This window comes from Clostridium muellerianum (assembly GCF_012926525.1).
Lineage (GTDB): Bacteria > Bacillota > Clostridia > Clostridiales > Clostridiaceae > Clostridium_AM > Clostridium_AM muellerianum.
Genome location: NZ_JABBNI010000012.1, coordinates 1 through 57,671 on the forward strand (window position 1 = coordinate 1; position 57,671 = coordinate 57,671).

44 protein-coding genes (1 of these 44 running past the window's edge) are annotated in these 57,671 nt (G+C 29.3%); 32 read left to right on the plus strand and 12 right to left on the minus strand.

Going from position 1 to position 57,671, the window contains the following annotated elements:
- Nucleotides 1-148: 148 nt before the first annotated feature.
- From HBE96_RS06250 to HBE96_RS06260, 3 genes are all read left to right on the plus strand, one after another.
- Entirely contained in the window at nucleotides 149-1,906 is a 1,758-nt protein-coding gene (locus HBE96_RS06250; protein ID WP_169296900.1) for a helicase-related protein, read from the plus strand.
- A 274-nt stretch (nucleotides 1,907-2,180) separates the two neighbouring features.
- Nucleotides 2,181-2,633, plus strand: coding sequence for a YsnF/AvaK domain-containing protein (locus tag HBE96_RS06255; protein WP_425350707.1), 453 nt, complete (start codon nucleotides 2,181-2,183; stop codon nucleotides 2,631-2,633).
- Between the two features lie 67 nt (nucleotides 2,634-2,700).
- On the plus strand, nucleotides 2,701-3,360 hold the full coding sequence (locus HBE96_RS06260) for a YsnF/AvaK domain-containing protein (protein WP_169296902.1): 660 nt from the start codon (nucleotides 2,701-2,703) through the stop codon (nucleotides 3,358-3,360).
- A 321-nt stretch (nucleotides 3,361-3,681) separates the two neighbouring features.
- Here HBE96_RS06260 and HBE96_RS06265 read toward each other — a convergent pair whose 3' ends face one another.
- Nucleotides 3,682-4,983 carry an aromatic amino acid transport family protein gene (locus HBE96_RS06265; RefSeq protein ID WP_169296903.1) on the minus strand — a complete coding sequence of 434 codons (1,302 nt, stop codon included), beginning with the start codon at nucleotides 4,981-4,983 and terminating at the stop codon, nucleotides 3,682-3,684.
- Nucleotides 4,984-5,828: 845 nt separating this feature from the next.
- Between HBE96_RS06265 and HBE96_RS06270 the strand changes: the two genes are divergently transcribed.
- The 10 genes from HBE96_RS06270 (at nucleotide 5,829) to HBE96_RS06315 (ending at nucleotide 16,396) form a co-directional block, all read left to right on the plus strand.
- Entirely contained in the window at nucleotides 5,829-6,497 is a 669-nt protein-coding gene (locus HBE96_RS06270; protein WP_342590158.1) for a helix-turn-helix transcriptional regulator, read from the plus strand.
- A gap of 492 nt (nucleotides 6,498-6,989) precedes the next feature.
- Nucleotides 6,990-7,556, plus strand: coding sequence for an SF0329 family protein (locus tag HBE96_RS06275; protein WP_169296905.1), 567 nt, complete (start codon nucleotides 6,990-6,992; stop codon nucleotides 7,554-7,556).
- Nucleotides 7,557-8,137: 581 nt separating this feature from the next.
- A complete protein-coding gene (locus HBE96_RS06280; RefSeq protein WP_169296906.1) occupies nucleotides 8,138-8,512 on the plus strand; it encodes a phage holin family protein in 375 nt (124 codons plus the stop codon).
- 281 nt (nucleotides 8,513-8,793) lie between these two features.
- Nucleotides 8,794-9,159 (plus strand): metalloregulator ArsR/SmtB family transcription factor, encoded by a 366-nt coding sequence (locus tag HBE96_RS06285; protein ID WP_169296907.1) that lies wholly within the window; start codon nucleotides 8,794-8,796, stop codon nucleotides 9,157-9,159.
- 114 nt (nucleotides 9,160-9,273) lie between these two features.
- Nucleotides 9,274-11,427, plus strand: coding sequence for a heavy metal translocating P-type ATPase (locus HBE96_RS06290; RefSeq protein ID WP_169297007.1), 2,154 nt, complete (start codon nucleotides 9,274-9,276; stop codon nucleotides 11,425-11,427).
- Between the two features lie 225 nt (nucleotides 11,428-11,652).
- Complete coding sequence (locus HBE96_RS06295; protein ID WP_169296908.1) at nucleotides 11,653-12,339, plus strand: DUF969 domain-containing protein; 687 nt, start codon at nucleotides 11,653-11,655, stop codon at nucleotides 12,337-12,339.
- The gene (locus HBE96_RS06300) at nucleotides 12,336-13,265 is read left to right on the plus strand and encodes a DUF979 domain-containing protein (RefSeq protein WP_169296909.1); all 930 of its coding nucleotides are present in this window, start codon (nucleotides 12,336-12,338) and stop codon (nucleotides 13,263-13,265) included. The genes HBE96_RS06295 and HBE96_RS06300 overlap by 4 nt, the downstream gene beginning before the upstream one ends.
- A gap of 15 nt (nucleotides 13,266-13,280) precedes the next feature.
- The gene (pcp, locus tag HBE96_RS06305; protein ID WP_169296910.1) at nucleotides 13,281-13,922 is read left to right on the plus strand and encodes a pyroglutamyl-peptidase I; all 642 of its coding nucleotides are present in this window, start codon (nucleotides 13,281-13,283) and stop codon (nucleotides 13,920-13,922) included.
- 125 nt (nucleotides 13,923-14,047) lie between these two features.
- On the plus strand, nucleotides 14,048-14,716 hold the full coding sequence (locus HBE96_RS06310) for a Crp/Fnr family transcriptional regulator (protein WP_169296911.1): 669 nt from the start codon (nucleotides 14,048-14,050) through the stop codon (nucleotides 14,714-14,716).
- 378 nt (nucleotides 14,717-15,094) lie between these two features.
- Entirely contained in the window at nucleotides 15,095-16,396 is a 1,302-nt protein-coding gene (locus tag HBE96_RS06315) for an acetyl-CoA hydrolase/transferase family protein (RefSeq protein WP_169296912.1), read from the plus strand.
- 432 nt (nucleotides 16,397-16,828) lie between these two features.
- Here the strand turns inward: HBE96_RS06315 and HBE96_RS06320 are convergent, their stop codons facing one another.
- Nucleotides 16,829-19,243 carry a glycogen/starch/alpha-glucan phosphorylase gene (locus HBE96_RS06320; RefSeq protein ID WP_169296913.1) on the minus strand — a complete coding sequence of 805 codons (2,415 nt, stop codon included), beginning with the start codon at nucleotides 19,241-19,243 and terminating at the stop codon, nucleotides 16,829-16,831.
- 571 nt (nucleotides 19,244-19,814) lie between these two features.
- Between HBE96_RS06320 and HBE96_RS06325 the strand changes: the two genes are divergently transcribed.
- From HBE96_RS06325 to HBE96_RS06350, 6 genes are all read left to right on the plus strand, one after another.
- Nucleotides 19,815-21,881 carry a chemotaxis protein CheA gene (locus HBE96_RS06325; protein ID WP_169297008.1) on the plus strand — a complete coding sequence of 689 codons (2,067 nt, stop codon included), beginning with the start codon at nucleotides 19,815-19,817 and terminating at the stop codon, nucleotides 21,879-21,881.
- Nucleotides 21,882-22,024: 143 nt separating this feature from the next.
- The gene (locus tag HBE96_RS06330; protein ID WP_169296914.1) at nucleotides 22,025-24,790 is read left to right on the plus strand and encodes a methyl-accepting chemotaxis protein; all 2,766 of its coding nucleotides are present in this window, start codon (nucleotides 22,025-22,027) and stop codon (nucleotides 24,788-24,790) included.
- Between the two features lie 61 nt (nucleotides 24,791-24,851).
- A complete protein-coding gene (locus HBE96_RS06335) occupies nucleotides 24,852-25,346 on the plus strand; it encodes a chemotaxis protein CheW (protein WP_169296915.1) in 495 nt (164 codons plus the stop codon).
- A 213-nt stretch (nucleotides 25,347-25,559) separates the two neighbouring features.
- On the plus strand, nucleotides 25,560-27,932 hold the full coding sequence (locus HBE96_RS06340; RefSeq protein WP_169296916.1) for a HAMP domain-containing methyl-accepting chemotaxis protein: 2,373 nt from the start codon (nucleotides 25,560-25,562) through the stop codon (nucleotides 27,930-27,932).
- An 80-nt stretch (nucleotides 27,933-28,012) separates the two neighbouring features.
- Entirely contained in the window at nucleotides 28,013-28,825 is an 813-nt protein-coding gene (locus HBE96_RS06345; protein WP_169296917.1) for a CheR family methyltransferase, read from the plus strand.
- A gap of 6 nt (nucleotides 28,826-28,831) precedes the next feature.
- A complete protein-coding gene (locus HBE96_RS06350; RefSeq protein WP_169296918.1) occupies nucleotides 28,832-29,872 on the plus strand; it encodes a protein-glutamate methylesterase/protein-glutamine glutaminase in 1,041 nt (346 codons plus the stop codon).
- 204 nt (nucleotides 29,873-30,076) lie between these two features.
- Here the strand turns inward: HBE96_RS06350 and HBE96_RS06355 are convergent, their stop codons facing one another.
- The 3 genes from HBE96_RS06355 to HBE96_RS06365 form a co-directional block, all read right to left on the minus strand.
- A complete protein-coding gene (locus HBE96_RS06355) occupies nucleotides 30,077-31,729 on the minus strand; it encodes a M4 family metallopeptidase (protein WP_169296919.1) in 1,653 nt (550 codons plus the stop codon).
- Between the two features lie 531 nt (nucleotides 31,730-32,260).
- Nucleotides 32,261-33,232, minus strand: a complete 972-nt coding sequence (locus HBE96_RS06360) for a polysaccharide deacetylase family protein (protein ID WP_169296920.1) — start codon at nucleotides 33,230-33,232, stop codon at nucleotides 32,261-32,263.
- A 178-nt stretch (nucleotides 33,233-33,410) separates the two neighbouring features.
- A complete protein-coding gene (locus HBE96_RS06365) occupies nucleotides 33,411-34,277 on the minus strand; it encodes an AraC family transcriptional regulator (RefSeq protein ID WP_169296921.1) in 867 nt (288 codons plus the stop codon).
- Between the two features lie 181 nt (nucleotides 34,278-34,458).
- On the opposite strand from HBE96_RS06365, the gene HBE96_RS06370 reads away from it, so the two are divergent.
- The 6 genes from HBE96_RS06370 to HBE96_RS06395 all read left to right on the plus strand — a co-directional run bounded on the left by HBE96_RS06370 (nucleotide 34,459) and on the right by HBE96_RS06395 (nucleotide 40,517).
- Nucleotides 34,459-35,715: a dicarboxylate/amino acid:cation symporter gene (locus tag HBE96_RS06370; protein WP_169296922.1), complete on the plus strand. Its 1,257-nt coding sequence runs from the start codon at nucleotides 34,459-34,461 to the stop codon at nucleotides 35,713-35,715.
- Nucleotides 35,716-35,837: 122 nt separating this feature from the next.
- Complete coding sequence (locus tag HBE96_RS06375) at nucleotides 35,838-36,170, plus strand: winged helix-turn-helix domain-containing protein (RefSeq protein WP_169296923.1); 333 nt, start codon at nucleotides 35,838-35,840, stop codon at nucleotides 36,168-36,170.
- Between the two features lie 93 nt (nucleotides 36,171-36,263).
- Complete coding sequence (gene modA, locus HBE96_RS06380; RefSeq protein ID WP_169296924.1) at nucleotides 36,264-37,049, plus strand: molybdate ABC transporter substrate-binding protein; 786 nt, start codon at nucleotides 36,264-36,266, stop codon at nucleotides 37,047-37,049.
- A gap of 450 nt (nucleotides 37,050-37,499) precedes the next feature.
- Nucleotides 37,500-38,348, plus strand: coding sequence for a formate/nitrite transporter family protein (locus HBE96_RS06385; protein ID WP_169296925.1), 849 nt, complete (start codon nucleotides 37,500-37,502; stop codon nucleotides 38,346-38,348).
- A gap of 312 nt (nucleotides 38,349-38,660) precedes the next feature.
- Nucleotides 38,661-39,407, plus strand: coding sequence for a tRNA pseudouridine(38-40) synthase TruA (truA, locus tag HBE96_RS06390; protein ID WP_206154847.1), 747 nt, complete (start codon nucleotides 38,661-38,663; stop codon nucleotides 39,405-39,407).
- Nucleotides 39,408-39,644: 237 nt separating this feature from the next.
- Nucleotides 39,645-40,517, plus strand: coding sequence for a DUF1002 domain-containing protein (locus HBE96_RS06395; RefSeq protein ID WP_169296926.1), 873 nt, complete (start codon nucleotides 39,645-39,647; stop codon nucleotides 40,515-40,517).
- A 504-nt stretch (nucleotides 40,518-41,021) separates the two neighbouring features.
- Here the strand turns inward: HBE96_RS06395 and HBE96_RS06400 are convergent.
- Complete coding sequence (locus HBE96_RS06400) at nucleotides 41,022-41,708, minus strand: response regulator transcription factor (RefSeq protein WP_169296927.1); 687 nt, start codon at nucleotides 41,706-41,708, stop codon at nucleotides 41,022-41,024.
- A 65-nt stretch (nucleotides 41,709-41,773) separates the two neighbouring features.
- Nucleotides 41,774-42,190 carry a hypothetical protein gene (locus tag HBE96_RS06405; RefSeq protein WP_169296928.1) on the minus strand — a complete coding sequence of 139 codons (417 nt, stop codon included), beginning with the start codon at nucleotides 42,188-42,190 and terminating at the stop codon, nucleotides 41,774-41,776.
- 339 nt (nucleotides 42,191-42,529) lie between these two features.
- On the opposite strand from HBE96_RS06405, the gene HBE96_RS06410 reads away from it, so the two are divergent.
- Nucleotides 42,530-44,728, plus strand: coding sequence for a YhgE/Pip domain-containing protein (locus tag HBE96_RS06410; RefSeq protein ID WP_169296929.1), 2,199 nt, complete (start codon nucleotides 42,530-42,532; stop codon nucleotides 44,726-44,728).
- Between the two features lie 161 nt (nucleotides 44,729-44,889).
- On the opposite strand, the gene HBE96_RS06415 is transcribed toward HBE96_RS06410, so the two are convergent.
- Complete coding sequence (locus HBE96_RS06415) at nucleotides 44,890-46,308, minus strand: amino acid permease (RefSeq protein WP_169296930.1); 1,419 nt, start codon at nucleotides 46,306-46,308, stop codon at nucleotides 44,890-44,892.
- A 739-nt stretch (nucleotides 46,309-47,047) separates the two neighbouring features.
- Between HBE96_RS06415 and HBE96_RS06420 the strand changes: the two genes are divergently transcribed.
- From HBE96_RS06420 to HBE96_RS06430, 3 genes are all read left to right on the plus strand, one after another.
- Nucleotides 47,048-48,472: an NCS2 family permease gene (locus HBE96_RS06420; protein WP_169296931.1), complete on the plus strand. Its 1,425-nt coding sequence runs from the start codon at nucleotides 47,048-47,050 to the stop codon at nucleotides 48,470-48,472.
- Between the two features lie 329 nt (nucleotides 48,473-48,801).
- The gene (ade, locus tag HBE96_RS06425) at nucleotides 48,802-50,514 is read left to right on the plus strand and encodes an adenine deaminase (protein ID WP_169296932.1); all 1,713 of its coding nucleotides are present in this window, start codon (nucleotides 48,802-48,804) and stop codon (nucleotides 50,512-50,514) included.
- A gap of 90 nt (nucleotides 50,515-50,604) precedes the next feature.
- Nucleotides 50,605-51,195: a TetR/AcrR family transcriptional regulator gene (locus HBE96_RS06430; RefSeq protein WP_169296933.1), complete on the plus strand. Its 591-nt coding sequence runs from the start codon at nucleotides 50,605-50,607 to the stop codon at nucleotides 51,193-51,195.
- A gap of 160 nt (nucleotides 51,196-51,355) precedes the next feature.
- On the opposite strand, the gene HBE96_RS06435 is transcribed toward HBE96_RS06430, so the two are convergent.
- The 4 genes from HBE96_RS06435 to HBE96_RS06450 all read right to left on the minus strand — a co-directional run bounded on the left by HBE96_RS06435 (nucleotide 51,356) and on the right by HBE96_RS06450 (nucleotide 54,707).
- Nucleotides 51,356-52,693 (minus strand): nucleobase:cation symporter-2 family protein, encoded by a 1,338-nt coding sequence (locus HBE96_RS06435; RefSeq protein ID WP_169296934.1) that lies wholly within the window; start codon nucleotides 52,691-52,693, stop codon nucleotides 51,356-51,358.
- A 734-nt stretch (nucleotides 52,694-53,427) separates the two neighbouring features.
- Nucleotides 53,428-53,589 (minus strand): Spo0E family sporulation regulatory protein-aspartic acid phosphatase, encoded by a 162-nt coding sequence (locus HBE96_RS06440; protein ID WP_342590159.1) that lies wholly within the window; start codon nucleotides 53,587-53,589, stop codon nucleotides 53,428-53,430.
- 173 nt (nucleotides 53,590-53,762) lie between these two features.
- Nucleotides 53,763-54,311, minus strand: a complete 549-nt coding sequence (locus HBE96_RS06445) for a GNAT family N-acetyltransferase (protein WP_169296936.1) — start codon at nucleotides 54,309-54,311, stop codon at nucleotides 53,763-53,765.
- A 225-nt stretch (nucleotides 54,312-54,536) separates the two neighbouring features.
- The gene (locus HBE96_RS06450) at nucleotides 54,537-54,707 is read right to left on the minus strand and encodes a hypothetical protein (protein WP_169296937.1); all 171 of its coding nucleotides are present in this window, start codon (nucleotides 54,705-54,707) and stop codon (nucleotides 54,537-54,539) included.
- A gap of 249 nt (nucleotides 54,708-54,956) precedes the next feature.
- Between HBE96_RS06450 and HBE96_RS26215 the strand changes: the two genes are divergently transcribed.
- The 3 genes in view from HBE96_RS26215 to HBE96_RS06465 are tightly spaced (at most 27 nt apart) and all read left to right on the plus strand, a layout consistent with a single transcriptional unit that may run on beyond the window.
- Entirely contained in the window at nucleotides 54,957-56,156 is a 1,200-nt protein-coding gene (locus HBE96_RS26215) for a MerR family transcriptional regulator (protein WP_169296938.1), read from the plus strand.
- A 27-nt stretch (nucleotides 56,157-56,183) separates the two neighbouring features.
- Entirely contained in the window at nucleotides 56,184-57,362 is a 1,179-nt protein-coding gene (locus HBE96_RS06460; protein WP_169296939.1) for a DegT/DnrJ/EryC1/StrS family aminotransferase, read from the plus strand.
- 23 nt (nucleotides 57,363-57,385) lie between these two features.
- A protein-coding gene (locus tag HBE96_RS06465) for a DegT/DnrJ/EryC1/StrS family aminotransferase (protein WP_169296940.1) crosses the window boundary here: on the plus strand, nucleotides 57,386-57,671 show its start. 836 nt of this gene lie beyond the right edge of the window; only the first 286 of its 1,122 coding nucleotides appear in the window; it begins with the start codon at nucleotides 57,386-57,388; its stop codon lies beyond the right edge, outside the window.

Here is a 57,671-nt window from a genome sequence, read left to right on the forward strand (position 1 = left end):
TGTTTGGTGAGAGATTCAATTATAACATGAAATAGGGGGTCATTGTTTTTTTATTTAAAAAACTCTGTAACCCTTGATATATAAAGAAAATTTATAAAAATAGTGTAAAAAAATTTTACACTAACAATTCTATCTAGGAGGACTATCTATGAAAAAAGGAGCAGTAGAAAGAAATTTTAGAAAGATAAAAAATCAAATTCCTCAAATAGAAGAAATAGTAAAACACACTAAAACAAATGCACTATGGGAGCATGAAGCTGCTGTAAGAAAGAAAATAAGGCATCTAAAAGAATTTGAGGATGATGGTATTAGGGATTTTAAAGGTGTTTATGAACGATATTTAGAGATATTAGAATACATATCTGAAAGACTTGTAGATGACTATAATAGAAAAAATGGCACTAATTTTAGTTTTAAGGAAATAGTAAAACATAATTATGATAGCTATTTAGGTTCAGGAATAATTAGTGTGCTTATAACCAAGCATATACCTAAACTTGTATCTAAAGAATTTGATAATGTGTTTCCAGTAAATCCTAAAGATGAATATGAAGATGCTAGGAAGCTTGTGAGAAAATTTTATCTTCATCTAGGAGAAACCAATACAGGGAAAACTTACACTGCAATGCAAAGGCTAAAAGAAGCTAAAAAGGGAATATATCTTTCACCTTTAAGAATACTGGCATTAGAAAACTATGAGAGATTAAACTGGGAAGGTGTAAAATGCAACCTTATGACTGGTGAAGAGGAAATAATTGTAGAAGGGGCACAGCACATATCCTGTACCATAGAAAAGTTGGATATTAGTGAAGAGTATGATATAGCAGTTATAGATGAGATTCAGATGATAAAGGATGATCAGAGAGGAGCGGCATGGACACGGGCATTACTTGGATTAAATTGTAAAGAGATACATGTCTGTGGAGCTATCAACAGTAAGAATTTATTGGTTAAAATAATTGAAGATTGTCAGGATGAATATGACTTTAAAGAATATAGAAGAAGCATACCGCTTGCGGTGGAGTACAATTCTTTTTCTCATAAAAATATTCAAGATGGAGATGCACTTGTAGTATTTTCAAAAAAAAGAGTATTAGAATTAGCATATTATTATGCAAATTTAGGTATAAAAACAAGTTTGATTTATGGAGATTTACCTCCAGAGGTAAGAAGAAAGCAGTATGAGCAATTTATAAATAAAGAAACAAAAGTATTAATAACTACAGACGCCATCGGTATGGGGGTAAATCTTCCAATCAGAAGAATTATATTTATGGACGTGAAGAAGTTTGATGGTACTGAAGTAAGATTTTTAAATTCACAGGAGGTAAAACAAATTGCAGGAAGAGCAGGTAGAAAGGGTATATACGATGTTGGGTATGTGGCATCTTATGGAGGCACTCAAGAATTTATAAATGATATGATAAATACAACAGATAGAATTATAGAAGAAGCAGTTATAGGACCAAGTGAGGTTATACTGAAAATAAAAAGTCTACCTTTAAAGGAGAAACTTGCGCTGTGGAGTACACGAGAAGAAAAGATATACTTTTATAGAAAGATGGACATTGGAGAATATATCATAATATTAGAGAACATAAAGAGTTATAAATTAGATGAAAAACTGGAGTGGACTTTATTAAAAATACCTTTTGATGTATCAAATCCTACCATGATGGATGCTTTTTTAAGCTATGTAGATGAGCGTTTTATAGCTAAGAGAGATATTATTTCTAAACCTACTTGTTTATTAAAAGGACTTAACGAATTGGAACTTTACTATCAAAAGATAAATCTTTATTATTCTTTTTCTAAAGTTTTCAACTTGGAATTTGATGAACAGTGGGTTTATGACGAACGCATAAAAGTAAGTGAAGATATTAATAAAATATTATTGAATATATAACAATAATGAATGTGAGTGTTGGTGATGTAAGTAGATCTACGTAAAAATTAAATCTATTTGCGTTCTTTTTGTATAGATAACTGTAATTATGAAAGCTTGTATTATCGTGCCAAAACAAAAGTTTAGGAAACCATACCTACACTTGCTAAAATTTTTTGATTAAAAATATATTGTAAGCCATTTACTTTAACTCCATATTTCCCAAAGGATATATTACTTCAGCAAGGATAAAATATTAATGAATTTAAAAATATGTGCTTGTAGGAGGTAATTTATTATGGGAATATTTGATAGCATTTTAGGCAATGACGATGATAAGAAGAAGGATAAAGATGAAGGAAGACTTACACTTCATAAAGAAGAGCTTGATATAAATAAAAGTAGGGTTCAAAAGGGTGAAGTCGAATTAAGCAAAGAAATTGTTGAAGAACAAAAAACAGTGGATGTTCCAATTACTCATGAAGAAGTTGTCATTGAAAGAAGATCAATAGATAATGAAGCTAGTGATACGCCTATTAGTGATGAAGAAACAATACGTATTCCAGTAAGTGAAGAAAAGATCAATGTAGATAAACATACTGTGATAACTGGAGAGGTGTCTGCGCATAAGCGTGAAGTTGAAGAAACAGAACGAGTTGATGAGAAACTAAAAAGAGAAGAAGCTCGTATAAATACAAATGGTGATGCAGAGATAATAGATAAAAATTCAGATGATGGTTTCCACTAAGAAACTTATAAAATAAATTAGAAAAACACCTCTCAAACTCAGGAGGTGTTTTTTAGGAGGATGTAGCATGTTAAGTAAAGATATACCTAATAAAAGAAATGTTCAATATTTAACAGGTGCTTCCATTGGTGGAATAATTGGTTTTATAATTGCTATTTTATATAAGTTCTCCATTTTAGCTATACCTGGATTTATAACTATATTTGCAATTACATCAATTGATCCTATGATAACTGGAACTATATTAGGTATTGTTATTGGAATAATTATAGGTGGATTGATAGCTCAAAGCAACACATATAAGGACAGTGGTGAAAGGATTTTAAAGGATAATTCTCATGATACTAACAGTGATGTGAAAATGCAGCTTCGTAAAGAACAAATGAAAATATCTAAGGACAAAATAAAAACTGGTGAGGTATCCATTCACAAAGAAGTCTTAACCAAAGAGGAGAATATCACTGTACCTGTAAAACAGGAGGAACTTGTTATTGAAAAAAAGGTTTTTGATCCACAATCTCAGAGTGAATCAAACGCCCATACTGAAACTATTAGAATACCTATTAGTAAAGAACGTATTGATATACACAAGGAACCAGTAACTTTAGAGAATGTTTCAGTTACTAAGCATAAATATAAAGAGATAAAACATATAACTGAAACACTAAAAAAGGAAATACCTCATGTTGATATTAGAAAAAACAATAAGCAAAAAAGAAAAAGGTAGTAGCAAATTTGTTACATCTATAAGTATTACCGGGTGACGTAAACAACTTGTTAACAATCTGTTTTGCTAATAAACGTTCAAGGTCTTTAATAAAATCAGCCAAATTCAGATTTATCGATTGCAAATATAAACTCAATTTACTATGCAGATAGATCCAAATATAAAAGATAAAGCATTTATTGACTTAACATCAACAAATGCTTTTCTTTTTTATAATATGTATTTGAAGTAGCAGAGTAAGTCAGAGGATCTTCACCTCTTTCTCCACATAAAACTTTAAAGTTTGCTTGAAAAATTGGTTCTATGATTATTTTAGTAGGACTAGAAGAATGCTTTAATACTTGATAAAACTACTAGTAATCCTACAATAATAACAAATGCATTACTAAGATTTTTTCTGTATTTAGATAATGTAGGTACTTTGTATATTGCGTACATAGGTAGTATGAATAAAATCATTGCAATTAGTGGTGCATTAACCATATCTATAAGATCAAGGATACTTGGATCTAAGAAAGCAACCATCCAGCATGTTAAAATCATGAATACAACAATAATGTTTTTAACTGTTTTGCTGTTTAAATCTTTTCCACAAGATTTAGCACCTTGAACAATAATATCTTCCAAACCTTCATATGCGCCTATATAATGTCCAAGGAAAGATTTTGTAATAGCAACTAAAGCTATGATAGGAGCTCCATAAGCGAATAATGGCATTTTATATTTGTTAGCAAGGAAAGAAAGAACTGGTAAATTTTCTTTTTTAGCAAGTGCAAGGTCAGCAGAAGTTACACTTAAAACAGTACTGAACACAAAGAACAATACAACACAAATTGTTACTGTATAACATACCTTTTGAATTTGGGCACATTTACGGTCTACATTTTCCATTCCATAAGTTTCACGCTGTTTAACAACAAAAGTAGATATCATTGGAGAATGGTTAAATGAAAATACGATTATTGGTAAGATAAACCAAGCTATTCCTAATACAGTACCAATACCAACTTTTCCACCTGCTGGTGCAAAGTTACCTGCTAAACTTAAATTTGATACACTCCATTGTGGAATCAAATATAAAGATAGAAGAACTAAAGTTGCTATAAATGGATATACAAGATAGCTCATTACTTTTACAGTAACCTCTTGTCCAAAATTTACAATGAATATTAGAAAAAGAACTAAAACAAGTGATAATACAATTCTTGGTGGTGCTTGCATATTCAATTGATTTTCTATGAAACTCTTTGCAGTATTAGTTAATGAAACTGCATACATTATTAGTATTGAATAAATAGAGAAGAAATAAACAACATCAAAAACTTTACTTGCTGTATTTCCAAAATACTCTCTTACAGTAGCTGTAATTCCCTTATCACCAGATTTAGAAAAATAAATCATTTTTGCCATAGCTCTGTGTGAAAAGTACATGATAGGGAATGCAATTATAGTAATTAAAAGTAAAGATAATATTCCACCTGCTCCTGCATTAATTGGTAAGAAGAGTACACCTGCTCCAATTGCTGTTCCAAAAAGGCTCATAGCCCAAGTTGTATCCTGACTATGCCATTTGTTAGCGTCTTTATATGCTTTCATTTCCTGCACTTTTTTAGTTTGAATCATTTTTAACGTCTCCTTTATACTTATTTTTGGTATCGTTACTTAAACGTAAACTAAAATCTAATTGGTACAAATATTTTTCGCTTTTCCACAAATTGATGAAGTTATTAATATCAACATTGCATTTTTTAAATATTCTGTTTAGTTCGAATTAAAGATGATTTTTATTCTCTTTGCTCGTAACCGTTATCATAGTTAGCGATAAAATTCCAATAAATTGTGTCTTTATTACCTTACGTTGGGTAATCTTTAATACCTAACATAATCATTTCTAACCCTACTATCCTTTGTAAAAGCACAAATAGCTTAATATGTTCGAAACAGAAAAGACAATTAATAATTCCATTAATAATTCAAATTTGATTATTACTATAAGACTATACAAAAGACATATTAATAACCTATAACAAACTATTTTAATCTATTTATTTATTTTATCTTCACCTCCATAATTATTATTTTGAAAAATTGAAGAATAAAATTTCAATTGTGAGAATAAATAATTATTAACATAATAATTATTTATTGCAATAAAAATATATCACACGAAAAATGTAATGTCAACATAGTATAATAAGAAACATGTATAATAGAGTCTAATGAATAATTAATTTAGGAGTTTGACAGTTTAAATGTTTTTTAGTATTTAATTAAAACTGTACTAAATTTAAAAAATGACTTTTCAGCCTTTTTTATAAAAATATCAAATATTTTTAATGTTTGTAATAATTCAATTTGGTGTTATAATATATACAAGTTTAGCCATCGTTTCTAGTATTCCGATATTCTAAATACTAAAAAATGGTGGCTCTATACATTTAAAAGCTCAATTTACTACTATTAGTGAGGTGGAAATTTTGAATGACAGAGAATTAATTGAAAAATATATACCTATGGCAGAATTTATATCAGCAATTTTAGGAAATAATTGTGAAGTTGTAATACATGATGTTACGATTCCCAATAATTCTATAATATTTATAAAAAATGGACACTTAAGCGGTAGGAGAGTAGGGGGACCTCTTACAAATCTAGTCCTTAACATAATACAGAATGAGAGCTACCAAAGTAAGGATTTTGTGGCAAATTACAAAGCAGAGGGAAATTTTAAAACCTTCAGATCTGCAAGTTATTTTATAAAAAATGAAAAAAATAAAATAATAGGAGTAATATGTGTAAACGTAGACATAGAAGATTACAATAATGTAAAAAAACTAATGGATAGCCTCAGTTTTATATCCAACGAGTCTGTGAAAGAAATCGAAGATATAAAAACCCAGGATAAATTCTATGATAATGTAGATGCTCTACTCCATACTATAATTAACGATATAATCCACGATGTAAACATAGATCCCCAAAGAATGTCAGCTGAAGAAAAAATGTATGTTGTAAAACAACTATACGATAAAGGGGCATTTAACCTTAAAGGTGCAGTTGTTGAAATTGCAAAGACACTCCAAGTATCAGAGCCTACAATATATAGATACCTTAACAAATTTAAATCTTCCCATTGAAATAAGGTAAGTAGGATACTAAAATATATCAAATTCGTTGTACTAATAAATATGACCGGAGGCAATGTCATCAACTTATAGCAACAAAAATTGTTCCGATTTTTGTAAGGGGGACTGACCCATTACAAAGTGTGCAACAATCCTGAGCAAGCGCAGCTAGCAAACATGTTCTTGATATGAGGTGGATACCACTCTAAAACTTATAAAAAGTTAGCAAATAATTCTGACATGTCTTATTGAATGAAGAAATAGTAATATGAGCATCAATGGTTTAAGAAATAGCTATTGATGCCTTATTTTTGTTGTTACTTAGATGGAGTGTATAAAAGTATTTGGTAGTAGAAAGATTTAGTATAGTCGTTTAAAAGTTTTATTATAATATAATTAGATGAGCTATAGAACTAGTTAGTAAGCTAATAACAAGCTAATGATTTGAGCTTAGAATGGTAAAAGTGTATACTAATTTAGAATGTTAATTTATAGGAGGAGTTCATGAGTTGGAGTAAAATGAAGCAAAGTCTAGAGAGTTTTCTTTGTCCTGCATTATATGGCAGGCTAGAATATGGTGCCACCAGCTATAGATATTTATCTGATAAAGTTGGGCAATGTTATATAAAAGTAGATAAAAAGAACATATTCAATATGAGTGATACAAGGACCTTAATTAGATGGTATCAGACAGAGCAGGAAATCAAAAATGATCCAGATATTCAAATTCCTATTAATAATGAGGAAGTTGAAAAGGTAAGAAGGGATACTAAGGGGGCAGTACCAGAGGATAGGTTAAAAGTAATTGCAAGAAATAGAAAAATATCAGAATATGCAAAGGAAATACTATTTGCACAGTCAGCATTATGCAAATCAAATTTCAATGATGTAGTGAATAGATTTTTAACTATTTCTATAGAGGAAAGTTTAGAGAGTAATGATATCTTATTAAATGTATTGGCATTGGTGGACAGACGAGTGGGAAAAAAGCGACTTTTAAAGATGGCTGAGAAAATGAAGTTGAAGCACCCAATTGTACAATATTTCTATGAACTTCGACTTAGTGCTTGATATAGGAAAATGATTTGAGCAGTGATACTGATTTCTAATCATTGTTCAACAAAAGGTAGTTATAGAAGCAACTAAAAAATATAGTAGAAGAGTTTCTATTGGAAGATAACATTTTAGTAAAAAGTTTGCTTGGAGAATTAGGAAAATGCTAAATTTGCTGGGTTCGTAAGTATCCTGAAAAAATGCAAACAAATTGTTAATAATTTTTAGTAGAAGAATATGTAGTAACTTACTTAAAAATTATTTGAAATGAATAATGAAAAAATTACATTTTATCATAATATTGCTATAAAAATATTTTTATAGAATGTGATTAAAAAACTTATAAATAATTGTAGAAAGATGATTTTTGTAATGTAAACAGGAGTCATCTTTTTTAGTTTTGTTACCATGATATATACCTTTTAAAGAATACTTACCACTTATATTTTTAAGTAATGTGAGAAAACTACATGTATATGCTAATAAAAGTAAAGCTTTATTGATATTATGTTTGTAATTTTTTATATAAGTATTGGTTGAGCTTGCTTAAGCATGTAGTCATGAAGTAAAATTTACTTTTCTAAAGGAGGTAATTATTAATGGCACATGAAAGACGAGAAAGAGAAGAACATTCAGCTGGTGGCGGACTTCTACATTGGATAGGAAGGTTTATAGCAGTTGCAGTTATTTTAGCAATAACATCATTTTTGACACCAGGTTTTACTATTATTGGTATGTGGTCATTTTTATTGGCTGCAGTGGTAATAAGTGTAATAGATTATTTAGTAGAATCCTTTATGGGAGTTGATGCATCACCTTTTGGAAAAGGAATAAAAGGATTTATTATTGCTGCTATAATAATATATTTAGCTCAATTTTTAGTTCCTAATATGAGGGTATCTGTAGTGGGTTCAATATTAGCAGCTTTGGTTATTGGAGTGATAGATGCAGTATTCCCAGGAAGAGTAATGTAAGTATGTTTTAGTTTAATATATAATTTCAGATTTATATAAACTTACATTCTTATTATAGAAAACTGTTTAAAGATTAGAGACCATGCAAAATCATAGTATTTTGTATGGTCTCTTTAATGTTAATTTATATTAAGATATTTTTTAAGATGCCTAAGTTTAGTAAAATTAATGGAAATATTTTTAGAATAGTTATTGACAGCTAAGCATAAAAGAATTAATATAAACATATGAATGAGTAAACATATGAACAATTAAACATATACTGAATAGGGGGAGAGCAAGTGGAAAATAAAAGTAATATTGAGGTTTGCAATTGTAATGTAATACATGAAGATGTAATAAATAAGGTAAAAAAAAGTATACCAGAAGAAGAAAAATTATATGATTTGGCAGAATTTTTTAAGGTATATGGGGATACAACTAGAATAAAAATAATATGTGCTCTTTTTAAATCAGAAATGTGTGTTTGTGATATAGCAGCATTATTTTCAATGACTCAATCTGCAATATCACATCAATTAAGAGTTTTAAAACAAGCCAGACTTGTAAAGTTTAGAAAAGAGGGAAAGGTTGTTTATTATTCCCTTGATGATGAGCACGTTAAACGTATTTTTGATCAAGGATTACTTCATATTAATGAAAGATAAGGTGAAGGTGGTGTTAAAGTGACAAAAGTAATAAAAAGAGGGAAAATACCTAATAAGACTATTAAAATACCCAATAAGAGTATTCAAATTCCAGCTAAAAGTACAAAAGATAAACTGAAAAAAGAGTTTATATTAGAGGGATTAGGTTGTGCAAATTGTGCAGCTAAAATGGAAAGAAATATAAGTGGAATAAAAGGTATTACAAATGTCTCTGTGAATTTTATGACAAAATCTTTAGCATTAGAAATCGAAGAAATAAGTAAAACAGATGAGCTTATTGCAGCAGCTGAAAAAGTTGTAAAAAATATTGAATCACAGGTTGTTATGAAGGAAAAGGTATTAAATAAAAAATTAGTACAGGAAAAATCCCATAGCCATAATGGACATGTTCATGAACATGAGCATAATCATGGTGAACAATTAAAGAAAAAAGAATTAATTAAATTATCTATTGGTACAGCAATATTTGTAATTGCATCTGTTTTTCAGTTTAGTTTTTGGGTGGAAGCTTCATTATATATTATAAGTTATTTGCTTATAGGTGGAGAAGTAGTAATAAGGGCTTTAAAAAATATATCAAAAGGACAAGTGTTTGATGAGAACTTTTTAATGAGCATTGCAACTATTGGAGCTTTTTCAATTCAACAATTTCCGGAAGCTGTAGCAGTTATGTTATTTTATCAAGTTGGAGAATTGTTTCAAGATGCAGCTGTAAATAATTCTAGAAAGTCTATTTCTTCACTTATGGATATACGACCAGATTTTGCTAATTTAAAACGTGGAGATAAAATAGAAAAGGTTACACCTGAAGAAGTAAAAGTAGGAGACTTTATTATTGTTAGGCCAGGGGAAAAAGTTCCATTAGATGGCGTTATAATAGAAGGGAAATCTATGCTAGATACTTCTGCTTTAACAGGGGAATCAGTACCTAGAGAGGCTGTAATTAATGATACTATATTAGGTGGTTTTATTAACAAAAATGGAGTTTTAACTATTAAGGTTACAAAAGAATTTTCAGAATCTACATCAGCAAAAATAATAAACTTAGTAGAAAATGCAAGCAGTAAAAAAGCACCAACAGAAAAATTTATAACAAAGTTTGCTAGGTATTATACTCCAGTGGTTGTTATATCAGCTGTGTTATTAGCAGTGATTCCTCCTTTAGTAATTAGTGGGTCAAGCTTTTCGCAGTGGATATATAGAGCATTAGTATTTTTAGTAGTTTCATGTCCCTGTGCATTAGTAATATCAATACCACTAGGCTTTTTCGGCGGCATAGGTGGTGCTTCTAAAAATGGTATTCTTATAAAGGGAGGTAATTACTTAGAAGCTTTAAATAATGTTGAAATGGTTGTTTTTGATAAGACAGGTACCTTAACAAAAGGTACGTTTAAAGTTACTGAAATTGCTGCCTTTAATAATATGACAAAAGAAGAAATATTAGAATATGCTGCTTTTGCAGAAAGTTATTCCAATCATCCAATAGCTACTTCAATTTTAAAGGCTTATGATAAAGAAATAGATAAGAGCTCTATGAAAAATTATGAAGAAATATCAGGACATGGAGTAAGAGTAAATATAAATGAAAAAGAAGTATTGTGTGGAAACATTAAATTAATGGATAAAGAAAAGATATGTTACAGTAAGGTTGATACTTTTGGAACAGTAATATATGTGGCTATTGATAAAAATTATTCAGGCTATATTGTTATATCTGATGAAGTAAAAGAGGATGCTAAAACAGCAGTACAGGGATTAAAAGGTATAGGAATCAAAAAAACTGTTATGTTAACAGGAGATAATAAAGTTGTGGGTTCTAAAGTTGGACAAGAATTAGGAGTAGATGAAGTTTATTCAGAACTTCTTCCACAAAATAAGGTTGAAAAACTTGAAAGCATTGAAAAAGAAAAATCACCAAAAGGCAAACTTATTTTTGTAGGAGATGGAATTAATGATGCACCAGTACTTGCAAGAGCAGATGTAGGCATTGCAATGGGAGGAGTAGGTTCAGATGCAGCAATAGAAGCAGCAGATGTGGTAATTATGACAGATGAACCTTCCAAAATTGTAACTGCTATAAAAATAGCAAAAAGAACAAAGAATATTGTAATGCAAAATATAGTTTTTGCATTGGGGGTTAAAATAATAATTTTAGTATTAGGAGCATTAGGAATTGCAAACATGTGGGAAGCAGTATTTGGAGATGTAGGTGTAGCAATAATTGCAATTTTAAATTCTATGAGAGCATTAAAAGTAAAAAATGCATAAGATTATAGATACTAATTAGAAAAGAGTAAAAGAGATTATTTCAAAGGCTAACTTGTGAGATTTTGAAATAACCTCTTTTATTTAGGTTATCATTAGAAAATTTATTTTTATTTTTGTAGTCTAGGCTACAGAAAATATTTAGAATTGTTTGTATAATTTAAAATTAATAGATGTAGAAATTCAATTTACACTAAAATCAAAAATTAGATAAGGGGGTTATCAAAAATGTTAAAACTTATAGGTGTTTTTATAGTAATAGTTGGTTTTGCTTTAAAACTGGACACTATAGCAGTAGTTTTAATAGCAGGACTTGCTACAGGACTTGTAGCAGGACTAAGTTTTATGGACATATTAGGAATACTTGGAAAGGCTTTTTCTGATACTAGATATATGACATTATTTGTTCTTACTTTTCCAGTAATAGGTATATGTGAAAGATATGGTTTAAAAGAAAAATCAATTGACCTAATAAAAAATACGAAAGCTATTACAACAGGAAAAATACTTACATTATATATGTTTATAAGAGAAGTAGCAGCGGTTCTTTCTATAAAATTAGGAGGACATCCTCAATTTATAAGGCCACTTATAAATCCAATGGCTCAAGGTGCAGCTGTTAGTAAATATGAAAATATAGATGAAGAGGATGAAGAAAAAATAAAAGGGGCTTCAGCAGCTATGGAAAACTACGGAAATTTTTATGGACAAAACGTTTTTGTTGCTAGTCCGGGGGTACTTCTTATTGCAGGGACAATGGGCAAGTTAGGATACAATGCAAGTCAAATAGATGTAGCAAAAGCTTCTATACCTATTGCTATATTAGCTTTTATAATAGTAGTTATACAAAATCTTTGGTTAGATAGAAGCCTTAGAAAAAAATATGAAAAAAGAATTGAGGGTGATAATAAATGAGTATAAAAATAATATCTAAAATCCTTTTAGAAATTTTCTGTATACTATCAGGTGTAATGATGATTGTTACAGCATACTATGTCTCAATAGACAAAAAGCACCCTACAAGAATAGGCACAACAGCCTTTTGGGCATTACTTGGAATAGTTTTTATGGGTGGTACATATATGCCAAATGAGTTAACTGGCGGACTAATTCTTATTATGGGGATATTAACTGCTTTAAAACAGGTTAATATAGGCAAACTACTAGAACCTACTGAAGAATTTAAAGAAAATCAATCTAAAAAGATAGGAAGTAAGATATTTGTACCTTCAGTTATACTTGCAGTAGCGGCTTTTGTAGTAGCACAATATACAAAGCTTGGAGGAGAGGTTGCTATAGGAATATCTGCTTTAGTAGCAATTATATTTACTATTATTATAACAAAATCTCCTTTAAAGAATGTAATTGTAGATGGAGATAGAATGATGCAGCAAGTAGGACCTTCTAATATACTTCCACAGCTTTTAGCAGCATTAGGAACTGTGTTTACTACAGCTGGAGTTGGACAAGTTATATCTCAAGGAATTTCTACAGTTATGCCAAAAGGAAATATACTTTTGGGCGTAATAGTGTATTGTATAAGTATGGCTATATTTACTATAATAATGGGTAATGCTTTTGCAGCTTTTGCTGTTATAACAGCAGGAGTGGGAATACCTTTTGTATTCTCTCAAGGCGCAAATCCAGCCATAGCATCGGCTTTGGCACTTACTGCAGGATACTGTGGAACATTGATGACACCTATGGCTGCCAATTTTAATGTGGTGCCAGCAGCATTACTAGAAACTAAAAGCAAAAATAGAATTATAATAACTCAATTACCAGTGGCTATATTATTGCTTATAATTCATATAATTCTTATGTATAAATTAGCATTTTAAAGGAGGTTTTTAAATATGAAAATTTTAATTACAGGTTTTGAGCCCTTTGGAGGTGAAAAAATAAACCCTGCATTAGAGGCCATAAAGAAGGTAAAAGATAATATAGAAGGGGCAGAAATAGTAAAGGAAGAGATTCCTACTGTATTTGGAAAGTCTATAGAAAAGCTTGAAGAGGTTGTAAAAAAACATCATCCAGATGCAGTAATATGCGTAGGACAAGCAGGTGGAAGATTTGATATAACAGTAGAGAGAGTTGCTATTAATATGGATGATGCAAGAATAGATGATAATGATGGCAATAAACCTATAGATGAAAAGATATTTCAAGATGGTGAAAATGCTTATTTTTCAACGCTTCCTATAAAAGCAATAGTAAAGGAGATAAGTAATAACGGCATTCCAGCATCTGTATCTAATTCTGCAGGTACTTTTGTATGCAATCATATAATGTATGGATTATTGTATATCATTAACAAAAAATATCCTAATATAAAAGGTGGCTTTATACATGTTCCTTATATACCTATACAAGTAGTTAATAAAAAAGAGGTACCTTCAATGGCTTTAGATGATATGGTTAAAGCATTAGAATGTGCAGTAATAGCAATACTAAAAAATAAAGAAGATATAAAGTTATCTTGTGGTGAAATTTGTTAAAGATTATATATAAAAATGAATAGTATTTTAAAATACATAGCAGTTTTTGTTGCTATGTATTTTATTTTAGCTTAAAATTAAAATAAATATTTCAAATGAAATTTTTTAAAAGGAGTGTGATACGTATGTATATAGAACTTTTTGATAAAGAAAAGCAGGACGAAATGAGATCGTTTTTTTTAAAAGAATTAGCTCCTTTAGGTAAAAAAAAGCAGTATAAGAAAAGTGAATTTATAGATATTGAAAAAGAAAATTTTGTAGCAATAGTAATTAAAGGTAAAGTTAAAAGTATAATTTGTAATTCAAGGGGGATGGAAAAAGTACTTTATTTTCTTCAAAGTGGAGAGATATTTGGAGAGATAAATTATTTTGTAGGAGGAGAAAGGTCGCTAATTGTGTTTATGGAAGCTTCGGAAATAGCATTGGTTAATAAAGAAATTTTAAATAAGTTTTTGGAGGAGAATTCCAAAGCTTATAATTTTTTTATTCACAGCATAGTTAGAAAGTATAGAATATCTGTTTTACAAATGGCAGATAGTTTATTTTGTTCTTCTAAAGCTAAAATAATAAATGCTATATATAGGATGCTTATTCAAACTACAAAAATTTCAGAAAGTAAATGTTTAATAAACATACCAATGACACAACAAGAATTGGCAAATTTGGTGGGTTGTTCTCGTATAACGGTAACAAGAACTTTAAAGTATTTAAAAGATGAAAAAATAATAGAGATGAGAAACAAGAAAATATATGTTTTAGATATAAACAAACTTAAATATATAGTTGAAGAATAATGTTAAAATAGTATTAGGCATCTTCAAAAAAATAACAAGTCCATATGCTAGTCTATTTTTTGTAATACTGCGTCCACAGAACTCTTAGATAGCTTAAGCTTCTGCGGAACCTGTCTCCTTGTCTTACAAAAAATATCCATCGCATATTGGACTTGTTATTTTCTTTCAGATGCATTAATTTGTAAATTAATGCTATTTTAATATTTTGATAAAAAAATATTAATGTGGTATAATTTTACTTAAATGTTATATTGTTATTTGTAGTTTTTTTAACAATCACAATTAACATTTTTCAAAATTGATATAGTTAATGCGCATTAACTTATAAAAATAATTATCAATATTTTTAATTTATAGTGTATAGGAAGGGTGATTTTTATGGATTGGAAAAAACTATACGAAAGTAAACTAGTAAGTGCAAAAGAAGCAGTTTCTAATATAAAATCTAATAGTAGAGTAGTTGTAAGTATTGCAGCTGCAGAACCTACAGAGCTTATAGATGCACTGGTTGAAAATAAAGAAAACTATGAAAATGTAGAAATAGTGCATATGGTAGATGTGGGAGAATGCAAGTATGCACAGGAGGGAATGGAAAAGTACTTTAAATATAATTCTACATTTGTAGGTACTAATACTAGGGATGCTGTTAATTCTGGAAAGGCAGAGTTTACTCCCTGCTTTTTTTGTGAAATACCTGGATTGTTTAAAGATGGATATTTACCTGTAGATGTGGCATTAATTCAAGTAAGCAAACCTGATAAACATGGTTATTGTAGTTTTGGAATTTCCAATGACTATACTAAGCCAGCAGCAGATTGCGCTAAAATGGTAATTGCAGAAGTAAACGAAAATATGCCTAGAGTTTTAGGAGATTCATTTATACATGTATCGGATATCGATTATATAGTAGAAACCTCACATCCTGTAATGGAGTTAAAACAGCCTAAGATAGGAAAGATTGAAAGAGCTATAGGAGAGTATTGTGCTTCATTAGTTGAAGATGGTTCTACGCTTCAAGTTGGTATAGGAGCTATTCCGGATGCAGTACTGTTATCCTTAAAGGATAAAAAGGATTTAGGTATACATTCAGAAATGATATCTGATGGGGTAGTTGATTTAGTAGAATCAGGTGCAATTAATAATAAGAAAAAAACTTTGAATCCAGGAAAAATAGTTGTAACTTTCTTAATGGGCACAAAAAAGTTGTACGATTTTGTAGATGATAATCCTATGGTAGAGACTTATCCTGCAACTTATGTAAACGATCCTACAGTTATAATGAAAAATTCTAAAATGATTTCAATAAATTCCTGTGTTGAAGTAGATTTTATGGGACAAGTATGTTCTGAAAGCATAGGAATGAATCAGATAAGTGGAATTGGAGGACAAGTTGATTTTATAAGAGGAGCTAATATGTGTAAAGATGGAAAAGCTATCATTGCTATACCATCCACTGCTGCTAAAGGAAAAGTTTCTAGAATAGTTCCATTTATACAAAAAGGAACACCTATTACAACTTCAAGAACTGATGTAAATTATATTGTTACAGAATATGGTATTGCTAGGCTTAAGGGTAAATCTTTAAAGGAAAGAGCTAGAGCACTTATAAATATTGCTCATCCAGACTTCAGACCTTGGCTTATAGAAGAATATGAAAAAAGATTTAGAAGTAAATTTTAAGTATAATGAGATACAACTGCCAATAACCGAAGAAACGTTAAGCTGTATTCCGACTGATATATGTTGTGCAGGAACACTCACTTCATTTAAGAAGTTCTAATGCCTGAGATATTAAAAAATGCCTATCTTCTCAAATGTGACGTCCTGTCACTTTCGGAGCTTTTGCCGTCCTGGCAAAAATTACGGCATTTTTCAATATCTCAAGCATAAGAACTTCTAAAATTTGCTCGAATGTTCCTGCACAACATATATCAGGTCTTCATACAGCTTAACGCTTCTTCTTAGTGCATTGCGTATAGCATTATCTAAAATTTATAAAAACATCTTGGAAGAGATTGATCAATTAAATTGTTGAAAAATCTAATACGAAAATATATTCAATGCGGACTCCACCTATAAAAAGTTGTGTTGCAACGCACTTTTATATGAAAATTACACGTTCCATATATCCTTTGCATATTTTTTTATGGTATTATCAGAAGAAAAAATACCTGATTTTGAAATATTCATTATGCACATTTCCTGCCACTTATTTTTATCTCTATAAAGTTTATCTATATTATCTTGAGCATTTACATAAGAATCAAAATCTTTTAGAACAAAGTATTCATCATTTTTTTCTAGCAGTGATGAATATATGTCTTTAAATTCAGAAGAAGATACATTTAGAGAAGTATCAATAAGTGAGTTTATTATTCTTTTTAGTCTAGGATCTGAATAGTAATAGTCATTTGACTTGTAACTATTATTTTTTTCTAAATTAAGAACCTCTTCTTTATTCATGCCGAATATTACTATGTTTTTATCACCTACAGCTTCTTTAATTTCAATGTTAGCTCCATCTAAGGTAGCAATGGTCACTGCACCATTCATCATAAATTTCATATTTCCTGTTCCAGAGGCTTCTTTAGTAGCTGTAGATATCTGTTCACTTACATCAGCACAGGGAATTATTTTTTCAGCTAAAGATACAGAATAATTTGGCAAAAACACAACTTTTAATTTCCCATGTATGGCATCTTTATCGTTATTAATTTTGGAGGCCACTGTATTAATAAATTTTATAATTTGTTTTGCAAGATAATATCCAGGTGCAGCTTTTCCTCCAAAGAAAAAGGTTCGTGGAATAATATCCAGGGATGGATTTTCTTTTAGTTTGTAATACAGGTTTAAAATATTAAATACATTTAACATTTGTCTTTTATAAGCATGAAGTCGTTTAACCTGTACATCAAATATAGAATAAGGATTTATCTCTATACCATATACTCTTCTAGCATAGTTGCAAAATGATATTTTATTTTTTTCTTTTACTTCTCTAACTTTATTTTGGATATTTAAATCATCAGCATACTTCGAAAATTTTTCTAGTTCTAAAGGGTTTTTAATCCATTGATCTCCTATAGTTTCACATAATATTTTTGTAAGACTTGGATTTGCTTTAAGAAGCCATCTTCTATGAGTTATACCATTAGTTTTATTATTAAATTTTCTTTCATAGAATTCATTAAAATTCTTAAGTTCTTTATTTTTTAAAAGGTCTGTATGGAGTTTTGCAACACCATTAACGGAGTGACTGCCGACTATAGCTAAATAAGCCATTCGTATTTCACCATTAAATATTATTGACATGTCGTTAAGTTTTTTATTATCATTTGGGTATTTATTTTTAATTTCTTCACAAAATCTTTTATTTATTTCTTCAATTATCATATATATCCTTGGTAAAAGCTTTTTAAACATGTATATAGGCCACTTTTCAAGAGCTTCTGAAAGTATGGTATGATTTGTATAAGACATAACATTTGTAGTGATCTTGAAGGCTTCATCCCAGGATATTTCTTCTTCATCAATTAATATTCTCATGAGTTCTGCTACAGCAACAGATGGGTGAGTATCATTTATTTGAACAGCAATATATTTATCTAATTCATTTATAGGAATGTTCATTTTTTTATAAGTTCTAATTATGCTTTGAAGACCTGCACTTACAAAGAAGTATTGTTGTTTAAGTCTTAATAGTTTACCCTCTTCTTTTGAATCATCAGGATATAATACTTGAGATATAGATTCTATAGAATTTTTATGTTCTACGGCTTTTGAATAATCTCCTTTACTAAAGAAATCAAAATCAAAATCGCTGTCTATGACTTCAGCATTCCATAATCTTAATGTATTAACAGTGTCTGTATTATATCCTATTACGGGAGTATCATAGGGAACAGCTAAAATTTCTTCATAGTTCTCATGTATAAATTTCAATGAATTATTTTTGATTTCAGTACGTACATTACCACTAAATCTAATTTTAACAGCTTTATTTTCTTTTCGTGTTTCCCATATGTTTCCGTCTCTTAACCAATGATCAGGAACCTCTACCTGGTATCCATTTATTATTTTTTGTTCAAAAAGTCCATAGTAATATCTTATACCACAGCCGTGACCTGGAATACCTAAGGAAGCCATAGAATCAAGAAAACAAGCAGCAAGTCTTCCAAGGCCTCCATTTCCCAGACCAGCATCACTTTCCACTTCTTCTAGTTCATTTAAGTTTATGCCTAACTCTTTTAAGGCTTGTTTGCAAACATCTTTTATTCCTAAATTTAATAGATTATTTCCTAAAAGTCTGCCTATTAAAAATTCCATAGAAAAGTAGTATACTTGTTTTTTTTTAGTATTTTTGTATTTTCTATTAGTTCGCATCCAATTTTGCGATGAATATTTTTTTACCAATTCGGAAAGGGCAAAATATTTATGAAGATTAGATGCTCCTTTAATATCCTCGGAATACATTGTAGTCAGTTCATTTATAAAATCTCTTTTAATGCTTTTTTTGTCAATATACATAGTATCGATCATCCTTTCATGCAATACTAATTTTACTTATATTGGTACTATTTATATATTATAGCATAAAAACATATAAATACCATTCGAAAAAATTAAAATGTCTATTAAGTTATAAGCATTAATGGTAGAAAATTAATATAGAACTATTGAAAGCTATGTGTAATAAAAAAAGTAAAATTTTATAGTTTATTTAAAATGTCAAGATAATTAATCATAATAAGTTTTAACTTCAAATTTGTATGTAATTTGATTAAAAGGAAAAAATATAGCGGTAAATATCAAAAAAAAAGGAATTTATACTTCCTTTGTAGAATATATATTTCCAATATAATATGATTATGCAAAAATTATTATAAAATAATATGATGACCTAAAAAATAACACCAATTAAGAGAAAATTATCATATTGTGGAATATCTTGAATTAGATGAACCTATTTAATTTTTCATAAGATTTTTTACCATCTAGAATTTAATAGTATTGAACTCAATTCTATAATGATGTATTAAAGTAAATTAATAAATCAAAATAGTATCATAAGGAGTGATTTAGATTGGATAGAGAACCGATGCTGGATATGTTTCTTTTTGAAACAAATCAGCTTATAGAACAGTTAGAAGAAATAATTATTCGATGTGAAAAAGAAAAGAAGCTTCAAGATGAAGATATAAATGAAATTTTCAGAATAATGCATACAATAAAAGGTTCTTCGGCAATGATGATGTTCAACAATATTTCTGTACTTGCCCATTCTTTAGAAGATGTATTTTTCTTCATAAGAGAGAATAAAAATACTGTAATCGATTTTGAAAAGTTATCTGAATTAGTACTTTCAGGTATTGATTTTATAAAGAATGAAATAGATAAATTAGAAAATTCAGACGAAGCGGATGGAGTATCAGATTCTCTTGTAGAAAGCATAAAGATGCATCTAAGCATAATGAAAAGTAATGAAAATCAGGATCAAAATCAAGAGAATGAAACAGATTTACAAAAGGCTCAGGAGGATAAAACGCAATATTACATAGGATTCTGTAAAAATGAATCCTTAAATGTTAATGCAACAAAATATTCTGTGCTTATTTTATTTGAAGAAGATTGTGAAATGGAAAATATAAGGGCATATACTGTTTGGCATAATATTAAGGACATTACCACTGAAATTTATTACTTTCCTGAAGATATTATGGATAACAATGATAGTGCAGACATTATAAAAAAAGATGGATTTTTAATGTATTTTGCTACTGATAAATCAAGAATAGAAGTTGAGGCATTGCTAAATCAAACTGCTTTTGTACGAAGTATGGAAATAAATGAAATTGATGAATATCCAGAACAAATTACGGATTCAGTTCAAACTGAAGATACGTCTGTTGGCAATGAAGATACTTCTATTTCTAATTCAGAAGAAAAATCCTATGAACCTGAACACGATAATAAAAATAATGAAAATAAATCAAAAACATCAAAACAGCAGAGCATTATAAGTGTAAATATTTCAAAATTGGATATGCTTATGGATTTAGTAGGTGAGATAGTTATTTCGGAGGCTATGGTTACAAGAAATCCTGAAATAGAAGCTTTACAATTAGATGGTTTTAATAAAGCGGCAAGGCAATTAAGAAAGCTTACTAATGAACTTCAAGATATTGTAATGTCAATAAGAATGGTTCCTGTATCTATGACTTTTCACAAAATGAATAGAATAGTTAGGGACATGAGCAAAAAACTAAATAAGGAAGTTGAACTGGAAATTATCGGAGAAGAAACTGAGGTTGATAAAAACATTATAGATCATCTTTCAGATCCTCTTATGCATCTTATAAGAAATTCGCTGGATCATGGATTAGAAGATAAAGAAACTAGAATAAAGAATGGCAAGGATGAAAAAGGAAAGATAACTTTAGAGGCTAGAAGTGAAGGCGGAGATGTATGGATTGTAGTTAAAGATGATGGAAAGGGTATGGATAGGAAAAAGATTTTAAAAAAAGCAAAGGAGAATGGACTTTTAACAAAGAATGAAAATGAACTTACAGATAAAGAAGTTTTTTCGTTCATACTTTTACCAGGCTTTTCTACAAAAGAAAAGGTTACTGAATTTTCTGGACGTGGAGTTGGTATGGATGTAGTTAAAAAGAATCTTGAAAGTATTGGTGGAACTATATCAATAGATAGTACTTTAGGAAAAGGAACTACTATGGTTATAAAAATTCCTTTAACTCTTGCAATAATTGATGGTATGGAAATTGCCGTAGGAAAAACTAAATACACAGTACCAACAACCTCTATAAGAGAGTCTTTTAAACCTTCAGCAAAAGATGTTACAGAGGATTGTGATGGAAATGAAATTATTATGATAAGGGGTCAGTGCTATCCTGTATTAAGGATTCACAGAGCATTTAATATACAAACAGAAACTACTTCCATAGAAGATGGAATTATGGTAATGGTAGATGGAGATTCAAAATCAGCATGTATTTTTGCAGATAAATTATTAGGAGAGCAGCAGGTGGTGGTTAAAGCATTACCTAAATATATAAAAAAGGTTCAGGGAATTGCAGGATGTACCATACTAGGTGATGGCAGTATAAGTTTGATTATAGATGTAAATGGTATTTTAGAAAAGCTATAAATATACATCTAAATTTTAAATAGTATGAAATATAAATATTTATATTTTTAAGACATTGATAACTAAGGTTTCTGATTTAGTTTAGATTAATTGTTTTATATAATTTTAAAGAGTTTGTTTTTATAATAGGGGGGACATTATAAATGAATTATCTTAAAAATTTAAGTATAAAATCCAAAATTTCAACAGCCTTTATATTGGTAAGTGTGTTAATGCTTGTTATGGGCTATGTAGCTATTAGAAATATTAGAGATATTAGCAGTTTGGATACAGATTTATATGAAAGAAGTACAAAGCCATTAGCTAATTTAAATACAATTTCATTGGACCTTGAAAAAATGAGCACCCTGGTGCGAGGTGAAGTTATAAGTTCTGATTTAAATGAAATTAACAGTGACAAAAATGAAATAGCAAATTTAGATAAAGATTTAGATAGCAATATGGCAGAGTTTGAAAAAACTATTAAGGATGAGAGTATTAAAAATGAATTTAATAATTTAAAAACTTTGATGGATAAATATAGACCTATCAGAGATAAAGTATCAAACCTTGCAGTTGCTCAAAATGATGCAGAGGCTATAAAAATAATCAATGAAGAAGGAACTGAATTAAAAAAGTCTATAGATAAATCCGCTAAAAATTTATTCAATTTGAAGATAGGACGTGCCAAAGATAAATCAGATACTAATACCTCTGCATCTAATAAAACAGTAACTATAATTTCAATTTTGATTATTACATTTGTAATAATGGCATTGATAATAGGAGGATTCTTAGCACATATAATAAGCAAACCACTAAAAAAGCTTACTGAGGTTGCAGAAAAAGTTACTATGGGTGATATTGAAGCTGATGTACATGTAACTTCAAAGGATGAAATAGGAAAACTTCAAGGTGCTTTTAAGGATATGGTTGAAAATATAAGGGAAAATACTAATGCTATAAATAAAATAGCTTCAGGTGATTTTAAAGTTCAGGTAAAAGTAAAATCAGAAAAAGATGTACTGGGAAAATCTATAGCAAAAATGATTGATAACATGAAACTGTTAATGGATGAAACAAATAATTTAATTGAAGCAGCAGAAAAAGGAAAATTACATGTGAGAGGAAATTCATCAGCTTTTGTTGGGGAATGGAAAAAACTTATAGAAGAAATAAATAGTTTGATAGATGCATTTGTTGTGCCAATAAATCTAACATCGAGTTATGTTGCAAGGATAGCTAATGGGGATATGCCATCTAAAATAACAGATGAATATCTAGGAGATTTTAATGAAATTAAAAATAGTTTAAATAATTGTATAGATAATATTAATGAATTAGTAAAGGATGCAAATGTGCTTGTTGAAGCAGCAGTAAATGGAAAATTGGATGTAAGAACAGATGCAAGTAAACATAGTGGAGATTATCGTAAAATAGTAGAAGGTGTAAATAATACCCTTGATATTGTAATAAAACCGTTAGATGAAGCCAATAATGTTCTAGGAAGGTTAGCTTCAAATGACTTAAGCATTTCAATGTCTAATGATTATAAAGGAACATTTAAAGAATTTTCAGGTTCAATAAATGCTGTACTGGAAAGACTATTAAGTTTACAGGATGCTTTTGTTAAAATTTCAAATGGTGATACAAGTATATTAGAGCAATTCATCAAAATAGGCAAAAGGTCTGAAAATGATAAATTAATACCTGCTATTATAGAAATGATGAGTACAATACAGAATTTAATTAATGAATCAAAAACACTAGCTTTTGCAGCCGTAGAAGGTAATTTAGATATTAGAGGTGATGCAGAAAAGTTTAAAGGTGGTTATAGAGAAGTTATTGAAGGAATTAATAAAACTATGGATGCAGTAGTTAAACCACTTGAAGAAGCTTCAAGCACAATGCAAAAGATGTCACAGGGAGATTTAACATGTAACATGAGTGGATCTTACAAAGGTGAATATGCTAAAATGCAAGACTCCTTGAATTTCACAATTAGTTTTTTAAATAAAATATTAAGTCAAATCAATAATGCATCTACAGAAGTTGCTTCTGGAGCAAGACAGGTCTCTGATGGAAGTCAGGCATTATCACAGGGGGCTACAGAGCAGGCAAGTTCTATAGAAGAGTTAACAGAGTCTATTACAGAAGTTGCAGCACAAACAAAAGAAAATGCAGTTAATGCAAATGAAGCAAATGGACTATCATTAAAGGCAAAAGAAAATGCAGAACAGGGCAATAAACACATGGCAGAAATGCTTAAGTCTATGGAGGAAATTAATGAATCCTCTTCAAGTATTTCAAAAATTATTAAAGTAATAGATGAAATAGCTTTTCAAACTAATATACTTGCTTTAAATGCAGCAGTAGAAGCAGCAAGGGCAGGACAGCATGGTAAAGGCTTTGCAGTAGTAGCAGAGGAAGTTAGAAATCTGGCAGCGAGAAGTGCAAATGCAGCTAAGGAAACTACAGCGTTAATAGAAGGTTCGATTAAAAAGGTAGAATCAGGCACTGAAATAGCTAATGAAACAGCTAAAGCTCTTAATGAAATTGTGGAAGGCGTATCAAAATCAGCAAGTTTTGTTTCAGAAATAGCTTCAGCATCTAATGAGCAGGCATCAGCAATAGCACAAATAAACAAGGGAATTGAGCAAGTATCACAGGTGGTACAGACTAATTCTGCTACAGCAGAGGAAAGTGCAGCAGCAAGTGAAGAACTTTCAAGTCAATCACAAATATTAAATGAAATGGTAGGGAAGTTTATACTTAATAATGTAAGTTCAAGCTATACAGAAATTGAAAAGAATCAGTACAAAAATAAGGAAAGCTATGTAAATGATATGAATTATGCATATAGAGAAGCAGCAGTAACTTCTACAAAACCTAAAATAGCTCTTAGTGATAGTGAATTTGGTAAATATTAAAAAAATATTACTTATGAAGTTATAACTTTTATGAAATTTGAATTGAAGGAAGGTGTATTAAATGTCAGAAATAATTGATGAAACAACAGAATTAACAGAGGATACTCAGAAAGGGAGATTTTTAACATTTTCAGTAGGAAAGGAAAGTTACGGCATAGAAATTAAGTATGTTAAAGAAATAATTGGTATACAGGAAATAACAGAAGTGCCAGAACTTCCTGACTACGTAAAAGGTATAATAAACCTTAGGGGTAAAATTATACCAGTGATGGATGTAAGATTAAGGTTTAAAAAAGAACCTAAGGAATACAATGATAGGACCTGTATAATAGTAATTGATGTTGATGAAATTTCTATAGGATTAATAGTGGATAATGTTTCAGAAGTGCTTACAATAGAAGAGGAAAATATCGTTCCGCCACCAGATTTAAAAACAGGATTTCATAATCGTTATGTAAAGGGAATAGGTAAAGTAGGAAGCGAAGTTAAACTTTTATTAGATTGTGATAAAGTTTTAAGTGATGATGAAATTGATGTTATCAAGGAATCTGTATAAGATAATTTTTAGGTTCAGGTAAAATTTGCTTATAATATTAATGTAGTATATCTTAAAGTTATTTAATAACTTAACAAATTATAATCTGAACCGTATAAGAAATAATCTAGAGACATTTAGTGATTTCATATTAATTTAAATGGAAGATGAGATATTAGTAATGGTACTCTGACTGGACGAAATAAATAACTTAGTTAGAAAGGAATTAATGCTATGAAATGGTTTTACAATATGAAAATTTCTAAAAAAATTATTACCTCAATTACTGCTATAGCAGTAATTGGTGGTTTAATTATTGGATCAATAGGATTTTTATATATTAATAAAATTAATAGTTTAAGCAAGGTAATATATAGAGAAAATATAGCACCATTAACTCCTATATATAGAGTGGAAGCGGATTTTTTAAAAGTACGTAATACTTTAAGAGATATGGCATTAAGTAAGTCTCAGGATAAATCTCAATATGTTAATACAATAAATGATTTATATAAAGATTTAAATAACAATTTAAATGATTATGATAAATATATATCCTCTAGTGAAGAGGATCAGAACTATAAAACATTAAAATCTGATGTAGATAAATATACAGTAATAAAGGATAAGATTATTAATTTGATACAATCCAATCAATTGGATGGTGCTGTAGCATTAATGAATGGCGATGGTAGTATTATAACAAATGAGCTAGACACAGCTATCACAAAAGCTTTCAATATTAATAATAAACAAGCTGATGATCGTAATAAGATGAATGAAGCTAATGGAAGTAGAGCAGAAATATTAATGTTTGGGATTGTTTTATTATCAATAGCTATGTCTATACTAATAGGTTTATTTGTTTCAAAAGTAATTAGCAAACCTTTAAATAAAATGGTGGATGTGGCAAATAGCATTTCTTCTGGAAATCTTAATGTAGATTTAAATATTGATAATAAAGATGAAATTGGAATTCTTGGACAAGCATTTAAGGAAATTATACAATCGTTAAAAAATCTAATAACAGATTCCAATATGCTTGCTGAAGCAGCAGTGGAAGGAAATCTTACCAAGAGAGTTGATGTAAGTAAGCATAATGGAGATTACCGTAAAATAGTAGAAGGTTTTAATAATACATTTAATTCAGTAGTGGAACCATTGAATGAAGCCAATGAAGTTTTAGGCAAAATGGCAGTAAATGATTTTACTGTAAAAATGGATACAAATCAAAAGGGAGAGTTTATAAAGTTTGCCAATTCAATTAATACTGTTCAAAGAAATCTACTTAATGCTGAAGATATTTTTATTAAGATTTCAAAGGGAGACATAAGTAGATTAGATGAGTATAAACAAATAGGTAGAAGATCTGAAAATGATAAATTAATACCATCAGCTATAGCTGTTATGGAAGTAATACAGAATTTAATTAATGAATCTAAGAGGCTTGTTTTTGCAGCTGCAGATGGAGATTTAAAAATAAGAGGAAATGCAGATAAGTTTAATGGTGGATATAGGGAACTTATTGAAGGAATTAATAATACAATGGATGCAGTGGTTAGACCAATTGAAGAAGCTTCTGCTGTAATGAAAAAGATGTCAGAAGGAGATTTAACACATTCTATGAATGAAAATTATAAGGGTGAATATGCTAAGATCAAAGACTCCTTAAATTTCACAATTAGTTTCTTTAATGAAGTATTAAATAAGATCAATAATTCAGCTGCAGAGGTTGCTGCAGGGGCAAGACAGGTATCAGATGGAAGCCAAGCTTTATCTCAAGGAGCCGCTGAACAGGCAAGTTCTGTGGAACAATTAACAGTATCTATTACAGAGGTAGCAGCACAAACAAAAGAGAATGCTGCTAATGCAAATAAAGCAAATGAGCTAGCACTTAAGGCAAAAGAAAATGCAGAGCAAGGTAATGAACATATGGTTGAAATGCTTAAATCCATGGAAGAGATTAATGAATCTTCTTCGAGTATCTCAAAAATAATAAAGGTAATAGATGAAATAGCTTTCCAAACCAATATACTTGCTTTAAATGCTGCAGTAGAGGCAGCAAGAGCGGGTCAGCATGGAAAAGGGTTTGCAGTGGTGGCAGAAGAGGTTAGAAATTTAGCAGCAAGAAGTGCTAATGCAGCTAAAGAAACTACAGGTCTCATAGAAGGATCTATTAAGAAGGTGGAAACTGGTACTGAAATAGCTAATGCCACAGCTAAGGCTCTCAATGAAATTGTGGAAGGTGTAGCAAAATCTGCGAACTTTGTTGGAGAGATAGCATCAGCTTCCAATGAACAAGCGGCAGCCATCGCACAGATAGATAAGGGTGTTGAACAAGTATCACAGGTTGTACAGACAAATTCCGCTACAGCAGAGGAAAGTGCAGCAGCAAGTGAAGAACTTTCAAGCCAATCTCAAGTGTTAAAAGAAATGGCTGGAAAGTTTAAACTTAAGACTGAGACTTTTAATTATTCATTACATGGAAAAAAACAATTTGAAAATAAAAAAAGTTATGTGAGTGATATGGATTATTCATATGAAGAAGTAGCAACTTCAAGCAAACCACAAATAGCTCTTAGTGATAACGAATTTGGTAAGTATTAATTAGAATGAAAATATTTTGAAAGGCTATTGGGTATTTTTAAATTATTACAATAGCCTTTCAGATGCTTAGGAGTGAAATTATGATTAGTATAAAGCAGGATGAATTTAGAGAGCTGACAGAATATTTAAAAAGTAATTATGGAATAAATCTTACTAAAAAGAAAATTTTAATAGAAGGAAGATTAAATAATATTTTAATAGAGAAAGGTTTTAAAAATTTTAGGGAATATTTAAATTACTTATTTAGTGATATGTCCAAAAGTGAATTAACGCTTCTTATTAATAAACTAACTACAAATCACACTTTTTTTATGAGAGAAGCTGATCATTTTGATTACTTTAAAAATAAAATTTTACCTTATTTAGAGGAGACAGTAAAAGATAAAGACTTAAGAATTTGGAGTGCTGGATGTTCTTCTGGAGAGGAACCATATACTCTGGCTATGATAATGGAAGATTATTTTCAAGGAAATAAAGGATTTTGGGATAAAAAAATATTGGCTACAGATATTTCTGTAAATGTTCTTCAAACAGCAGAAAAAGGTATTTATACAAAGGAATCTATAGAAAGAATTCCTCCAAATTGGCAGTTAAGTTATCTAAATAAAATTAATAGTAATGAGTATCAAATTTCTAATAAACTGAGAAATGAAGTTATTTTTAGAATTTTCAATCTTATGGAGGAGGTATTTCCCTTCAGAAAAAAGTTTCATGTAATATTTTGTAGAAATGTAATGATTTATTTTGATGCTAAAACAAAAATGGAGTTAGTAAATAAGTTTTATAAAATGACTGAACCAGGAGGATATATGTTTATAAGTCATTCAGAGTCTATTAGTAGAGATGAAACTGATTATAAGTATATAATGCCTGGAGTTTACCGGAAAGGATAGATTATTATGTATGCGAGTAAAAAAATAAAAGTATTGGTGGTGGATGATTCTCTTATATTTAGGGAAACGGTAGCTAAAGGTATTGCAGAGGATAGAGGAATAGAAGTTGTTGCTACAGCTTCTGATCCATTTGATGCAAGAGATAAAATAATTAAATTTGAACCGGATGTACTTACATTAGATGTAGAAATGCCTAAGATGAATGGTATAGAATTTTTAAAAAGACTAATGCCGCAGTATCCTATGCCAGTTGTGGTAGTAAGTGCAGTAAGTAATAATGTTTTCGATGCTTTAAATGCAGGAGCTGTAGATTTTGTTACTAAACCAGATGGAAGAAGCGTTAATGGATTAGAGGGATTTATTAAAGAATTAGTTACAAAGATTAAGATAGCTTCTGTAGCAAAAGTTGGACAGTGGAAAAAACAAAATAATAGAGGAGTTTCAAGTAATACTGTAGGAAACAATATTTCAAATAAAATAATTGCTATAGGTTCATCTACAGGTGGTACAGAAGCTGTAGCTACTATATTGCAAATGATGTCTAAAAATGTGCCGCCTATACTTGTAGTACAGCATATGCCTCCTGTTTTTACAAGAATGTATGCTGAAAGGCTTAATAATTCATGTGCTATGGAAGTAAGAGAAGCTAAAAATGGTGATAGGATTTATAATGGACTTGTGTTAATAGCCCCAGGAGATTATCAAATGGCATTAGAAAAAAGAGGGGCATATTATTATGTTAGATGCTTTAAGGGTGAAAAAGTTAATGGACATTGTCCATCTGTTGATGTACTTTTTGAATCAGTGGCAAGAGAAGTAGGAAAAAACGCTATAGGAATTATACTTACAGGTATGGGATATGATGGTGCTAAAGGATTACTTTCTATGAAAAAAAGAGGAGCTGTTACTATAGGTCAAAATGAAGAGTCTTGTGTAGTATATGGGATGCCAAAGGTAGCTTATGATATAGGAGCAGTACAAAAGCAAGTTTCTATTGAAAATATAGCAGGCTCTATATTCCCTTTTTTTAACAGGAACAATGCTTAAAAAAGGAGAACATACAAATAACTAAATATAAATGATGTGTATGAGATATGGATGGCACATCATTAAATTCGGAAAGCATTTTATTGGAACAAAATGAATCATCAATAGCTTATGTAATTAATAATTTTATATAAAAGGAAAATAAATAATAGGAAGCTGTTTAAAGTAATTTAAACAGCCTCCTTGTTTATAGTTTATTGGTTACTACTCTGTAATTCCAACAGAGTCAAAAGCAGAATTTACAGCACTTACTTCATTTGATGAATCACCATATATTTGCGAAGCTGCAGATACTAAAGCATTTCTTGCAGCTGAAAAGTCTGCAGTGGATGATAAGATTTCAGTAAGAGCTTTATAGTAAATTTTAGCTGTCTTGTCACATCCTATAGATTTTGCAATCAAGAAAGCTGCTTTGTTAGGTATACCACTGTTTGTGTGAACTCCACCATTATCGCTTGAACCATTAACATAATCTTTCATGTTATCTGGTTGATCATAAAGTGTTGGATCAGCAAGACTTCTTAATGCATCACCAGGTTTATTTGGTGTGTAAATTTCATCGCCTACAACCCAATCGTTAGCATTAAATTTCCATGTTCCACCATTTTTTACATTGCATTTATCATAACTTTGAACTAAAACTCCAAAAACATCGGAAAATGATTCATTTAAAGCACCGGATTGATTACGATAAACTAAATCTGCAGTATTTTGAGTTACACCGTGAGTTAATTCATGAGCAACTACATCAAGGTCACCGCTGAAATAAGTAAATTCAGTACCATCACCATCACCATAAACCATTTGTTCTCCATCCCAATAAGCATTATCATATGATCTGCCATAATGAGTTGTAGAAATTATATTCATTCCCTTATCATCTATACTATTTCTTCCAAATAAATTTTTATAAAAATCATAAACTACACCAGCATTATAATGTGCACTAACGGACGCTTTGAATTTTTCAGTACTAAATTTATTTGTAGTATTAGTTACTAGACTTCCAGGTTGTACCTGTCTATTATTAGCTGTATAAGTTTTTATTTTTCCACTCATTGGTTTTGTTGAATCTATCATTTGATAGTTACTTCCTGATTTGTACAAATTTAGAGCTTTGTTAGTTCCATCAACTGCAGTTCCAGTTCCAGTTGTAGCGCCATCGTATCTTATATTACTTTCTTTACTAACTATGTTTCCTGATAGAGAATCTATTAGCACTTCCCAGTTTCCTATCTCAGGTTCTGTGTAATATATATTTACACTATATACTAAAGTAGGAGTTCCATCTTTAATTACAATTTGAGTTGTAGCTGTTGGTTCTTTTGCTAAAGATGTATAAGTGAATTGTTTTTTAGCAATATTAATTGCTTCCTTTGGTGAAATACACTGAGCTTTTACATTATCAAGTGGTTTATAATTTTTGTTAATAGAGCCTATTATATTTTTTATAACACCATCTTTATCAATAGACATTACAAATTGACTTCCTCTTATTGGAATATTGTTTATTGATTGTGTTACTTTAACTTGAGTATAACCTAAATTGTCTTTTTTCATAGAAATTATTTTAAAGTTACTTTTTCCGCTTGCATTTGTGAAAGATGATTTGTTATTTTCGAGATATGTGAGAATATCTTTTTCGGTAATTTGTATTTTAGCTGATGATTTACCTTTGAAGAATATGTTAGTTTTCTGATCTTCAAAAGAAGCTGAATTTTTGTTTTGGGAAACAGTTATAGCATCTTTAGCATTTGGATTATTCATAGAATTCTCCTTTGCTGAAACACCAATAAAAGAGCAAGAAGTAGATACAAGGGCTGCCGTTAACATAATGGATAACATGGTTTTTTTCATAATAAAACATCCCCTTTTTATTATATTTAATTGTAAGTTTTATGAATATATAGAATTGAGTTCATGCAATAATTATATATTGAATAGAAGTAGATGTAAAATTATCGAAATTATGGAAAAATAAAATATGCATGCTTTTTTTAACACTATGAAATATATAACAAACTTTTATAATTAAATTTAATAAAATACGTGGCAAAAAATGTATTTTATCATAATTTTTACAATGTTAAAAGAATTTTAAAAGAATTACAAAAAATAGATTATCTTTGTGTATGATAGTTTATTTTAATTATGAATTGTTAAATATAGATTATTTATTATAACAATAAAAATATGCTGTTTAAAAATACATTTTTAATGAATTATCTTTTTACCTTATTGAAAAAAGTTATAAAAATAAGAGCTATGAAATTAAGGAATAATCCTGGATTTCATAGCTCTTAGAATTTAAATTATATATATATTAGCATGGTAGTGAAACAGAGAAAAATAATTCACATCATTTTTCATAAATGTAATGATTTTGTCTTAGGATATTGTTTTAAACTCATAGCCCTGGCCTTTAAGGTATTCTATAATTTGAGGTAATGCCTTAGCTGTTTGATCTTTACCATAGGTATCGTGCATTAGTATAACTACTTTTTGTTGTGTTCCAACACTTTCCTTTACATGTTCTAAAAGTTGCTCAGCATTTTTTCTTCTTCCTTCTGCATCAAAGTCATAAGCATTCCAATCTATACTATACATGTCTTTTTCTTTTAATCTGGAATTAAACTCATCTAAGTTTGGATCATGATAATACTGTCTTGACATATAACCACCAGGCATTCTTATTACTCTTGTATTAAAATCTTTTCCTAAAATGTTTTTTATAGCATTATTATCCTGTTCAACTTCATCCATATAATGATTCACATCAAGTCTATTTCCAGGATATAATTTTTTCATACTGTGAGAATAAGTATGATTTCCGATAGCATGTCCTTCTTTAAATATCTGGCTTACCAGTTCTTTACTTCTTTCATTTGCTTCAACATTTTGTCCCATTAAACAGAATGTTGCTCTTACATCGTAGTTTTTAAGAGTTTCTAATATTCTAGGGGTTACAGTAGTTGAAGGACCGTCATCGAAAGTAAGAAATGCTATTTTTTTGCCATCATTTTCTCCCTTACCATCTAATATATCTTTTACTTTTTTTGCATCATAAGTATATTTTTTTCCTTCACTGGATACATTATGTTTATTATCATCTTTATTGTCCTGTGATTTATTTTTATCCTGATCTTTGGCGCTAACATCTTTATCATCTTTCTTAGAAGATGGATCTTTATCTGTTTTAGCTTCAGGTGTCTTGTTAGCGGATACTGCTTTATTAGCTTGTACTTTAGAGCCATAAAAATAATTATAACCTTTATATGATAAGGTAAAAATACCAATTAGTAATAATAAAATTAGGGCGCTATTTCGTATAGCTTTAATACGATTGTTTCTTTTGATCATAGTAAATTATCTCCTATCTGTTCTTATTAAATCAAGATAAACTTGATTTATGTAATTGTGAAATTTTGAGTTTAATTTTACGGGGTTACTTTTATTATACAAAATTGTACAAATTAAAACTATAGGATTTACCATAAAAAATGAAATTTTTATATTACAATTTTGTAATATAACCTTTTTATTTAATTTCTGACAATATTTTACAGTATTTTTTTGGAGATAGTCCGAAGTTTTTCTTAAAGGCTCTAACGAAATTAGAATAATCACTAAAGCCACATTCTATACAAGTTTGGGTTATGCTTTTACCATTCTTTATTAAAGAATTAGACATAATAAGTCTTTTTTGAAGTATATAATTATGAATGGTATAGCCTGTTTGCATTTTGAATTTATGCATGAGATGATATTTGCTCATATAAAATTTAGAGGATAGGGTATCTATGGACAAATCCTCAGATAGATTTTCATTTATATAATTTAAAATTGAGCTAATACGTTCATCATATTCAATATCTGATAACTCTTTTATATTTTGCATTCCTAAAAATAATCTATTAATATAAACCATAAACTCTAAAAACAATGAAGATCTTAGTATTTCATATGCAAATTCTTCACTTTTATATGCATTCTCTATCTTAAAAAGTAAGTTTTTTATATTTGAAATCCATTTATCTTCTAGTCTTAACAGATTAAAATGTTTTTTAGAAGCAAGTTCAAAACAAGTTAATAAGTTACATCCGCTGTTATGCTTTATTAAAAAATCTGAATTAACCCAAATTATTATGCGTTCATAAATACCAGTAGGGTCTATTACAGCTTTGTGAATATCATTATTATTTACAAGAAGTATATCCCAGGGTTTTAACTTGTAAGCTTTACCTTCTATAAGATAAGTTACATTTCCGGATATGAATACAACTATTTTATTAAAATTATGATAATGAAATTGAAATTGTGTATCGTTTTTATCTTTTAAATGGAAAATTTGAAAGTCTTTTTTTAGATAACCTTTTTTTATTTTTAAAGTTTCGTTTTCTAACATACTATTACCTCTACATTAAGTTTCAATAAATATGCTACAGCATTTTTTGCAATATTTCAAGCATTTTTAGCAATAAATATAGTAAAAAATTGTAATATAATAAATAAGAAATAGAAAGTAAGTAGTAAGCAATAAAAAAGCAGAGAACTGCTTAATATAGTCAATTTGGAGGTATAATTTAATGAAATTATTTTTTAAAACTTACAAATCATCTATTATATTATTATGCTCTATAGTCTTAGGAGGTGCTATAGGAATTATTTTTGGAACAAAAACCTCTATATTAAAACCATTTGGTGATTTATTTTTAAATTTGATGTTTATGATAATAGTGCCATTAGTATTTTTTAATGTTACTTCAGCTATAGCTAATATGAATGGTATGAAAAGGCTTGCAAAAATTATGGGAAGTATAGTTATAGTATTTTTTAGTACAGCACTTGTAGCGGCAATAATCGGTCTTATAGGTGCTCTCATAATAAATCCTACTAAGGGAATTGATTATTCCATTATAAAAAAAGTAATAACGGAAATTCCAAGCAGTTCTCAAAAACTAAAGCATTTGGGAGCTTTACAGCAGTTTGTAAATACTGTTACTGTAACAGATTTTGTAGGACTATTTTCTAAGAACAATATGCTGCAACTTATTCTTTTTTCAATACTTTTTGGTATTTCCACAGCTATGCTTGGTGAAAAAGGTGAACCTGTTGCTAAATTTTTAGAATCTGCTTCAAATATAGTTATGAACATGGTAAAAATTATAATGTATTATGCACCTATAGGTTTAGGATGTTATTTTGCAGCCATAATAGGTGAATTGGGTCCCCAAATACTTCAAGGATATTTAAGAGTATTTATTCTTTATATAATTCTTACAGTGATTTACTATTTAGCATTTTTTACTTTTTATGCTTTTTTAGCTAATGGAAAAGATGGAGTAAAAACTTTTTGGAAAAATGCTCTTCCACCAACAATTACATCTTTAGCTACATGTTCAAGTGCTGCATGTATTCCTATTAATTTAGAAGCTGCAAAAAAAATGGGGGTTCCTGAAGATATAGCTGAAACTGTAATTCCATTAGGAGCTAATATTCATAAGGATGGATCTGTGTTTGGTGGTATTATGAAAATTATTTTCTTATTTGGATTGTTTGGAAAGAATTTAAACAGTATTTCTACGCTTCTTGGTATCATATTAGTAGCATTTTTAGTAGGTGCTGTAATGGGAGCTATTCCAGGTGGTGGCATGATTGGTGAAATGCTTATTTTAAGTGTGTATGGTTTTCCGCCAGAATGTTTGCCTATAATTGCAGTTATAAGTACGATTATAGATGCACCTGCAACAGTATTAAATTCTACAGGAAATACAGTGTGTGCTATGATGGTAACAAGAATGGTAGAAGGTAAAGAATACATTGAAAATTCTCTTAGGATGTAAAGTTTCGATTTTTATGATAAAATTTAAGTGAACTTTTTATTAAAAAAGCTCAAGATAATATTTTTTAAAATATTATTCATAAAGTGATTAAAAAAGTTTTGTAATTTGAGGTGAGAAATTTAATGTTAAAACTTAAATATAAAATTTGGTTACAGGATGATGGAAGAACTTTTGGAAAAGGAGTATATAATCTTTTAGTAGGTGTGAAAAAGAAAGGATCACTGTCGGAAGCTGCAAAAGATATGGGGATGTCCTACAATAAGGCCCACAATTTAATTAAGAATGCAGGAAAAAGATTAGGTTTTGAGCTTTTAGTGAGCAAATCAGGCGGTAATAAGGGTGGAGGTTCTGTTCTTACGGAAAAAGCAGAAGACTTTATAAAAAACTATGATGAATTTTTACAAGAATGTGATAAATGTTTACAAAATGCTTTTTTAAAATATTTTAAAAATTAAAAAATGTGGAAAAATGTTTACAATAATACAAAAAATCGTTATACTTTTATTAGTGTAACGATTTTTTATTTTGAATTTTAGGAGGAGATTATATTGAAAAAAAATTTAGTAGTTTTAAGTGTTTTAGCTAGTATTTTAATTTTTTCTGGATGTTCACAAAAAAATGCAGAAAGTGCTAAAGAAAGTCCTAAAAATATAACTATTTCAGCTGCAGCAAGTTTAAAGGAGTCATTGACAGAAATTCAACCTAAGTTTGAAAAGGATAACAATATAAAACTTACCTTTAACTTTGGAGCATCAGGAACACTTCAGAAACAAATAGAACAAGGAGCACCATCAGATGTGTTTATATCAGCTGGCAAACAGCAGATGGACAAACTCGAAAGTGAAAATTTAATTGACAAAGACAGCAGAAAGAACTTATTAAACAATAAATTAGTATTAATAGTGTCAAAGGATTATAAGGATAAGATAAAATCAACTTCAGATCTTGTTAATATTAGTGCTAAAATTGCAATGGGAGAACCTACTGTAGTACCAGCAGGACAATATGGAAAAGAAAGTTTAGAAAAGTTAAATTTGATGGATAAATTAAAAGATAAAATTGTATATGCAAAAGATGTTAAACAGGTAGTTCAATATGTAGAAAATGGAGAAGCAGCAGCAGGTATTGTATATAAATCAGATGCTACTGTATTAAAAAATAGTTCAATAGCTGAAGTTATTAGCGAAAGTTCTCATAAACAAATAGTTTACCCAGAGGCAATAGTTACAGCATCTAAAGAAAAAGAATCAGCAAAGAAATTCTTAGATTATTTAACTAAGGATAGTTCTAAGGAAAGCTTTAAAAAATATGGATTTGATATAAGTGTAAAGTAAACATATAATAGAATGTAATTTACTATTAAAAAATTTAATAGTAAATTACTAAATATAGGACAATTAAATTAGAGGTGTGAATCTAATATAATTTAAACTTATATAGAGGTTTGTTAAAATAAACAATGAGAACTTAAAGTAAGCTAAACTACATCGGTTATATGAAACTTATAGTATAAGCAAAAAAGAGTGCATTGCAAGTTGACACAATTTTCTAAAAACGCTATACTTGATGATATATGGTACAATGGGGAAATTAAAACAATGTAGATATAAAATATATTTAAATTATTTCAGGTACTAGTTATCTAGTATTTCAAATAATTTAGGTTTAGATAATCTTTAGCATGTTATGTTATTTTTTTAACATTTTTTAGACAAGCATATAATTAGTACATTATAAATTGACATATAAGTATATAATATTTTTATGATGAAAGGAGAATGCAAATGGATAGTGCTATGCTAAAACCCAGCGAATTAAGTGATGCTTCTATAGGCAGCGGATGTGGCAAAGCAAAATTGACAACTTTACAGCAATTGGTATTAGGCATTTTGGCAGGTGCGTTTATAGCTATTGGAGGAGTTGCCTCTGCGGTAATTTCACACAGTATAACAAATGTTGGAGTATCTAAATTTGCAGCAGGAGCAGTGTTCCCGGTAGGACTTATGCTAGTTGTAATTTGCGGAGCAGAATTATTTACAGGCAATTGTCTTATGGTTGTACCACTAGTGGATGGAAAAATAAACTTAAAAGAGCTTTTAAAAAATTGGGTAGTAGTGTATATAGGGAATTTTATTGGTTCTGTTTTAATAGCATTTTTAGTATTTGAAGCAGGAGTATTTGCTATAAATTCAGGTAAGCTAGGTGGAGTTGTAATAAAGGTTGCATCTACAAAAGGAAATCTTTCATTTGGAACAGCCTTTGCTAGTGCTATAATGTGTAACTTTTTAGTATGTTTAGCTGTTTGGGGAGCTTCAGCGGCTAAGGACATTATTAGTAAGTTAGTTATAATATGGTTTCCTATTATGGCTTTTGTTGCTTGTGGATTTGAGCACTGTGTAGCTAATATGTATTTTTTAACTGCAGGTATATTTGCTAAATCCAATCCAGTTTTTGCAAAAGCTTCTGGAATAGAACCTGATAAGATGATAAATGGTTCACATGTAATTCAAAATTTAATACCAGTTACTCTTGGAAATATAGTAGGTGGTGCAGTAATGGTAGGACTTACATATTATTTAGCTTATAAGTATATTCCATTAAAAAAAGTAATGAAGTTTCAGATAGTAGTTTAAGTAAATAGAAGTTAGTTTGATTGAGCTCGTGAAGCGTTAATTCATGAGCTTTTTGTATGTAAAAAGTTTATGAATTAATATATGGCTATGGAATATATATATAATCAGTGTTATCATATGATTAAAAAGTTTTTAATCCATACAGAGTTTAGTCTAGTATTCTAAATTAAGGTGTATTGAAAGGAAGTAAAGAATGATAGTTAATAAATAAAATAGTGGAATTGAAAAAGTTTATGATTCTATGCTAATAGGATTCTTAATAGACTAATTAATGTACATTTATAGTAGAGGATAAATTGAAGGAGGATTCATATGAGAAATTTAAAGATGTTAATACAATATGATGGAAGTAGATATAAGGGATGGCAAAAACAAAATCAAAAAGGTAATGATGTGTCGACTATACAGGATAAAATAGAAAATGTATTATCTAAAATGACAGGAGAAGATATTCAAGTAGTTGGTTGTGGAAGAACTGATACAGGGGTTCATGCTGAAAATTATGTGGCAAATTTCCATACTGATTCTGCCATGACAGTAGAAGATATGTTAAATTATGTGTATGAGTTTTTACCTGAAGATATAGGAATTAAATCTATAAGAGATACTAGTGAAAGATTTCATGCTAGATATAATGCAAAATCCAAAACTTATGTATATAAAATAAATAATAATAAATTCAGGAATGTGTTTAATAGAAAGTATGTTTATCATATTAACGAAAGACTTAATTTAAATGAAATGAGAAATGCAGCAGAAGTTTTAATAGGTACTCATGATTTTCAAAGTTTTACTAGTTTAAAAACTAAAACTAAATCTACTATTAGAACTATTAATTACATAACTATAACAGAAAATCAAGGCATGATAGAAATAGAGGTAAATGGAAATTCGTTTTTATTAAATATGGTGAGAATAATTGTAGGTACGCTTTTAGAGGTTGGAAAGGGAAATCTTAAGCCGTCTGATGTAGAGGCAATTTTATATGAAAAGAAAAGATCAGAGGCAGGTCCTATGGCAGCAGCAAAAGGTTTGAGTTTAAAGGATATCCAATATTAGTTTTCGGTATAATAAGCAAATTAAAATTTAAAAATTATTTCATAGACTGAAAATGAAAATTATAATATAATAGTAAATATTGGTTTTACTAATACCAGTTTAAGATTCATTTGTATAGTGCTTAGACACTTTGTTTGAATTTTAAATTAATTGTTCACTAAATTGTAGTAATTAAATAAAGCAAGTAGGATATATTTTTATGCCGAAATTTATGAAAAGTAAAGGAGATTTAGAGTTATGAAATTAAAACTAATTATAAGTAAATTATTAGTCGTGCTTTTTGTTATGTCTATAACAATATACATGCCTTTAAGTAATGTCCATGCTGATGCATATAAAAATGTTACTTTAGGAGCAGATTTAACTGATAGTCAGAAGCAGGAAATGCTTAAGTATTTTGGCGTTACTAAAGAAGAAGCTAATGTACTTGAAGTTAATAGAGATGAAGAAGCTAAGTATTTAAAAGGAGTCGCTTCTGAAAAACAAATAGGAACTAGATCTATATCTTGCTCTTATGTAGAACCTACTAATGAAGGTGGATTAAAAATAACAACACATAATATATATTGGGTTAATGAAAGTATGATAAGAAATGCTTTAATTACTGCAGGAATAAAAAATGCTAATGTTAAAGCAGCAGCTCCATTTAATGTATCTGGTACAGCGGCTCTTACAGGAATACTTAAGGGGTTTGAAAATAGTACTGGTGGAAAAAAGATTGATGAAAACAAAAAAGAAGCAGCTAATGCAGAATTGGTTACTACTGGTAATTTAGGCGAGAAAATAGGACAGGATAAAGCAGCTGGTTTAGTAAATGAAGTTAAAAAAGAAGTAGTTAAAGAAAAACCTAAAAATCAAGAGCAAGTAGAAAAGATAGTAAAAGATGTAACAGGAAAGTACAACTACAATTTAAGTGATGAAGATATAAAAAATCTAACGTCTTTAATGAATAAGATAAATGGATTAAATTTAAACTTTAGTGATCTAAAAAGTCAATTAAATGGTGTTACAGATCAATTAAAGGTAACATTACAGAGTGATGAAGCTAAGGGCTTTTTTGCTAAAATATGGGCTGCCGTTAGAAGTTTCTTTGATAATATATTTAAATAGGAAGATTTGGATTATATAATTCGTTACATTATAATGTTTTTTATAGTTTAAAAATAATGCGGCTCAAAGTGCAGTGAAAGTTTTGATTTTAACTTTTACTACGGTATATAGAATAAGCGTTTACTCACTGCTAAATGTTTTCAATTAGTCTAAAGCTCAAAGTTAAAGAAACCCTAAGAACTTTGCCAAACTCGGTTCCCTCAAACAAGGCTAAAGTTCTAAGGCTTTCCTTAACTTCTCGCTAAGACTAATAAGAAAACAATTTAGCTAATGTGAGTAAACGCTTATTCTATATACCTACATAAAAATTAAAATCAAAACTAGTAACTTCAGTTGTACATGTAATTATTGCTAATTTTATAATTTACCTCCTAAAAATTAAGGTGAAGTTTAATGAAGCAAGTGTTCCTGCACAACATATATCAGCCGAAATACAGCTTAACGTTTCTTCGGTTACTTACATTGCAATGTGCTTATATTATAATCTGTAGTTAATGTTTTTTATTAAATAACTACCTTATATCCCACTCCTCTTACAGTACGTATAATGTTATGTTCATTATCTCCAATTTTGTCTCTAAGATATCTTATATATACCTCAACAATATTAACATCTCCATTAAAATCAAAGCCCCAAACTTTTTCAAGAATTGTAGGTTTGCTTAAAACTAAACCGTTATTAAAAAGCAAGTATTTTAATAGATTGTATTCTGTAGGAGATAACTCTAAAAGTTTATTTTCAAAATATATTTCATGAGCTTTATCATTTACATAAAAGTTACCAATGGACATAATGTCATTTAATTCAGGTGTGTTGTTACGAAGTCTAGCATTTATCCTAGCTAATAATTCTTTAAAGCTAAATGGTTTGATCATATAATCATCGGCACCTAAATCTAAACCTTTTACACGGTCATCTATATCATCTTTTGCTGTAAGCATAATGATAGAGGTTGATATCCATTTCTTTATTTCTGAGCATACTTCATAGCCATTGATGCCTGGAAGCATTATATCTAATATTATTATGTTAGGATTCAGTTCCTTTGCTAAAGAAATGGCTTCATAACCATCAAAAGCAGTATGTACAATAAAGCCCTCATCTTCTAAACCCATCTTTATAAACTCAACTATGCTTTCTTCATCGTCAACTACAAGAATATGTATTTGTTCTTTAATTAGTGGATTCATAAAAATATCTCCTTTTACAGCAAAATTTAATTATTACAATGATTAAAACACAATGCATAATTTTTTTATGTGCAATTTTTTTTTGCATTTTCGATTATAACACTACGAAGTTTTTGCTTTATATATTCGTTGTGATAAACGGTATCTGTACTAAATTTACATTTATTTATAAGTGATATAAAGGTTATTTTTCTGTTATTTTTAAGAAGATTTCTAACTGATCTGTTTATTTTTTTATTTATAACTTGTATTTCTTTATAATATGCCATTTTTTTTAGTATATAATTTCTTAATTCAGGATATTGTCGTATCACAAATCGAGTTACGTCGGATCTTTCAGCAATAATAGCGAAACATATTCTTTCATCTTTTGAAATCATATCTTCAATAGTATTAATAATGTTAGTTTCATATTCTTCTATATTTTTAAAGCTTAGTTCTTCTTTACCGCGTATATTTGAATTACTAAAAGAATTTTCCATATTTGATCCCCTTGTTGAATAGTTTTTGTCTTTTTAATAATATATTATAACGATTAATTTGTAAATTCATTTTAAAGTTAATCGATCATATGTGAAATTTATGAAAATATTTAGTTAATATGTTTACTAAATTTCATTTTATACTTTATAATGATATGTATAGATTTAATATAGGGCTAAATTGTAACATAAAAAATGACTTTCAGATTGTTAAGCTAACTTGTTCTTTCGCAATATTTCATAGAAAGGCTAACAATACATAAACTATAAAAATAGTTTTATAAGTTATAAAAGAGTTAAATTAGTTGGTTACAATTTAAAAGGAGGAAAATGAATTATATGAGGAATATTTTCGATATATTTAAAAATCATATGAAAAATGTTTTCAGAATATATAAAAGGGACATGAAAAATATACTAACAAGTTATGTTACATTAGCTATAATTATAGCTCTATCTATACTGCCTTCACTTTATTCGTGGTTTAATATTAAAGCTTGCTGGGACCCTTACGCTAATACAAAAGGACTTTCAGTTGCAGTTGTTAATTTAGATAAAGGAACGGAATTTAGAAATGTAAAAATAAATGTTGGAGATGATGTGATAAAAAAGCTAGCAAATAATCAAGCTATAGGATGGAAATTTGTTAGTGAAAGTGAAGCTGAAAATGGTGTGAAATATGGAAAGTATTATGCTAGTGTAACTATACCTAAAGATTTTTCACAAAATCTTCTTTCTATTGTAATTCAGGATACTCCAAAGAAAAGTGAGTTGGTATATTCAGTTAATGAAAAAAGAAATGCCATAGCCCCTAAAATTACTCAAAAAGGAGCAACTAATTTACAAGAGGAAATTACGAGAAACTTTATTCAAACATCAAGTGACACTATTTTATCTTATTTAAATCAGTTTGGAATTGAATTAGATAAAATAAAACCTGGACTTAAGAATATTGTTGATGTTATTGTTAATGTAGATAATAGCATACCTCAAGTTGGTAAAGATTTAGATAACTTTTATTCTCAATCTGTAGAATTTCAAAAGTATATGCAAAATGTCCAAAAAAATTTACCTGTTACATCTGATGCATTAAATAAGACTTTAGGTATTGCTCAAACAGGAAATGGATATATTTCAAAGACTCAGCAATCTCTACAAGCTATATCTCCATCTATAAAGTCAAATTTATCTCTTGTAAAAGATACAGCAGATAATGCAGAAACTCTTTTGAAAGGACTTCAAGATTTAAAAACATCAGATACAGGAGCCAACAGGAAGGTTTTAGTTACAGTTAGAGATAAATATGCAGATGGAGTAAAAAAGCTTGATAACATTTTAAGTTTATTAAATTCAATAAATAATGTTTTAAATAATGGTGTATTAGAAAATTTTATTAACAATCTTTCAAATGTTAGAAATCAAATGTCTGATCAGCAAAACTTTCTAAATTTGCTTATTAATACTATAGATCAAGGTAATCAAGTGTTGCCTGAGAACATAAATTCAGCAGTGCAAGGTGCTGGTAAAATTTCAGGTGCATTAGGTAATATCATTGATAACTTCGATACTCAAATTGCTCCAGTTGTTGATCAATCCTTGAAAAATTTTGCTGGATTATCAGATGATTCAGTAAAGATTTTACAAAATATGCAAACGAACATGCCATTAGTTAGCAGCTTAATTGGAGGGATAAATACTGCATCTGGTTCAAGTGTGGATAGATTGAAGGAACTAAAAGATAAGTTCCCTAAAATACAACAGGATATACATTCAAATGCGGAAAAATTAAAAGGGCTTAGTGATGATCAGAAGTTTAATGAAATTACTAAACTTCTAAAAAAAGATGCTAAAAAAGAAAGTGATTTTTTAGCAAACCCTATAGATTTGAAACAAAATAGAGTTTATCCAATACCTAACTATGGTTCGGCTATGTCTCCGTTTTATACTACATTATCTCTTTGGGTAGGTGCATTTATATTACTATCATTATTATCTGTAGAAGTTAAAAGTTTTGAAGATGGTGTAAAACTTGGAGCAAGGGAACAATTTTTTGGAAGGTACTTTACTTTTGTAACTATTGCAATTATGCAGGCTTTAGTTACAACTATAGGTAATTTAATTCTTTTGAAGACTTATGTTGTATCACCTATTATATATGTAATGTTAGGAGTGTATACAAGTATTGTATTTACTATGATTATTTATACTTTAGTATCTGTTTTAAGAAATATAGGTAAGGCTTTAGCTATGGTGGCAATGGTATTACAGGTTTCAGCATCAGGAGGTACATTTCCAATAGAATTAATGCCTCAATTCTTTCAGAATATAAATCCTATGATGCCTTTTACTTATGCTATAGGAGCAATGAGAGAAACAGTGGGCGGAATTCTGATGCAGGCATTGGTTAAAAATATATTAATATTATCTATATTCTTTTTTATCTCCGTATTCTTTGGAGTATTCTTCAAAGAAAAGGCTAATAAGTTAAGTGAAAAGTTTGTAAAACAATTTAAAGAAAGTGGGTTAGCAGGAGAATAGAAGAAACGTTAAGCTGTATGAAGACTAATATATGTTGTGAAGAAACATTAGAATTTCTTAAATGAAGCGAGTGTTTCGGCATAACATATATCAGTCGTAATACAGCTTAACGTTTCTTAGATTATTTGCAGTTACGTCATATTTTTATAAAATTAAGTGCACTAACTAACTTTTTTAGAAGGTTCATTATTAGGTTTGCTGATATTCTGCAGCGAACTATTCTTTCTTGAATAAGCAAAATAGACAAACAAACCTAGTATTAACCATGAAATAAAGTATATCCATGTTGCTTTAGATAAATTAGCCATTAAGAATAAGCTAAAAATTACCGCTGCAATAGGAAGAGCTGGAACAAAAGGTGTTTTAAAGTTTCTTTTTAAATTTGGATGTGTCTTCCTAAGGGTAATTACCGATAAAGATACAAGCATAAAAGTTGTTATAATGGCCATATTAGAAACATCTGCTAACTGTTTTAAATCTACAAAGCCTGATATTAAAGCACCAATACATCCTATTATAAGTGTTGAAAACATTGGAACGTTAGTTTTAGAGTCTACCTTTCCAAAAACTTTTGGAAGTAGTCCGTCACGACTCATTGAAAATAATATGCGTGATGCAGCGAAGATATATGCTAACATGACGGCCATAATTCCTATAACAGCACCAACAGAAAGAATGAATGCTGCCCAACCTTGTCCTACATATTTTAATGCAAATGCCATGGCATCACCAATATTTAATTTTGAGTAATGTACAATACCTGTTAAAACCAAGCATACCATAACATATATAATAGTACATGCAATTAATGAACAAACAATTCCTATTGGCAAATCTTTTTGAGGATTTTTAACTTCTTCAGCTGAAGTTGATACAGCATCGAATCCTGTAAAAGCAAAGAATACAGAAGCAGCTCCAGCAAACACTCCCTTTGCACCGAAAGGCATAAAAGGATGGTAGTTTTCAATATGTATGTAAAATACGCCAACAGCTAGAAATAGAATTATAACACCTATTTTTACAAGTACTAATAAGTTATTTATTTTTTTACTTTCCTTTGTTCCTCGTGAAAGAAGGAGAGTAATTAATAATACTATAATTATTGATGGAAGATTGATAATTCCTCCTTGACTTGGGATAGTTGTAAATTTACCTGGAATATGTATTCCAAGTTCATTTATTAAACCATTGAAGTATGCAGCCCAACCGCCTGCCACAGCTGATAAACTCATAGTATAACCTGCTATAAGTGACCAGCCTACAAGATGAGCAATTATCTCACCTAAAGATACGTATACATAAGCATAAGCACTACCAGAAGTTGGTATGGATGATGCGAATTCAGCATAACATAATGCTACAAGCATACATACAATTGCAGAACAAATAAATGATAGCACAACAGCAGGACCAGCATCTCTTGATGCAACTAATCCTGTCAAAACCATAACACCAGTGCCGATTACAGCGCCAATGCTCATTAAAGTTACATCAAATGCACCTAAAGTTTTCTCCAAAGAAGTAGATTTATTGCTATCCAATATTGAATCTACAGTCTTTTTTTTAAAAAATGAATACAATTTCAAGTCCTCCTTTTAGTGTTAATCTTATTATTAATATTAAAAAAAATATCTAAAAACGTCAAATTCATATAGGGAATATTTAAGACGAAGAGGGTATGAATGCTAATTACAGGTCCAAAATTCGCCATATTACTTGCAAAGCATAATAATTTATGTATTAAAAAAATCAAAAATAATAGTAATATTTTGCATTGAATAAATAATCTGAATAATTATATATCAATTTTAGAAGGAAATATTTCAACTTTCAATATTGAATTGACGATAATTTTTAAATAGTAAAACTTATCAGAAAAATTTATGCAAGTACAGTAAATTTGGTGTTTTATTTAAAATATTTGAACTTCATAGATAACTTTTTAATATTTAATAAGGTGGTTTAATAGAAGTGGTTAATAGTAAATTTATTTTAACATTTTGTCTAAAATAAACCTGACTTACTGTCCAATTTACAGGATTACATTTTATTTATAATATATGTATATTTTATTTCATATAATAATCTTGAGAATAAATGTAAACGATTAATTGTGAATTATTGACATATAAACAATTCAGAATTATAATAAAATTAAATCAACTGGTCAGTAAAACTAGGAATGACAAAAGTATTAAAGAGAAATATGTAGATAGTAAAAATATAAATGAGCCTAAATCTTATTAATTATTAAAAATGAAGTTCTTTAAACTATTATATTTGAAGAACTTTAAATAATTTTATAATGGGGGTTAATTTATGCAAAAGGAAGTTCAAGGCAGGAGGGGGTCGTTTTTAGAATCACTTTTTAAGTTAAAAGAGAACAATACTAATGTAAAGACAGAAATTCTTGCTGGAATCACTACTTTTATTACTATGGCATATATAATATTTGTTAATCCAAGTGTACTTAGAATAGCAGGTATGAATTCAGGAAATGTTTTGGGGGATGCAGCTGCTAAGTATAATGTAGGCACTGATCCGGTGGTATCAGCTGTATTTGTTGCTACCTGTTTAGCTGCTGCTGTTGGTACGTTCATAATGGGATTTTACGCCAATTTACCTTTTGCTCAAGCACCTGGAATGGGACTGAATGCATTTTTTACGTATACAGTGTGTTTAACATTAGGTTTCACATGGCATCAAGCACTTTCGGCAGTATTAATGTCAGGAATATTATTTATAATTATTACGGTTACATCTATACGAGAAAAAATTGTTGATGCAATACCTCAAAACTTAAAATATGCTATGTCTGGTGGAATTGGACTTTTTATTGCACTTATTGGTTTAAAAAGTGGTGGTATAATAGTTTCAAGTCAAGCAACTCTTGTTAGTTTTGGAAACTTTGCAAAGCCAGGAACATTGCTTACTATAATGGGTGTTATAATAATTGGTATATTAATGTCAAGAAATGTTACAGGTTCTATTCTTATAGGAATTGTTTTAACTACAATTATAGGCATTCCACTTAAAGTTACTTCTCTTGCAAATTTACATGTTTTTAGTGCACCACCTTCTCTTGCGCCTACCTCTGCAGCATTTGATTTTTCAGGACTATTTTCAAAAGGTGGAGTTTCTGTAGCGGGTGCAGTTTTAAGCTTTGTTATGGTAGTTATAACAATTTGTTTAGTTGATCTTTTTGATACAATTGGAACACTTGTTGGAACTGCTACAAAGGCGGGAATGGTAGATGAAAATGGTAAAGTTTTAAGATTGAAAAAGGCTCTTATTTGTGATGCCATAGCTACAACTGCAGGGTCGTTTTTTGGAACTAGTACTGTTAACACTTATGTTGAATCAACTGCTGGTGTTACAGCAGGAGGAAGAACTGGACTTACTTCTGTAACAGTAGGGGTATTATTTATTCTTTCATTATTTTTCTCAGGCCTTGTTGGGGTAGTTCCTTCACAAGCTACAGCGCCAGCTCTTATTATAGTAGGTGCTTTAATGATGGGAGTAATTAAAAATATAAACTTTGATGATTTTACAGAAGCACTACCTTGTTTCTTTGCTATTTCATTAATGGCTTTTAGTTATAGTATAGCTAATGGAATTGCAGTTGCTATGATTGTTTATCCAATAGTAAAAATAGCTACGGGTAGACATAAAGAACTTAATCCTATAGTATATATATTAGCAGTATTGTTCATTTTAAGGTTTATACTGCTTCCGTTTGAATAGGGCATATTCAAAAAAATAACAAGTCAGTATGTTAGCATATTTTGCGTCATACTGCATCAACAGAACCCTTTGATAGAACAACTATCAGCGGAACCTGTTTCTTTGTCTGATACAAAATATACTAACATCTTTGACTTGTTATTTTCTTTCATATGCCTAAAACGCAATATTTTAATATAATTTTAGAGGAAGAGCAAAGTGCATCTTCCTCTAAAATTATAAGCAGACATTCAGAATATGATATTTTGAGATGTTCCATTACTTGTAATGCAATAATGAAGAGGGAGGATAGTATTTTGAATTCTAGATATTGAAAGGGGAATAAATAAATGAATAGAATAATAAATCAAATTGATATAGCTATGTCTAGGAAAAAGGCAGAACTTGTATTAAAAAATGCTTCCATAATAAATGTATTTACTCAAACTATTGAAAATAAGGATATTGCGATAGATGAGGATACAATTGTAGGAGTAGGTAATTATCAGGGAACTTGTGAAATTGATTGTAGTGGTTTATTTGTTTCACCAGGATTTATAGATTCTCATGTACATATAGAATCTTCAATGGTAACTCCTGAAATATTTTCGAGTTTAGTTATAAAAAGAGGTGTTACTACAATTATTGCGGATCCTCATGAGATAGCTAATGTTTTAGGAGAAACAGGTATAGAATTTATGATTGAAAATAGTAAAAATGGTGAGATCGATACATTTTTTATGCTCCCATCCTGTGTGCCATCGGTAGACTTCGAAGATAACGGTGCAGTACTCAAAGCACAGAATTTAGAAAAACTTATAGACAATCCAAAGGTTTTAGGACTTGGAGAAGTAATGGATGTCAATGCAGTTATATCTGGTAAAGAAGAGATGATAGAAAAAATTGCAATGATCATGAAATATGGGAAAATCATAGATGGGCATTGTCCAAAGGTTAAAGACAAAGAACTAGATGCTTATTTATGCGGAAATATTAAAACAGATCATGAATGTGATGATTATAAAGAAGCTTTAGAAAAGATAAGCAAAGGAATGTATGTAATGCTTAGGGAAGGATCTGCTGCTAAGGATTTGAAAAAGTTACTGCCAGCAGTGAATAATAAAAATTACAGTAGGTTCGTATTTTGTACTGATGATAGACATATTGAAGATTTAATAAATGAAGGAAGTATAGATAACTGTATAAGAATTGCTATAAAAGAGGGAATGGAACCTATAAAAGCATATACTATAGCATCTTTTAATGCAGCTAATTGTTATAATTTAAGGGATAGAGGTGCTATTGCACCAGGCATGAAAGCAGATTTAGTAGTATTTGAAGATTTAAAAAAACTAAATATAAAAAATGTAATTAAAAACGGAAAAGTATGTAATGATAAAAATACATTTGAAAGAGTTCAGGGTAAAAGATCTATAAATGTGGATTATGTAAAAGAAGATTTATTTAGTATTCCAGGCAAAGGAGAATTTGTTAATGTAATAAGGGTTCAGCCTGGTTCACTGGTAACTAAAAATGAAAAGAGAAAAGTGAAAATAAAAAATGGTGTTGTTGAAGGTATAGAGGAAGTACAGGAGGTTATTAATAAAATAGCAGTAATAGAAAGACATACAAATAGTGGAAGACATTCTGTAGGATTTATTGAAGGATTATGTCTTAAAAATGCAGCTATAGCACAGACAATTGCTCATGATTCTCATAATATAATTGTGATAGGTGATAATGATAAAGATATGGAAGTTGCAGTAAATAGCATTATACATAATAATGGAGGGATTGCATTTGTATCTAATGGTGATTTATTGGAATTTTTAAGTTTACCAATAGGAGGGCTTATAACATCTGAGAATCCATTAGTAGTTCTTGATAAAATTACAAAGTTGAACATTTTAACAAGAAAGTTTGGAATTAAGAAGGAAATAGATCCATTTTTAACACTTGGTTTTATGGCATTGCCAGTAATGCCAGATATTAAGATAACCACAAAAGGTTTATTTGATTATTATAATTTTAAGTTCATAGACTTATTTGTAGACAATAATTGAAATTAATACAAGCCTTACACAGAATAAGTATTCTATGTAAATAATTTATCTATAATTAAGATGTAGTTGTTATTAGAAGAGAGGTATAATATGGGGAAAGATATAGAAAAAAATATACTTAATGCAGCAATTAAAGTAGTATCCCAGGAAAAAATAAGTGGTACTCGTATGCATATGATTGCTAAAGAAGCTAATATGAGCCAGGCTAATTTACATTATCATTTTGCAACTAAAAACGATATAATGATAGCTATTTTAGATAGTATTCAAGAACAGTTTTCTAGTAGACGTACAAAGTATATTGATTTAAAAAATAAAAGTACTGCTGAAAATATAAGAGGTTTTTTTGAGCAAAAAAAAGATGAAATTCTTAATAATAAAGAAGCTGAATCTATACAAGTTGATTATTGGGTTCAAGGTACAGCAAATGATGAAATAAGAAGTAAGTTTCAAAATACTTTTAACATATGGCGAAGTAATATTAGTGAAGTTTTAAATAAAAGTGAATTTAAAGATGATTTAGATAAAAAATATAATGATATGATACCATTTATAATGGTATCAATCATGTTAGGTGCATCATTTCAGTATCTTATTGATGAAGGAAAATTTGATTTGGAAGAGTATTTTGATATTGCTGAAAAGATTATGTTTGAGAAGTATTTAAAAACAGAAAAGTAGATACAGATAAAAGCAATAAATGAAAATGCTATTAAAAATTATTTTTAATTAAAAAATGAAGTTGCTGACCAATACTAAATGTCAGCAACTTTATTTTTTTATTTTTATTAAGTTAAGAATAAAATATATATTTATAGATAACTTAAATTCTTTATAGAAATTACTCGGGAACGTTTACATCGCTGTGAACAGTATTATCTCCGTGATTTAAAAATGCATTAAGAATTACTGCAACCACAGATGAAGAAACTATACCACTACTAAAAATTGATCTAAAAATTTGTGGAGTATGATCAAGTAAAGTAGGAACAGCAGTTATTCCAAGACCTATACCAATGGAACAAGCAACAACTAGCATATTTGAGTTTTTATCAAAATCTACACTTGCAAGCATTTGTATGCCAGCTACTGCAACCATTGCAAACATTATAGTTGTAGCACCACCTATGACAGGTTGAGGAATAATTGTAGCTATAGCCGCAAATTTAGGAATTAAGCCAAGAAATATTAGAATAATTCCAGAAGTTACTACAACAAAACGACTTTTTACTCTGCTTAAGGCCAACAATCCTAAATTTTGATTGAATGTTGTGTAAGGAAAAGAGTTAAAAATACCACCCAAAATTGATGCAATTCCTTCAGCCCTAAGACCGCGAACTATATCATCTTCAGAAAGTTTTTTTTCACAAACCCTAGCAACACCAAGATAAGTACCTGTTGATTCAATCATTACTGTAAGCATAACGAAACTCATCATAATTGCTGAACCAATTTCAAATTTAGGAAATCCAAAGTTAAATGGATGAACAAAATTTACCCATTTTGCACTTGCAACTATTGAAAAATCAACCTTATGCATAAAAGCTGCAACTATTGTTCCTAAAATAATACCATTTAAAACTGAAATAGCTTGAAAAAATCCCTTAAAAAACTTATTAGACAGTATAACTACAATCATTACAAATGATGCAAGTAAAAGATTAGACATGCTTCCAAAATCTTTAGCACCTGAACCGCCGCCAATGCTTGTAACTCCAACGTTAACTAAGGAAAGACCGATCATAGTAACAACTGTACCAGTTACAACGGTAGGAAAGAATCTTAATATTTTTCCATACAAAGGAGCAATTAAAACAACCAGTATTGCTGATATAATTATGGAGCCATAGGCGGTCGGCATTCCAAAATTTTTACCAATAATAATTAGAGGACCAACGGCTGCAAAGGTACAACCTAAAATAGCGGGCAACTTAATACCAATATGTGGACCTATACCTATTGACTGAATTAAAGTTGCAATACCACAAGTAAATAGATCAGCGGCTACCAAAAGTTCTAGTTGCTGTGGAGTTAAGCCAACAGCTCCACCAATTATTATTGGCACAGCTACAGCACCTGCATACATTGCTAGTACATGTTGAAGACCTAAAGTAAAAAGTTTAGGAATTGGAAGAACTTCGTTTATTTTGTCAACATTCTTGACAGTTTTTTCTGACATTTGTAACACCCCCCATAAAATTTTTGTATTAATGTAATAAGTTGTGAAATAATTATGTACACTAACAATATAATAAAAGTAAATTTTTATTATATGCTTAAAATTAAAGTTGTGAAATGTCTTTAAAGTGAAATAAAGTTTTTAAAATATGACTAACTAGTTAGTTAATATTATTAAATAATATTAGCTTGTATTTGTCAATATCATAATGTTAAAAAAATTCACAAAAAATAAAATTTTGTTAGTTTTCATAAAAAAAAATTAGATATATTTTTAACAGGAAAGTAATTGCTGAAATTTTATAAGGTTGACAAAATGTTTTTCATGTTATAAAATTGCATTAATTAAAACGTTTACAATATTGTTGCTTTTTTACTGTCTATGAAATTTAGAGGATATTTAATAGAAGAAATGCTAAAGTTAAGGTTATAGACATATAACACTATAATTAAAGCTTACATTACTTCGATTAAAACTAAAGTTTAATTTTAGTTCTATAACAAAGCTAAGATTTTCAAGTTGGATATTCATATAATGAACTATACAATAGAAATTACGTACACTTATGAAGTTTTATAGAATATCTATATATTGAAAAGTGTGTATATTAAGGTGATTTGTTGAAAAATAGAATATGAGTGTACAGTAAATAGCATACTACATGCTGTACTAATTTATGAAGAGTTTCCCAGTTAAGGGAACTGCATGCAGAGATAATAATTTAAAATGGAAAATTATATCTCCACAGCACGTGAGTAATATGCGTAAATAAGCTTGTCTAATTCTTGGCTAAGTTTTACTACCTCGTTTGAATAGAGGCAACTATTTATTTCCATTAATTTATGTAAACTTTCTCTAAGTAATTCGATTTGTTCTTTCATAAATTTCATCTCCATACAATAATTTGAACGACATATGCTATTATAATATAATATGGATAATATTTCAACATTTTAATAAAATATGTAAAAACTACATGTAAATGTTTTATGCATAGCGAAATCAACAGTAAAGTGGAGAATAGGAAATAGTTGTTAACAATTTTTTTACAAATTAAGCATAATGCGACTTAATAGAATTCATTTTTTAGAAGACCGTAAAGATACATATCATATCTTTTTCCATCTCTATGAATAAATTCCCTATAAACTCCTTCTCTCTTAAAACCAAGGTTTTCGTAAAGGGTAATAGCAGGTTTGTTATAGGATAAAACATCAAGTTGAATTCGATGCAAATTAAGCTCTTGAAATCCAAACTCTAAAGTCATTTCCATAGCTTCTTTGCCATAGCCTTTTCCTCTAGTTTTCACATCGCCTAGGCCTATAAAAACTATTGCTGTACCATTATTCCAAAGTATATTTTCAAAACCTGTAACGCCAATAAATCTATCTTCGTCTAAAGTTCTTATGGCAAAAACATAGCTGTTATTAGATTTTCTTTTTTCATTCAGCATTTCATATAATTGAGCTGAGGACTTGGGAAAAGCTGTAGTCATATCATATAATCTTAGAAAATCTACATCATTATACCACTCTTCCATATATGATATATCTTTTTCATTTAGTGAGGTTAGTCTTAGATTTTTTCCTTTTAATAAACTTTTTAAACTTGTATTCATTATTAAAATCTCCCCAATATATAAATTATTTTTTTAAAATTTTACATTTATAAATTATATGGCAAGTGCCATTTCTTAAAAGACAGTGATTCTTATAAGTAAATTCCATTTGAACTTAAGAATTACTTGATAGTTTGATTTTAATTAATACTAATTCCTATGTCAATTTTTTATATAATTAAATTGAGGAGAATAATATTGATTCTCCTCAATTTATATTTAACATTAGCAGTCAGGTTTTACTTTTTTACAGCATCTTCTTTTCTTTTCTTTATGACATTTACATTTCTTTTCCTCGCAACATCTTACAGTTATATGGAATTTTTGGCAGCATCTATGATTTTTATGATGCCTATGACACTTATGATGTTTATGACATTTACATTTTTCACACATGTTAAACCCTCCTTATTCTCTTAAGGTATATTCAAAAAAATAATTAGTCAGTGCTTATATAGTTGACTTGCTACTTTTTTCATATATCTAACCGTTACTAAATTTTAAAAATTAAATAAACTAATTTTTGTTTTTTTCTTATGCTTAGTACCATATTATTGTTTTAAATTAAAAATGTTACTTTTATAAAAAAGTTCTTGCCCATTACCTTACGTAATGTGTTAAAATAATTTAAGTAGAGGTGATAACATGTGCCAAAACGAAAATAACTTATTTACTATTGGTGAGTTTTCAAAGAAGGCAGGAGTTACCTTAAGGACATTAAGATATTATGATAAGATAGGATTGCTTAAACCCAGCTTTCATAATAATTTAGGTCATAGGTTATATAGTAAGCAGGATTTTGGAAGACTGCAGAAAATATTAACCTTAAAATTTATAGGTCTGTCTTTAGACGATATATCCAATATAATAAAATATGATACTGATGATCAAGATTTGAAAAATCCTCTTGAAATACAAAAAACCATAATGGAAGAAAAAATACAACATATACAAATGGTTATAAAAGCTATTGATGAAGCTGTGCATATGTTAGATAACAACAATATATTAAATTGGGATAAGTTTGTTAATATAATAAATGTAATAAATACAGATAAAAAGTGGATTGAACAGTATGAAAATGCTTCTAATCTTAGGGCAAGAATTAGAATACATGAGTTATTCAGTACAAATAAACAGGGCTGGATGAATTGGTTTTTTAACAACCTTTATGTTCCTTCTAATGCCGCCATACTTGAGGTTGGTTGTGGTGATGGAAGCCTTTGGCAAAAGAATTTTTCAGATATTCCATGCAATTGGAATATAACATTAACGGACTTCTCTAATGGAATGCTTAAAGATGCTAAAAAAAATCTAGGAAATAATGCATCAAGATTTAAGTTTAAGATAGCTGATGCACAAAAGTTGCCTTTTAAAGATGCTTCTTTTGATGTAGTTATTGCCAATAACATGTTGTATCATGTAGCGGATAGAGAAAAGGCTTTTTCAGAAATAAAAAGAGTGTTAAAACATAATGGATTATTTTATGCCTCTACAGTTGGTAAAAACCACATGAAGGAAATGAGGGAAATTGTAGCAAAGTTTAATTCTGAAAATATAACTACTAAAAGCTGGGACCTAACAGAAAGTTTTCAATTAGAAAATGGCTTTGAGCAGGTTTCAAAATGGTTTAAAGAGGTAAAACTAAAAAGATATGAAGATAGTTTAATTGTAACAGATCCTATTCCTCTTGTGGATTACATATTTTCTATGCCTGGAAATACAAAAGATATTTTTACTGAAGATAAGCTTCAAACTCTTATAAAATTTTTACAGGAAGAAATAAAAAAAGCAGGAGGAATTTATATAACAAAAGATACAGGATTTTTTCAAGGAATAAAATAATTTAATTTAAGAAAGGATTGATATTTTATGAATAAAAAAATACCATTTTCACCACCAGATGTAGGAGAAGAAGAAATAAAAGCTGTAACTGAAGTTTTAAGATCAGGATGGATTACTTCAGGACCTAAAACTGCTGAATTTGAAACAAAAGTAGCAGAATATTTACAAACTGGTAAAGCTTTAGCTGTAAACAGTGATACAGCAGCTTTAGAACTTGTTTTAAAGGCATTTGATATAAAAGAAGGAGATGAAGTTATAACTACTCCTTATACTTATACAGCTACTGCAAGTGTATCTATTCATAGAGGAATTAGACCAACATTTGTAGATGTTAAAAAAGATAGTTTTTTAATAGATATTGATAGAATAGCTGATGCTATAACTCCAAAAACAAAAGCTATTTATACTGTAGATATTGGAGGATTACCTGTAGATTATGATGCAGTTCGTGAAGTTTTAAAGGCTAAAAATCGTGAGGATATAATTTTCGTTTCAGACTCTGCTCATGCTTTTGGTGCAAAATATAAGGGCAAAATGGTTGGCAGTCAAGCTGATTTTCACGCATTCTCTTTCCATGCAGTAAAGAATTTCACTACTGCTGAAGGTGGTGCTTTAACTTTTGCAAATAATAATTTTAGAGGACACGAAGATTTATTTAAGCAGTTTAAATTAGAATCTTTACATGGTCAATCAAAGGATGCTCTTTCAAAAATGAAAGCTGGAGCATGGAAATATGATATAGTTACAGATGGATTTAAATGTAACCTTACAGATATAGGTTCTGCTATTGGTCTTGTACAATTAACAAGATATGAAGAAATGCTAAAAAAACGTAAGGCAATATTTGATCTTTATTGTAAATATTTAGGCGAAAAAGATTGGGCTATACTTCCATCAGAAGGAGACGGAGATACTGTAACTTCTTATCATTTATATCTTTTACGTGTTAAAGGTTTTAGCGAAGAGCAAAGAAATGAAGTTATAGAAAAATTAGCTGAACTTGACATAGCTACTAATGTTCACTATACTCCATTACCAATGTTTACGCTTTACAAGAATTTAGGATATAAAATTGAAGATTATCCAAATACTTATGCACAATATGTAAATGAAATTTCTTTGCCACTTTATTCTCTTCTTACATTAGAAGATGCAGAATATGTGGTTAAAGAGTTTATTAAAGCTGTAGAACAGGTTAGAAAATAAAGATCAAGAAAGGATTTTAAATTATGAAGGTTAATTTTTATACTTCTTTAAGAGAATACTCAGAGAAGAAAGAAGAATTTAATAAAGCTATATTTGACGTTGTAGAAAGCGGAAGTTTTATATTAGGACCTAAAGTTACAGAGCTAGAAGAAGCTGTAAAAAAATATACTGGAGCAAAGCATGCAATAGGTGTTGCATCTGGTAGTGATGCCTTAGTAATAGGTTCTCATGTACTTGGATTTGAAAATGGAAAAGAAGTCATAACATCACCATTTACATTCCTAGCATCAACATCTTGTATTGCAAAGC

Excerpts from the sequence above, each read along its gene's own strand:
- HBE96_RS06250 (WP_169296900.1), top strand. The coding sequence starts at position 149 with ATGAAAAAAGGAGCAGTAGAAAGAAATTTTAGAAAGATAAAAAATCAA.
- HBE96_RS06260 (WP_169296902.1), top strand. The coding sequence starts at position 2,701 with ATGTTAAGTAAAGATATACCTAATAAAAGAAATGTTCAATATTTAACA.
- HBE96_RS06265 (WP_169296903.1), bottom strand. The coding sequence starts at position 4,983 with ATGATTCAAACTAAAAAAGTGCAGGAAATGAAAGCATATAAAGACGCT.
- HBE96_RS06275 (WP_169296905.1), top strand. The coding sequence starts at position 6,990 with ATGAGTTGGAGTAAAATGAAGCAAAGTCTAGAGAGTTTTCTTTGTCCT.
- HBE96_RS06280 (WP_169296906.1), top strand. The coding sequence starts at position 8,138 with ATGGCACATGAAAGACGAGAAAGAGAAGAACATTCAGCTGGTGGCGGA.
- HBE96_RS06295 (WP_169296908.1), top strand. The coding sequence starts at position 11,653 with ATGTTAAAACTTATAGGTGTTTTTATAGTAATAGTTGGTTTTGCTTTA.
- HBE96_RS06300 (WP_169296909.1), top strand. The coding sequence starts at position 12,336 with ATGAGTATAAAAATAATATCTAAAATCCTTTTAGAAATTTTCTGTATA.
- pcp (WP_169296910.1), top strand. The coding sequence starts at position 13,281 with ATGAAAATTTTAATTACAGGTTTTGAGCCCTTTGGAGGTGAAAAAATA.
- HBE96_RS06310 (WP_169296911.1), top strand. The coding sequence starts at position 14,048 with ATGTATATAGAACTTTTTGATAAAGAAAAGCAGGACGAAATGAGATCG.
- HBE96_RS06315 (WP_169296912.1), top strand. The coding sequence starts at position 15,095 with ATGGATTGGAAAAAACTATACGAAAGTAAACTAGTAAGTGCAAAAGAA.
- HBE96_RS06320 (WP_169296913.1), bottom strand. The coding sequence starts at position 19,243 with ATGTATATTGACAAAAAAAGCATTAAAAGAGATTTTATAAATGAACTG.
- HBE96_RS06325 (WP_169297008.1), top strand. The coding sequence starts at position 19,815 with ATGCTGGATATGTTTCTTTTTGAAACAAATCAGCTTATAGAACAGTTA.
- HBE96_RS06330 (WP_169296914.1), top strand. The coding sequence starts at position 22,025 with ATGAATTATCTTAAAAATTTAAGTATAAAATCCAAAATTTCAACAGCC.
- HBE96_RS06335 (WP_169296915.1), top strand. The coding sequence starts at position 24,852 with ATGTCAGAAATAATTGATGAAACAACAGAATTAACAGAGGATACTCAG.
- HBE96_RS06340 (WP_169296916.1), top strand. The coding sequence starts at position 25,560 with ATGAAATGGTTTTACAATATGAAAATTTCTAAAAAAATTATTACCTCA.
- HBE96_RS06345 (WP_169296917.1), top strand. The coding sequence starts at position 28,013 with ATGATTAGTATAAAGCAGGATGAATTTAGAGAGCTGACAGAATATTTA.
- HBE96_RS06350 (WP_169296918.1), top strand. The coding sequence starts at position 28,832 with ATGTATGCGAGTAAAAAAATAAAAGTATTGGTGGTGGATGATTCTCTT.
- HBE96_RS06355 (WP_169296919.1), bottom strand. The coding sequence starts at position 31,729 with ATGAAAAAAACCATGTTATCCATTATGTTAACGGCAGCCCTTGTATCT.
- HBE96_RS06360 (WP_169296920.1), bottom strand. The coding sequence starts at position 33,232 with ATGATCAAAAGAAACAATCGTATTAAAGCTATACGAAATAGCGCCCTA.
- HBE96_RS06365 (WP_169296921.1), bottom strand. The coding sequence starts at position 34,277 with ATGTTAGAAAACGAAACTTTAAAAATAAAAAAAGGTTATCTAAAAAAA.
- HBE96_RS06370 (WP_169296922.1), top strand. The coding sequence starts at position 34,459 with ATGAAATTATTTTTTAAAACTTACAAATCATCTATTATATTATTATGC.
- HBE96_RS06375 (WP_169296923.1), top strand. The coding sequence starts at position 35,838 with ATGTTAAAACTTAAATATAAAATTTGGTTACAGGATGATGGAAGAACT.
- HBE96_RS06385 (WP_169296925.1), top strand. The coding sequence starts at position 37,500 with ATGGATAGTGCTATGCTAAAACCCAGCGAATTAAGTGATGCTTCTATA.
- truA (WP_206154847.1), top strand. The coding sequence starts at position 38,661 with ATGAGAAATTTAAAGATGTTAATACAATATGATGGAAGTAGATATAAG.
- HBE96_RS06395 (WP_169296926.1), top strand. The coding sequence starts at position 39,645 with ATGAAATTAAAACTAATTATAAGTAAATTATTAGTCGTGCTTTTTGTT.
- HBE96_RS06400 (WP_169296927.1), bottom strand. The coding sequence starts at position 41,708 with ATGAATCCACTAATTAAAGAACAAATACATATTCTTGTAGTTGACGAT.
- HBE96_RS06405 (WP_169296928.1), bottom strand. The coding sequence starts at position 42,190 with ATGGAAAATTCTTTTAGTAATTCAAATATACGCGGTAAAGAAGAACTA.
- HBE96_RS06410 (WP_169296929.1), top strand. The coding sequence starts at position 42,530 with ATGAGGAATATTTTCGATATATTTAAAAATCATATGAAAAATGTTTTC.
- HBE96_RS06420 (WP_169296931.1), top strand. The coding sequence starts at position 47,048 with ATGCAAAAGGAAGTTCAAGGCAGGAGGGGGTCGTTTTTAGAATCACTT.
- ade (WP_169296932.1), top strand. The coding sequence starts at position 48,802 with ATGAATAGAATAATAAATCAAATTGATATAGCTATGTCTAGGAAAAAG.
- HBE96_RS06430 (WP_169296933.1), top strand. The coding sequence starts at position 50,605 with ATGGGGAAAGATATAGAAAAAAATATACTTAATGCAGCAATTAAAGTA.
- HBE96_RS06435 (WP_169296934.1), bottom strand. The coding sequence starts at position 52,693 with ATGTCAGAAAAAACTGTCAAGAATGTTGACAAAATAAACGAAGTTCTT.
- HBE96_RS06440 (WP_342590159.1), bottom strand. The coding sequence starts at position 53,589 with ATGGAGATGAAATTTATGAAAGAACAAATCGAATTACTTAGAGAAAGT.
- HBE96_RS06445 (WP_169296936.1), bottom strand. The coding sequence starts at position 54,311 with ATGAATACAAGTTTAAAAAGTTTATTAAAAGGAAAAAATCTAAGACTA.
- HBE96_RS06450 (WP_169296937.1), bottom strand. The coding sequence starts at position 54,707 with ATGTGTGAAAAATGTAAATGTCATAAACATCATAAGTGTCATAGGCAT.
- HBE96_RS26215 (WP_169296938.1), top strand. The coding sequence starts at position 54,957 with ATGTGCCAAAACGAAAATAACTTATTTACTATTGGTGAGTTTTCAAAG.
- HBE96_RS06460 (WP_169296939.1), top strand. The coding sequence starts at position 56,184 with ATGAATAAAAAAATACCATTTTCACCACCAGATGTAGGAGAAGAAGAA.